The sequence below is a fragment of the Candidatus Bathyarchaeota archaeon genome, from assembly GCA_026014805.1.
Classification (GTDB): domain Archaea; phylum Thermoproteota; class Bathyarchaeia; order Bathyarchaeales; family SOJC01; genus JAGLZW01.
Map to the genome: position 1 here is coordinate 1 of JAOZHR010000031.1, position 54,621 is coordinate 54,621.

Here is a 54,621-nt window from a genome sequence, read left to right on the forward strand (position 1 = left end):
AATGCCTAGTAGTTTTGCTGTGTAAGGGACATAGCTTAGGCTGCTGTACAGCCACACGGAAATGCACTCGTCAACCATGATCTGCTGGGCTCTATTACACGCGCTTATAGACCCAGCGTAGTTGTCGTTGAACCAGAGTTGTTCCAGTTCATGGTCGAGTTGAGGATAGTTGGGGCCACCTGTACAGTTGAGGCCTGTCACATAGTTTGCTCCATAAGGATACCAGAAGTCGCGGTGGTAGAGCTGGTAGAGGTAGATGGGCCACTTTTTCACCACCCACCCACTCGTGTAGATGTGAAAGTCTCGCATTCCCATCACCGGATCATAAAGTGCCTGTTTGGGCGCTTCTACTGGATTGACTGGTATGCCATGTTTCCTCATGTTGCTATAAAGGTGCCGTCCAGCCTGAAGTCTTGCCGAGTCGTCGGTTCTGACGTAGAAAATAAGTGGATCCAAGTCCTGTCCTGCCTTGGAATGGCCTGGTGGATAGGTCCGAATGTACATTGCTGACCCTGGAAAAGCCGGGTCGTAGTATGGGTTCGGAGTTGCACCTTGAGCGAATCCGTCTGTGTCAAGGTATGATGCTGCTGTAAGGAGATTGTAAGCATAGGGATAGTTTACCCCAGTGACGTTTGAGTTCCACCAACCAGACTGTGGATATGGAATGGGCACGTCGATTTTAGACGCGAATCCCCCTTTGGCCACGTCCACTATCCAATCTTTGTCAACTAGAAATGCGAGTGCCTGTCTAAATGACTTGTAAGTCATTGGTGACTGGATGCCTGGATACGTCGAGATGGTGCAGTTGCTGTTAAAATCAAACCCGACAATGTCGTTTCCTGGCAAAGGAGCCAGCACAATGTTAGGATCTGATATTGCATCTACGAACAGATCTGCGGTGGATTGCTTGCCATCATGCAGTGGTAGTCCCACCGACCAGCCTGTGTAAGCCACCAAATCGATTTCATCAGCTTTTAATGCGGCGTATGTACTCTGTACGTCGCTATAGAAGCGGATGATGAGATCTTCGGTTCTAGGTCCTTGTACCGATGAGACACTGGGAATGTTTGCCAACATCGAAAGCACTAGTATCAGCGTTAGCACTGAAAGGCTTATCTTTTTAATTCTTTCCAATTATGTTTTTTCTCCTTTCTCGGTGGCCACTTTCAGCTCTCCATCTCGAGCTAAGCAGTCTCCCGCTTCCCTGACTTCTGTCAAGGCTTGAAGAAAGAGGGGGGAACAATTAGAGTTGTATTTAACGCATGCACAACTCGTTTCTAAAAAGTCACCTCTTCCCCTGCATGCACGCCCTTTGTATTTGGTTATTGCACATGAAAAGTATTTATGATTTCTGGAACTCTCCTCTATGAACTTGAGCAGACAAAGAACGTACTTCAGTATGTATCAATCATAACAACGATTCCATGTTCTCCATGATGCACACGCGTGTTTTCAGTGATAAAAGAAGCTGTTCATAGAAGAACAAGCCCGAACCACAAAAGTGGGAAGTTGCGGGAGACATCTCCACTGCTTATGGAAGAATCTCAATCTGTTGAATTATGGTAAGTATTCTTCTCCGTAGCTTGAACAGATCATTACTATGTCGTAGATGTCTATGATTCCATGCGGCTCAGCTATGTCACAGTGACAGTTCCAATTGGGGTCTGAAGGAGTGGAACTATAGGCGCTACAAGCTAAAACAACATCATAAATGTCAACCTTTAAATCATGGTTAACGTCTCCAGGACTCCAATATAGATTCATCAGTGGATAGTTGTCTACTCCTTTCCAAGGAAGATAAGTATCACCAACGCCATCACCATTCAAATCAGTGCCGTTATAGTCACTCCAAAAGTTTCCTTCACAGCCATTATCCCAAGTGTTGTTTGTGCTGAGTTCGTCAATCGACATTATGTTAGGGCCTTCATCCACTAAGAAAGAGTTGTGATAGAGAACATTACACTTCGACTCTATGAAATATATGTGCCCTCCAAACAGAGGGGCGGGTTGCCACATAGTGTTTCCAACAATCGAGTTGTTGCTAGATTTCTCCATAGTGAAGTAAAAAGGCACGAAATGCCCCGACATATAGTTGAAAGAGATGATATTATTGCTCGAATTGTGCATAACAAGCGCAGAATGGCAGTCCGAGCTCAGATTGTTATCACTGACAACGTTACCGCTGGAGTTTACGAGTTGGAGCCCGTGAAAGACACAAGAACCATCGTACCCCACAACATCATTATCTTTAACGCTGTTATCAGAGCCCCCCTCAACAAGGATGGCATACACAGCCTTTACGATGTTCCCACTTATGACACTTTTCGAGGAGTAATTCAAAGCAATGCCCCAATCTCCCCACGCCATTGAGCAATTCCGTATCTCAAAGCCGCTAATAGTCACGTTATCTGAATCTACTTGAATCACTGTTCCAGCTCCACCACCATCAATAACTGTGTTTTCTCTATCCTCACCAAGTAGAGATATAGACTTGTTCACGACAACATTCTCGTAGTATGTTCCATTTCTAGCAAAGATGCTGTCTCCTTCATTAGCATTGTTTATGGCTTCTTGGATTGTTGGGTAGTCGTCTGGAACTATTATTTTTGCGTCAACTATCTTAAAATATGTGGTCAATCCCCATTCTTGCGTGTCCTTTATTATGTAGGTTCCTGGGTTTACGTAGTCATATGTAGACAGGTCATATTGATCCCAGGTGAAGCTATCACTCTCGCCAGGCTCTAACGACCATGCTAGAAATGAGTAAAACGTGGCAAGTATTTGCTGCTCTTCTGGGTAGGTGAATATATACCAAGCTGGGTACCCTCCAATTGTCACTGTCGCGCTACCAATGTTGGTTAGTGTGATTGTGATGTTTTCTCCTAGCTTGTAGATATGTTTGTCAGTTTCCAGCAACAGCTTAGGCGCATACACCCAGGATTGGACGTGAACATAGTAACCCATCATCCCGTAGAGAACTGCGCCATAAATGGTAATAATGCTACCATTCAACGGAATCATATATGGTTCAATGTAAACCCACATTCCAACCCAGGGAGAATCCGAGGCTTCTAGGAAAACATTTCCTGGCTGCTCTGGAATCTTGAAGACATCCAACCGAACCATTCCAGTCGTTTGGATCAAAATGCCTAGAAACTCTTCTGGGTGTGTTGCCAAATAAGATAAATCAACATGTACATACTCCGCTGAAACTGAAGGCACATTAGACGCCGATGTCAACGCGCCTACTAGAAGGAATGTAAGTAATATTTGGAAATTTTTTTTCTTCATCTTTCTCCCCAAATATAATGTGCATTAGAAGCTATTAATGCTTTTGAAAGAAACTTCTATTTCGATGAATGCAAAAGCCCAAAAAAAATGGGGTTGACGGTGGATACCTCAACCTAGGGGAGGGTTCAAATAGTTATATGACCTGTAAAAAGAAGACCATTCAAGTATCGATCTGAACAGAAAAGGATTGACAGTTTTTGATGCAATTAGATGACCTGATCATGAGAGTTTTGTCACGCAGTTTTTACGCTCGAGACACAGTTGTCGTTGCAGAAGAATTATTAGGCAAAATTTTGGTCAGACGAACATCTGAAGGAGATATTTTAGCTAGGATAGTTGAAGTTGAAGCTTATAGAGGAAACGATGACCCAGCAAGTCATGCATACAGAGGCAAGACGCCTAGAAACGAGCTGATGTTCGGAAAGGCAGGCTTTGTGTATGTATATTTCATTTATGGAAATCATTACTGCCTTAACGTCACGACTGAGAGAGAGGGCATTCCAGGTGCTGTTCTGATAAGAGGAGTCGAAGTAATTGACGGCGTCGAATTGGCCCATAAAAACAGAAGACCAAGCTCTCGGGTCAACTTGTCAAATGGCCCAGGGAAACTGACACAAGCCCTAAACATAACAAAAAAGCAGAACGGCCTAGATCTAACTAAAACAAAAGAACTCCTTATCAGTTATCCGAAGATCAATGAAAATTTCGATACAATCACTGCAAGAAGAGTTGGAATAAAACTCGGCAGCGAAAAGCCTTGGCGATTCTACGTCAAAAACAACAAACATGTCTCGAAACCGTAAGGCAACTAGCAAGAGATATCACCACTGCATATGGGTTCAATTTTCTCCCGGTCCAACTTTCTAGGAGCGCAAGCGGTTATGCGGCTCCTTCTTTTTATCATGATTGTTGTATCCTGTTTGAATACGCTCTGCGTTTGCCGATGGGACAGATGTTTGAACACTCCATGCACCACAGCGCAGAGTATTTTGATATCTCCTTCATGTTGTTTTCGCAATAGCTGAGGCAAGCCTCTTTATCGTATTTTCCATTGTCAAATGCGTTTGCGGGACAGGCATCAACACATTTGTCGCATTCGTGGCAGTAGTCAAGGCTTTTCATAATTAGGTCAGGTTTCAATGATGCGTTAGTATTAACAGCGCGTAAGCGTATTCGTGGACCGTATTTTTCTGTTATAAGAAGATTGTTTTTGCCAATAATGCCTAAACCTGCGAGAGCCCCTGCCTCTTTTAGATAGAGCCCTGGTTCATAATTTGCGGGTTCAGCCCAATACCCTTCTCGTTCAAGCAAAAGTGAAAGACGTAGTGATACGCCACGCAGGATTTCATCTTCAAATGCACGGTTTGGCTTGCCTTGGTCCTCCCAGGAAGGGGTGTGAAGCCACAGGTCCAAAATGGGATCTTCCATCCACATCGCCAGAACAATGACCGTCTTGGTTCCTTCAGGAGGACGGTTTTCCTCTGGGTATCGATTGAACCTCTCAAAGTCCGCAAATCCGACGAGGTCAGCTCCCCACTTAATGGACTTTTCCTGAATAAGACGCTTAAGCTGGTCCAGTTTCTTCGCAGGACTGCTTCCTTGAGACAACCAAACACTTCCTTTATGAGAGATTTCTCCATCATTAAAGCACTGAGTTCCATTTATATATAGGTAATCCTGGCAAGTTGAAGCTTTACAAGGGTTACCTAGATTCACAAAACACGCCCCTTCTGAATCAGAAAAAAGGAAGAGTTTGCGAGAGATGTCTCCTCTGTGGGAGGATTCAAATCCTACACCCCATCACTTTTTAGAAGTGGTTGCGCAACATTTTTCATTGCGCTCATATCTCTTAGTTCGAGGTTGTTAGTATGAAAGTTATTGCTATTCAGTCAAGTCCAAACTTGGATGGGTTGACGTCTAGTCTCGCGCAAGCCGTTCTTAACGGTGTCAGAAATGAGGGTGGGACGGTTGAACTTATTCACCTAAACAAATTGAACCTTGAGCCATGCATTGCCTGTGATAACGGATGGGGCAAGTGTAGGGATGAAGGAGTCTGCGCTCATGAAGATGACTTCCAGAATTTGACGGATGAAATAGCTAAATGTGATGCATTAGTTTTTGCCACCCCTGTGTACTGGCATGACTTAAGCGAGTCCGCTAAGATTTTTTTGGACCGTCTTCGCCGGTGCGAGACCGGTTTAGACTTTAAGACTTTTGCTGGCAAAAAAGCGATTGGAATAGCCTCGGCTGGTGGAAGCGGTCGAGGTGCAATTCGCGCCCTATATAATCTTGAAGATTATCTTAGGAGGCTTGGGTTTGACATCTTCGATTTAGTTCCAGTCACTCGGTTCTCAAAGGACCACAAGCTTGAGATGTTAGAAAAGGTAGGTAGACGCCTGATTAGAGGATAATAGGATCGCTCAAGAGTTTTAATAAAGCCAGGAGAAGAACTATGAAAAAGAGGGGGTCTCGGGAGATTACCCGAGGGAAAACAGATATCGCTTATTACTTATTGAATTCTCACGGGTTTCAATTATACAAGCGATAATCTTTTGGATCACAAGTTGTTTTGATGGTTGTAAGTGGCTTTTATGTGGTTAATGACATTTTAGCTTGTTTTTTTAATTCTCTAATTTTGTCTACTGTCGGCATGACCTTTTGAAATAGGTCTTTGCGAGCTTGTATTCCTTCTTTTATAAAGAACGCTGCAGCTTCAGATCTACTCTTGAAGGCTTCTACTTCAACCAGAGCATCAATCTGCTTGAGGTCTTCATCATTCAATCTGGTCACCACAACATTACCTCGACCTCCAAGATGCTTGCCCAGTTTCATGAGAATCTTTTCGTGAACTTTTTCAGCATCTTCACCTTCAGGACAACACATTTTTATCATGAGTTTATGTGGTTTTCCGGATTCACCTTCGCAGCAAGCACCCAACTCTTCATCTTCTTCCTTTTTATCCATCAATCTCACCTCACTCACTTTTACAATTATGTATCTTGTAAGATGTAACAAAGATACTTAAATCTTTCGAATATATGTTAGTATAAGAAGAAACCAAGATTTTCTCGCGATTCCTAACCCAAAAAACTCAAAAAATCTTTCTTCAGAATTTTCCCTAACACACTACTAAATTTCCCAAGATCAACGTGTCTCAACAAGTTGAATAGTCCTCCCATTTTCAATGGCCAGTCAAATCAATCTCATTTATATCTCTTTCAATATCAACTAGTTTGCACGGGTACACTCACGGGCATGCCTTCATAGGCAAAACTGAAACTTTGTGCTCTCGAGCCATTTTTTACGATAAAGAACGATTCACGGTCTGAATATTCTGTGTCCACGTTTTTAGCCGTGGAACCATATATTCCTCTAAAAGTATGTTATCTCCAAATTTCCTCAGGAGGAGATCTGTAAGTTTGTTGGCTAAGTTAACTCGTCCCTCACGATTCAACTATTCACCTTCTCATTAATCATTCTACATGCAGAAAATTAAGGCTATTTATATTAGCTAGGTATATTTCAGAACCCGAATGTTTCCAATGGAACAAGAAAAAAGTAGAAGCAAGGAATATCTTCTAAACGCGCGTGTTTTTGCAGTTTCACAGTGCCAGATTTTATATAACGCTCCGCTCGGATAATGTTTTGGAGAGCTCTAATGTCCAGAGAACCCGCTTCTGACTTATCTGTTATTGAATCGCAGCTGAAAGGCAAAACCCTACAAGTTTATTGGTATTTGATCAGATCATCCAACCACAGCGCAGGTGTGCGGGAAATTCAGCGTTCCCTTCACTTTTCAAGCCCCAGCATTGCAGTTCATCACTTGGGAAAGTTGCAGGATATTGGACTTGTAACAAAGAATAGAACAGGTGAATATGTTCTGAAAGAAGAGGTTAAAGTAGGTCTCCTCCGGTTTTTCACAAGGGTGGGACGCTTTCTGGTGCCGCGTTATCTATTTTATTCAGTCTGGCTGAATACTATGCTTATTACCTATCTACTATTTTACGGCTTGACGGGTAGCGTCCATAACTTCTTTGCCTTAGCCTTCGGTGTTATTGGATGCTCCGTTTTATGGTTTGAGACGATTAGGTTGTGGAGGGAAAAGCCATTTTGAGTGTGCATCAACCTGTTCTAGAACATAGAACTAAAAGCAACACACACCTACTTAACATGTGGAGAAAACAGTCATGAACAAAGCCATAGCATATGTTGTCACCGCTATCATTCTGGGCTTGGTCATGACACTTGTTCCAACATGGCTGTTCTTAGTTAAGGCAGGCCAACAGGAAAAACTTTCAGAGGTGTTCGCACATTTTTCAAGTGAAGATTTAAGGCCCCCGTTTCTGGACTACTCAGAACAAAATCGTGTGGAAACTGTCTCGCATAGAGAAGTGGAGATTCTCGGCGTCAGCTTCGTTGTAGCTTCAATAGTTTACATTTTGTTTAAACGAAAAACACCGAGGCACGATTACATTTGGTCTCCAATTCGTCCGTACTAATTTTAGTACACGCTGTTCTAAAACATAGCATTATACCAAGCGCTACTCCTTTTTCTTTACTGGATTAAGAATGAAGATAACAAAGAAAGAAATAGGAATTGCCGTGGCTTTAGCGTTAACTATTGCTGCTTTCTCAGTCTTCTATAATGCTGCTCCACAAAGAGATAGCTTGGAAGGCAGTTATGGTCTGCAATCTGCAGCGAGCCTCGAATCCATGTATGGTTTCACGTCTGAGCCCTCAGAACGTGTCCGGATAATGGATGCCGACATTCAAGGGAAACTTAGAAACGGGACATTCGAAACAGTCGTCCCCTTTATTGAAGCACTGACAAGAGAAAAAGGTGGCTTTATGATAACTGAACGTATGACCTTTAAGGAGGGCTTATGGAGTGGCGAAATTGTTTCAAAATTGCCTCCCGAAAACGCAAGCGCCTTTACGATGGGAACTAGAGAAAATATAGATGAAAACGGACGAGTTTTGCTTATTCAAATTAGCATCCGCGAATTTACAAGTCAAAACGCAACGGGTGGTGAACAATATTCCACCATCAAGACTTTTCTAAGCGAGGAATTTGAAGAGGGAAAAGAGACGCCTGAACCTGTCAATCAACTGATGTCCGTCTTTCCAGTCTTGGTCACAGGTTTAGTTTGGATTACTGGAGGATTAATCGTTGGGGGGCCACTGTGCTTTGCTTCCCTTGGAGTCGTGATGCTAATAAAGAGGATAATCATTCCGTTGTGGAAAAAAGAGCTCAATAAATCTATGTAACTTCAACACCCTCTCATTTTTTAGAGTGCTTTGCGAGCATACGTTACATAGCCTGTATGCCCAGTCATGAACGTCTGCGGTCGAGTTTTTCCCCGCGCTACTTGCATTCCACGCATTATACATTCAAATGTGCCTATGTCAACAAACCCGTTTTCCTTCAGGGCTTCAACGGTCTTTACGATTTGGTCGATTGTAGGACTGAAGGATACAACGTTTCCACTGCCTTTCAGTGCTGAATAAGCATGGAGTATCACAAGCCACGGAGTTGCCAAATCCAAAACAACTGCATCAACATCTTTTTCATCGATGCCTAATGTTATGTCTTTGTTTTTGAGCTCGACATACTTTTCGACTTGGGCTTTTTTCAGGTTTTTAAGGGCGACTTCTTGAAATTCTGGTCGAATATCGTAGCTGTAGACTCGTCCTCGTGGCTTAATGTAGAAAGCTAGAGCGGTAGTTAAAGCACCTGCACCTGTGCCTGCCTCAATGACGCGGTTTCCAGGGCCTATTCCACCAAACATGACTATCAAGGATATGTCTTTGGGGTATATTATCTGAGTTTTTCGCTGAGCTTTGAAAATGAAGTCGCGAAGAGCTGGTTTTAGAGCTACAAATTCTATGTTTAAGCTACTAAGCAGCTGTGTACCGTATTTTTTGCCAATTAAATTGTCGAACTGAATATAGCCTTTGTGTGTGTGGAAACTCTTGCCTTTTTCTGCTTTGACCAAGTAGGAGCGTTTTTTGTTAAGGTATAGGAGAATGTTATCGCCATTTCGAATAATTTGACGCCTAGGCATGCTAGTCTTATTGTAGAGAGAAACTTTAAAAGAATACGGCTCTTCAACTAAAGAGATCTAATTTGTGAGATTTTCATTATTTTAGACTTGTATCAAGCCGTTTTCTTTGTAACATCTGATTTAACGATTCTGACGACAGCTATTGCGACGAAAACAATAGTGTAGACTGCGATAAGGGATCCTGCTAAAAGAGTCTGTGTCTCTCCTGCGGAGACAAAGGTGCCCCCAAACAAAGGGACACTTATGTTAAGCTCTCTAATCACAAAGTTAGGAAAGTTTGATACGCACCAGTCTGGAAGCCACTTACTAGCCTCTAGGTAAAGCTCTTCTCCCGTGATCATGTGTACCCCTGTTAGAATACCACTTATAACACTTGAAGCTATGAAAACGCCAACAGTAGAAAGCAGAGCAAGCATTGTTCTCCTAAGAGCTTCGCTAAACATAAAGGCTAACGACAAGAAAACCAGATTGGAGTAAACCAACGCTAGGTAAACATGTGGAACAAACTGAAGACTATCTTGAGGGCTGAAAAATATAACGGATAAGATTACCCCAAGAACTGTTGTCAAAGCCATTACAAAACTAAAAAGCGACAATCCACCAAGATACTTTCCAGCTATATACTCCATTCTTGTAATCGGTTTGGATAATAGTATGTCGGCCGTCCCCTGTTCGTATTCTTCAGACATCGACCCGCCAGCAACCATAATAGCAATAAGCACTGAAAAGAACCCTTGAGGAGCTAATACTTCCAAAGTCCACATTAAAGGCTTAATTTGCTCCAACCATACCTCTAAACCAAGAGGGGGATTAGTAAAAAGATGATTGAACACTACAAAAATGATTATTTGGACAGCAAACACCAAAATAACTAGCGCAAGGAACTTTTTTTTGGCTAGGGCTCTCTTCCATTCGTAACCAATGATTACAGTAACTCTTCTAAGAGCATTCATGTTATTGACCTCCCCTCAGAGCGCGTAGGTAAGCGTCTTCTAACGTTATCTTGCCCAGGTTAAGACTTAGTAACACGCCTTTTCGTTTGAAGATTTCTGAGGAAATTTCGCCTCTCAAGTCCTTCTTCTCCTTCAGTTCTATCCTTAGCTTATTTCCCTCCACCTTAACTCCTTCAACGTAATCTAGCTTTTCAAGATTTGAGACTACCGTTTTCGTTACCTTTTCCAGTTCTGCTTCAACAACCCATCTCTGGGTAAAAGCCTCCAACACCTGTTCCATTGGGCCTGTGAAGACCATTCTCCCCTTATTTATCATTCCCACATGAGTACAGATGCGTTGAACCTCGTCTAGGAGATGTGAGGATATGAAGATAGTTTTACCTTGTTTTGAAAAGGTTGTAAAGAGATCTCTGAAGTGAGCTGTGGCTTCTGGGTCCATACCAATCGTAGGCTCATCCATGATGAGAACCACGGGATCATTGATGAGGGCCAAAGCCATAGAGAGTCTCTGAACCATTCCTTTACTATACTTTCCAACCTTCTTGCTGCCCCACTCTTTTAAGCCAACCAAGTCAAGAAGTTGCTTAACCCTCTTCTTCCTCGCCATTCCATCTAACCCAAACATCTTTCCCATGATGTCCAGTAGTTGCTCTCCAGTGAAGAAAGCCTGCAAGGTTGGCAGTTCCGGAGCATATCCAAGACTTTGGAGGGCTTGAACTGGATCTTCAGACGGGTTGACACCGTTTATTTTGGCTTCACCTTGATCTGGCTTTAGAAGGCCAAGCATGGTTCTTATGGTTGTAGTTTTGCCCGCTCCATTTGGACCTAGATAGCCATATATCCACCCTTTTTCCACTGTAAAGGAGACAGAATCTAACGCTTTGAAATCTCCGTAGAACTTTGTGAGATCTGAAACTGCTATGACTGATTGGGGCAAGGCTGTCACCAAGCTGTGAAACAGTTTATCTGATGTTCTTAATAAACTTGAAAATGGAAACTCTGTATTTTGGCAGACTTTGATTCTGGACTTTGACACACTAGAGAAAACTTACCTTGCTATTCCTGCTTTTTGCCACGAAAAGAAATATAAACTACATTGATGCTGTTGAACTGCACAGCTGGAAGAAAGCATGCCAAAATTCGGATACTCAATCACAGAATTCGATACTGAAGGAACTGTTAAAGCCAGTGGACGGGAGCTTAGAATATCCCCTAAACACGCAAGAGAAGTGTGCAATACAATCAAAGGCATGCGTGTGGATAAAGCAAAACGATATCTAAGGCAAGTTATGGTAAAAAAACAACCTGTCCCCTTCCGCAGATTCGTGAAAAAGCTGGGCCATAGACATGGAATGCAAAAAGCCATGGTCGGAAAGTATCCGATTAAGGCAGCAACAAAAATCTTGAAAGTTCTTGAAAGCGCAGAAGGTAATGCTGATTTCAAAGGCCTTGACGTTGAACGCCTTCGCATAATCCACGCATCAGCCTACCCTGGAATGAAAGTTAAACGCGCTATACCAAGAGCATTTGGGCTCTCAAGCCCGAAAAACAGAACGCTTACACACATCGAAATTGTTCTAGAAGAAATAGAAGAGAAAACAGAGGGAGTTGCTTAATGTCTGTAGTTAAACATTTTATCGAAGAATCCATAAAAAAGACAGAAATCGACGAATTTTTGCAGAAAAAACTTGAACGGGCAGGTTATGGCGGCGTAGACATCGCAAAGACGCCGCTAGGAACACACATAGTGATCTACGCTATGCGCCCCGGCGTCGTCATCGGTCGAGGGGGAGAAACCATAAAGGACCTCGCAAGCGATTTGGAGAAGTTCGAACTTCCTAATCCCCAAATTTCTGTAGCGGAAATTGAAATCCCCGAACTCAATGCATATGTTATCGCTTCACGTATTGCTTCGGGGTTAAGAAGAGGTGTTCACTATAGAAGATCAGGATATTGGGCGCTTAAGCAAATTATGGATGCTGGAGCATTAGGAGTTGAAATTACTATTAGCGGGAAATTGCGGGGTCAAAGGTCAAAATATGAAAAATTTCGCGCTGGATACTTGCCGAAGAGTGGAGAACCACCATTAGTATACACGAGAAAAGCAGAGATGCATGTCCAGTTAAAACCAGGCATTCTTGGAGTAAAAGTACGCATAATGCCTCCCGACGCCAAGTTCCCAGACAAAATAATCATACTTCCTCAAGAAGTAAAAGAGGAGACAGCTGAAGCACTTGAAGCAGAAACACCTGTAGAAGCCGAAACACCAATGACGGAAAAAGAGGAAGAGGAGGCAACCGAATAAAAAATGCCCATAATTCGACTCAAAGACATCCGAGACATATCTTCCGAAGAACGGAGAAAAAAAGTTACAGAATTACGAACCGAACTTGTACGACTAAGAACAATGACGAAGGCAGGGGGTTCTATAGAAAACACCGCACGTATAAGAGAACTTCGCAAAGCCGTCGCTCGCATCCTCACCGTAGAACACGAAGCAAAACTTGCAGAGGCAAAAGAGGCGAAAAAACAATGAAAGTCACACCTGCGATAATTCAGCATGAGTTTATCGGTCTCAAAGCAAAAATCGCAAAAGCCTCCAACCCCAGTCACATAGGTATCGCTGGTACAATTGTTAACGAAACACGAAACACGTTTGTAATACTGCAGGACAACAAAAGGAAAACCATAGCAAAAAGCCAAGCAGTTTTCCATTTCACTCTGCCAGATTCCACAATCGTGGAGATTGATGGGCAGATTCTGGTGGGAAGACCTGAAGAGCGCTTGAAAAAGCGAATTAGGAGGATCTGGTAGAAGAATGGCATTCTCTTTGAAGAAACCTAAAAAATCATGCACTGACCCTAGTTGTCCCTTTCATGGGAGCCTATCTGTTAGGGGGCGTTCTTTGGATGGCTTGGTTATTAGTGCAAAAATGGATAAAACTGCTATAATTCGACGTAACTATCTTCATTATTTTCCTAAATTTAAACGATACGAGAGAAGACACAGCCACATACCTGCTCACAACCCACCCTGCCTTAATGCGAAAGAAGGCGACAGAGTGAAAATCTCCGAGTGCCGTCCCATAAGCAAGACTGTTGCCTTCGTGATAGTTGAAAAACTGGAGGAAAAATAGTTGGCGGCAAGAGCGAGACCACGAGCGTTATTCGCAAGGGCAATGCTTGGGCAAAAACCGAAAGTCACAAGGGGCGTCCAATGCGGCACCATGTTGAAATGCGCCGATAACACCGGCGCTAGAAAACTCAAACTTATCCAAGTCATCGGATACAAAGGACGGCTAAGGCGTGTTCCAGCAGCTGGTGTAGGCGATTTGATAATGACCTCTGTACGGAAAGGGTTGCCAGACATGCGAAAAAAACTTTTCCGAGCAGTCGTTGTGCGACAGAGAATGCCCTTCCGTCGTGCAGAAGGTATCTGGGTTCAGTTTGAGGACAACGCGGCAGTCATAATGACCACTGAAGGAGAAATGAAAGGTTCCGAGATTAGAGGTCCAGTGGCGAGAGAAGCAGCAGAGCGATGGCCTAGAATAGCGAGCGCTGCAAGCATAATAGTGTAGGTGAACGCCATGCAAATTACAAAACCAGGAACACAACGCAAAAAATTGTTTCAAGCTCCTGCTCATCTGCGCTATAAACATTTTTCCGCGGCTTTATCGCCTGATTTGAAGAAGAAGCATGGAGCAAACGCCATTCCTGTGAAAGTAGGCGATACGGTTCGATTAATGAGAGGCGATCGCAAAGGATTTGAAGGTAAAATCATCAGAGTTGACCGTGGAAAATACAGAATTTTCGTTGAAGGCGTCACGCGGGAAAAAGTAGATGGAACGTCAATACAGATTCCAATTCATCCATCAAAAACAATGATTATCAGTCTTGATATGACTGACAAATGGCGCAGAAAGGCGTTAAATCGGAAAGGTGTACTTCTAGAAAAAGAAAGACATCCTCCAGCTGAAGCTGTTGAGGAAAGGGAAGAAATCAAAGAAAAACCAAAGCCGAAAGAAGTGGCAAAGAAGCCTAAGAGAAAGGAGAAGAAGAAAAAAGAACCAGCAAAGCCTGCGTCAAAGACAGTGAAGAAAGCTAGAAAAACCGCGAAACCAAGACGGAAAAGAACAAAAAAAGCCAAAGTTGAAGGGAGAAGTGAATAGTTTGAGAAAGAAAGGTGGAAGCAGACACCTGAAAAGAAAGCCAGCGCCAAGATTCTGGCCAATCCACCGCAAAGAATACGTCTGGACTGTAAAACCAAAACCTGGTCCTCACTCACTAGCGCATAGCCTACCATTAACAATAATTATGAGAGACATTTTGGGGTTTGCAAAAACGCGGAAAGAAGCGAAAACTATTATTTCAAAAGGAAAGGTGCTTGTTGACGGAAAAACTCGCAGAGAAGAAGCGTTTCCTGTGGGTTTGATGGATGTCATTTCTATTCCTGACGCAGAGGTAACTTATCGAATTTTGTCGCATAGAAAGGGACTCATTTTGCACCCTATAGAAAAAGATGAAGCTACATTCAAGCTTTGTCGAATAGAAAACAAGACGGTTGTTTACCATGGCCATATTCAACTTAACCTTCACGATGGCGCTAACAAATTAGTACAAGTTGCAGACCCTAAGAACCCTGAAGAAGATGTCTACCAGACCCTCAATGTCATCAAAGTCGCCATCCCTGACGGCGAGATAATCGGACAAATAAAACTGGCGAAAAACGCAACTGCATTAATCATTGGAGGAAAGAACATGGGAGTCTATGGAAAAATCGTAGACATTGAAGAAGCTAAAGCGAAAGAACGTCGCTCACTGTTGACGACAATAGAGGATGCCGCTGGGAAACGTTTCCAGACAACTCTAGATTTCATTTTCGCTACAGGTGAAGGTGAACACTCCATATCGTTGCCCGAGGTGAGATAGTTGTCGGAAGAAGAGGAAATCCGAAAAAAATGGCGAGAAATTCCTATGCTTAAGCCGAAAATCCGGAAGGTAACCATTAACATGGCTGTGGGACAGTCAGGGGAGCCCCTTGAAAAAGCTGTGCAGGTTCTCGAACAACTGACAGGCCGAAAACCTGTAAAGAGGAAAGCCAAGCAAACCATAAGAGATTTTGGAATAAGAAAGGGTGAACCAATCTCCTGCGTTGTAACACTTCGAAAAGAAAAAGCCATAGAATTCCTCACCAAAACACTTCAAGCTGTTGACAATAAAATACCAAAGAAACGTTTCGACAAAAATGGCAACTTTTCCTTCGGGATAAGAGAACATATTGAAATTCCAGGCACAAAATACACGCCAGAGCTTGGAATCTTCGGGATGGATATCTCGGTTACTCTCGGTCGTGCTGGCTATCGCGTCAAAGAACGAAGACGAACTAGATCAACGATCGGCACAAATCATTTGTTAACCCCTGAAGAGGCAATGGTATTCATCAAAGATACTTTAGCGGTTGAGATGACCTGAGGTGTAGCTGAATGGGAAAACAGAGACCTAAGAAAGAACGAAAATTCGGTAAGGGCAGCAGACCTTGTAGAAGATGTGGCTCTTACGGCCCAATAATCCGGCGTTACAATTTATATATATGCCGGCAATGCTTTAGGGAGATAGCCCGAAAACTTGGGTTTAAAAAATACGAATAAGGAAGCGGAAGATAGTGGCGGATACAATCGCGAATGGCATGACCACATTGATAAACAACGAGATGCGCCTAAAGCGAGAATGTATAATCAGTCCAGCCTCTAAACTGCTTGGCAGAGTCCTAAGAGTTATGCAACTAGGTGGATACATCGGCGAGTTTGAATTCATAGATGATGGCATGACAGGAAAGTTCAAGATACAACTTCTCGGAAGAATAAACAAATGCGGCGCAATCAGGCCTCGCTTTCCAGTACGAGCAGACGAATTTGAGAAATGGGAAAGAAGCTTTCTTCCTTCAAAGGATATAGGTATCCTTGTCGTATCCACTCCCAGAGGTGTGACTTCTCACAAAACAGCAAAAGAGGAAAAAATAGGGGGCCGTCTATTAGCCTTCGTCTATTAGGAGAAAAAGAAGGAAAATGCGCTTATTGGAAGTCGAAAAAACTGTTGAAGTCCCCGAAGGCGTGGACGTCAAAATAGATGGCAGAGCAGTAACCATATCAGGAGAGAAGGGAACGTTAACCAGAGATTTCTCTCACGCACCTCTATCTATTCAAAAGGAAGAAAAACTGATAAAAATTCGAACAGATTGGCCTCGCAAAAAAGAGGCTGCAACAGTTGCAACTATAAGTTCTCACATTCAAAATATGATAACGGGAGTAACTAAGGGATTCACATACAAATTAAAAATCGTTTTTTCTCACTTTCCAATATCCGTCAAAGTCGAACAAAAGAAAGTTCTAATAGAGAACTTTACGGGCGAACGCAGTCCACGCACAGCAAAAATAGTGGGGGACACAGCAGTTTCAGTTAAATCCGACGACGTAATTGTTCAGGGAATCAACTTGGAAGACGTAAGCCAGACAGCAGCAAACATCGAACAAGGAACAAGAGTCAAAAGAAAAGATCCGCGTGTGTTTCTCGATGGCATATACGTGTATGAGCGTCTCAAGGGGACAGAAACTTGATCAAAAGACCAAGGCAAGAGAAGGCTGCTGCTGAACAAGCAGTAAAGTTGCGGAAGGCCGTGAAGGCGAGAAAGCCCAAGTTTAGACGCCACGAAAGCTGGCGTTACAAACGCTTGAAGGAAAGCTGGAGAAAACCCCGCGGATTAGACAATAAGATGCGACTTAAAGCAAAAGGTTGGCCCAAGGCCGTAAATGTTGGCTATCGTGGACCGCGAATTGCTAGAGGACTACACCCGTCAGGATACGAGGAAGTACTAATTCACACACTAGATGAAATAGTAGAGGTGGACCCTAAAACTCAAGCCATACGAATCGCTCACACTGTAGGAACTAGAAAACGAATTCAAATTGCGTTACAGGCAAGAGAAAGAGAAATTCATGTTTTGAATCCACTTGTCAAAAGGGAAATTGAAGAAGAGTTGCTTGAAGAAACGATTTCAGAACCTCAAGAGACTAAGGTAAAACCAGAAAAGAAAACGAAACATTCCAAACGCTCCAAACGGAGGAAAGGAAGTGATAACAAATGAGTCTCAAAAGCCAACGCCGCCTTGCTGCTGAAATCCTTAAAATAGGGCGAAACAGGGTTTGGATAGATCCTGAGAGAATAGACGAAGTTGAGGTAGCAATCACCAGAGAAGAAATTAGGAAACTCATTCACGAAAGGACCATACGATCCCTTCCCGAAAAAGGAGTTAGCCGATCACGCGCCCGTGTTTTACATAGACAGAAGAAGAAGGGGTTAAGAAGAGGTCCCGGCAAAAGAAGCAAGCCAAGAGTGTCTAAGAAAGAGGTTTGGATGAAGAGAATTCGAGCGTTGCGAAGAAGGCTACGAGAGTTGAAAGAAAAACGTGTAATTACAGAAAACACGTATCGTAAGTTTTACCAAATAGCAGGAAGTGGTGCCTTCGAATCAATCGCTGAACTTGAGCGCCGTATAAAGGCTAAAAGCTTATGGAGAACGCGTTGATGGCAAAAGGTCCATCCTATTGTGTTCCATTTCGGAGACGCAGAGAAGGCAAAACGGACTACAAAGCAAGAAAGGCACTGATACTCTCAAGACTTCCTCGCATGGTAACGAGAGGGTCACTGAAACACATGAACGTTCAAATTATAGAAGCTACCACAACAGGTGACAAAGTCATTGTCTCAGCTAACTCGCAAGAGCTAAAAAATTATGGTTGGCAAGCTGCATGTGGAAACTTACCTTCTGCATATCTAACTGGCCTATTATGCGGTACGAGAGCAGTGGCTAAAAATATGAAAAAAGCCGTTGCGGACATAGGACTTCATCAACCTACAAAGGGAGCTCGTGTTTTTGCCTCTTTAAAGGGCGTTTTAGACGCTGGTATTAGTGTTCCACATGGCGTAGAGAAACTGCCAGATGAAAAACAATTAAGAGGACAACACATCGCCGATTATGCTAAAAGTTTAGCCTCTTCAAATGTTGAACTCTATGAAAGAACATTTTCTAAATACTTAGAAAGAAAACTTGCTCCAGAAAAACTAGTGGAACACTTTAATGCAGCAAAAGAAAAAATAGCAGCCCCACCCAAGAGAAAGAAGGCGAGAAAGGCAAAGAAGAAAGTTAAAAGGAAAGTTAAAAACCTATGAGAAGACGAAGTCGAAGACGACGTATAAGAAGAAGAAAACGCGAAGTAAGCGAAACGTGGACGCCAAAAACCTCCCTTGGCAAAATGATCCAAGAAGGCCGCATTTCTTCTATGGAAGAAATATTTATGGAAGGATTGAAGATACGCGAGTCAGAAATTGTAGATCTTTTGCTTCCTGATTTACAAGAAGAAGTTATTAACATAAATTTGGTGCAAAAACAAACCGACGCTGGAGAGAAGTCGCAGTTTAAAGCAATAGTAGCAGTTGGTAACCGTGATGGCTACATAGGGTTAGGCGGTGGGAAAACAAGACAAGTACGTGCAGCAATTGAAAAAGCAGCTGTGAACGCACGGCTCAACGTGAATTTTGTCCGTAGAGGTTGTGGCAGTTGGGAATGTGGATGTGGAAAGCCACATTCAATGTCATTTCAGACAACAGGCAAATGTGGTGGTGTAGAAATTGTTTTAATTCCAGGACCTAGGGGTCTCGGCTTAGTTGCAGGTGAAACAGCGAAGATAATTCTAGGGCTTGCAGGAATAAAGGACTGTTGGACAAGGAGCTTCGGTTCGACAAGAACTATTCCATCGTTTGCCTATGCTGTTTTTGACGCCCTTAAAAAAACTTACAGCCTTATTACACCTGAAGACTGGGTGAGGTAAAATGGCTGAAAAACGAGAATGCTTGGCAGTGGTTCGAGTTCGAGGAACAGTTGGTGTATCACCTGAAATGAAGAAAACTCTTGGAATCCTTCACCTAAACCGAAACTGCCACATAACCCTTGTCGACAACCGCCCCAGCTTCTTTGGTATGTTAAAGAAGGTTAGACACTTTGTTGCTTGGGGTGAAATAACAAAAGAGAATATACTTCTGCTACTCAGCAAGCGGGGGAAACTCATCGGCAATAAAAAGCTTGACGAGGAGTATGCTCAGAAAGTTGGCTATAAGACTTTGGAAGAGTTAGCTGGGGCTATATGCGAACTAAAAGTCGATTTTCGACATCTACCAGACATCAAACCGGTTTTCAGAGCGCACCCTCCAAGAAAAGGATACAAAGGAAAAATAAAGAAGAGCTATGCTGCTGGCGGAGTTACTGGGTACCGTGGCAAGGCAATTAACAAACTTGTAGAAAACATGATTTGACAGAGAAAGATTTTATGGACGGTTTATCATCTATTTTAAAAAAAGCGTGGTTGAAAAATGCCTCACAAACTTCGAAAGACTCGCAAAAGTCGAGGTTCAAGAACAGTAGGATGGGGTAGGGTGGGTCAGCATCGCAAAGGCGGTCAAAAAGGCCATACGAAAGCAGGTCGGCATAAACACTTATGGTCCTACGTGCTGAGATATGAACCCGATTATTTCACCAAGAAAGGATTCTATTCCCCAAACCGTAAGAAAGTCAATGTAGTAAACGTTGGGAAATTGGAAGAGTTGGCGCTGAAGCTTTCTACCGAAGAAGGCTTAGAGGAAAAAGAAGAGCTATTTTTTCTAGATTTAGGCAAGTTCGGTTACAGCAAACTTTTGGGCATGGGCAACGTAACTAAACCTTTTTCAATAAAAGTCGCATCTCATTCAGAGTCCGCCGCCAAAAAGGTGGAAGAAGCAGGCGGCAGATTTATCACAGAAAAAATCAACCAGATACGTGCATAACTACTGTGAGAGGCTCAATAGCTTAAAGAAAAAATCGGAGGAAGGAAAAAATGGCGGGCAGATTTCTCGGAATTTTCAAACCCATGGCGAGATTCTTGCCGGAGGCGACACCGCCTAGAAGAAGAGTTGCGTTTAACCAGAAGCTGTTGTGGACCGCTCTAGCGCTAATTATCTACCTTATCATGGCTGAAATCCCGCTTTATGGCTTGCAGGCGGGAGAAAGCGGCTTTGAAATGAGTTATCTCAGAATCATATTTGCCTCTAACAGAGGGACACTACTGGAACTTGGCATAGGTCCAATAGTGACTGCGGGTTTGATCCTTCAGCTTTTAGCTGGTTCAGGAATGATAAATGTCGACATGTCTAACCCTGAAGACCGCGGGCTCTTCACAACTGCGAGTAAATTCTTTTCAATACTACTCACAGGAGTTCAAGCGTCCGCTTACATAATCGGCGGCGTCTATGGGTCACTGCCAGTATCGATAAGCATCATCATTTTTCTCCAACTTCTGTTTGCAGGGATAATAATCATGCTGCTAGATGAGATGATTCAAAAAGGTTGGGGAATAGGAAGCGGAATTAGCCTTTTCATTATGGCTGGAGTAGCCCAGAGAATATTGTGGGACAGCTTCGCTTTGACACCAGGGCTAGCTGATCAAAAGAGTTACGGCGCCTTTCCAGCATTATTGCAAACCATTACATCAGGTCAGCCAGTGTTTTCTTTTGCTCTAAAATATGTGCCATTCAATGCTACTTCTGGCACTGTTGCACACCTCATCCCAGCAATTGATAATGCTTTCATCAGATCTCAAAATCTGCCTGCACTACTGGGATTTTTCACAACAATTGTGGTGTTTCTTGTCGTCATATATGTGGAAGGCATCAGAGTAGAGCTACCTGTTTCCCATGCTGACTACAGAGGTTACCGCGGCAGATACCCCATCAAGCTTCTATATGTTTCCAACTTACCTGTAATCTTTACTTCCGCTCTATTCGCCAACGTATACTTCTTTTCGCAGATTATCTGGCTCAACTTCAACCGAAACAACTCAAACTTTTTCTTCAATCTTCTAGGAACCTATTCAGCAGCGGCTGGGCAACAACCTCAACCTATAGGCGGTTTAGTTTACTATGTAATAGCGCCGCGTAGCATCCTAGATGTAACTTTGGATCCAATGAGAGCAATGGTTTTTGCTGTTTTTATGATAATATTTTGTGTAATCTTCTCACTCACTTGGCTTGAGGTAGGCGGTCTAGGGCCATCGACCGTTGCGAAACAATTGGTGGATTCAGGCATGCATATTCCAGGGTACAGAAGATCAGCTGGACCTATAGAGACCATGCTGAAGCGCTATATCCCAGCAGTTACAGTTCTCGGAGGAATTGTTGTTGGCACTATTGCGGCCTTTGCAGACTTTTTCGGGGTTTTTGGGACAGGCATGGGCGTGCTGCTTTCTGTCGGCATTATTTATCAGTATTATCAACAGTTAATGCAGGAACGGGTTGCAGAGATGTATCCAGCATTCCGCCGCTTATTTGGAGGCTAAGAATGAAAATAGTTAAAAGCCTTGACGATAAACAAATTGGAATAATGAAGAAAAATTGAACTGGAGCATCAAAACATGTTTATAACCTTGTTCATAGATTGGCTGTTAGCACCGCAAGCGCCAGCAGCAACAATTTTTATCATTATACTCTGCGTGTCTCTAACCTTTCTTACTTCCTTAGTTAACCGTTTACTTACTAATCCGGAGCAAATGCGTGCTTGGAGAAAGGAGATTAAGGAGTGGACGAGCGAATTTAAGGAAGCTCAACGAAACAAGGACAAGAAAAAACTCGCTAAAGTGGAAAAACAAAAAGCCAAAATAATGAAGCTACAACAGAAAATGTCATGGCAGTCAATGAAAATATCACTGCTTTTCTTTATTCCTTTTATTCTTATGTGGCAGGTGCTTTGGGGCATTTACCAAGGGCCTATTGCATTTCTTCCAGGTTTCGGACCACTTTCAATAGTTTATTGGTATCTTCTATGCTCCTTGTTCTTTAGCACTCTATTCTCTAGAATCTTTGGCGTCGGAATAGGAGCGGAATGAAGTGCCACGCCCTGCATTGAGAACGAGAAGTAGAAAGCGAAAATATCGTTCTTTACCTGGCGGACGCAGCAAGGTACTATACAAAAAAGAAAAGACAAACAATCCAAGATGTTCTAATTGTGGACGCTATCTCACATTTCTACCCCACTCAGCCTTGAAGATACGCAAGCTTCCTAAGTCCCAGAAAAGAATCAGCCGCATCTTCGGCGGACAACTCTGCCACATTTGCCTCCGAAACTTGCTGAAGCAAACATCACGAACACTTTGACACTGAAGGCGAGAAGCTGAAATGGCGACATCGTCCGACAATTCGAAAAAGAAGATTGTTCTGTGCATATCAGGGATGGCTGGATGCGGCAAAAGCACCGCAGCCAAGAAAATCGCGGAAAAATATGAGTTGCGCTATTTTTCAGGAGGTGATGCACTGAAAGCTTTGGCGTTAGAAGCAGGTTCCAAATCTGTCGATAGAGGGTGGTGGGAAAGCGAAGAAGGAATGAATTTCCTCAAGAAACGAACGGAGGATTCGTCCTTTGACAGAAAGGTTGACGAAAAATTGTTGGAATGGGCAGGGCAAGGAGATGTTGTTCTTGATAGCTGGACTATGCCATGGCTTCTAGAAACGAGCTTCAAAATCTGGTTGGAAGCATCGCCTAGAGAAAGGGCTCGGCGAATTGCACAACGAGACAAAATAAGCATTGAAAAGGCGTTTGCAGCTTTGAAGGAGAAAGATGCGAAAACCAAAGCTATCTACAAAAGACTCTACGGATTTGACCTTGGAGAAGATTTTTCTCCTTTCAATCTCATTCTAGACGTAAACGATCTAAGTTCAGATGAAGTTCTCAAAACACTGAGCCTCGTTATAGATCGTATGTTCCTTTAGAATCAACAGTGAAACTATAAATATCAGTTTCTTAAGCGGCAACATCCATAGCACAATTCCCTTTTCACACTCTTAGAAATCCACCCAGAAGCAAGGGGGGAGGGGGTAGGTGATTAAGTTTCATTGATTTTTTTTGGGAGGTTCAAAGTATTCATGAGCGTGGAGTAGAAACTCAAACGTGTCAGTCCGTGGTAAGGCGTTGACGTTGAATTCAACCTCTAAGACTGTGCTGTTTCAAGAGTCTAGAGTGGCATCTCACAGCACTAGTACAGCCAAATGTGCTCCGTGTACACATGAGAAACAATTGCTAATGATGAAAAATGGGTACTGTTAAATATCAGTTGCTGCATCTCTTTCAAAACCAGCGGAGTGATTTCCAATGTCTGCAGTTGAAGTTGGGAGAATCTGTGTGAAAGTCGTCGGTAGAGAGGCGGGACGCAAATGCGTGATCGTAGACCTGATTGACAAGAACTTCGTCCTCTTAACTGGACCCAAGGAGGTTACAGGAATAAAGCGCAGAAGAGTCAACATAAGTCACATAGAACCAACAGGAGAAAAAATTAAACTCGACCGAGGGGCAACCGACGAAGATGTGGCTCAAGCACTGGAAACGGCTGGGAAAACTGAAGAAATGAAAGAACTTGTCAAACCTCAAGTTGTGTAAGCTCAACTTTTTTAACCTTCAACAGTCTATTTTGCTTTTTGAAGGAGGAAACTAATGCAAGGAATTAATGCACCGTGGAAGATCAAAAGGAAGCTGCTAGTTAAGGCTGAAGAAAAAACCGATGCCCAATATGGTTGCAGGCCTGAAGAACGCCCTATCAAAGACTATGTTCGGCTTGGAGTAATAAACTTAGATAAAACATCAGGGCCATCCAGCCACGAAGTTACAGCTTGGGTTAAGCGTATCTTAACCATCGCACATGCTGGTCATGGTGGGACCCTAGGGGCTTCCGTTTAGCAAGCCAGGGAAATCCCAAGGTGACTGGTGTTCTACCTGTTGCTCTAGAGGAATCCACAAAGGTGGTTCAAGCGCTTCTTTTAAGCGGAAAAGAATACATCTGTGTAATGCGGCTTCACCATTCAATGCCAGAAGAAAAAGTGGAAACTGTTCTAAATGAGTTCCAAGGAAGAATCTTCCAGAGACCTCCGGTGCGGTCTGCTGTGAAGCGAAGGCTGCGGGTAAGAACGATTTACTACCTGGATTTTTTGGAAATCAGAGAGAAACACGTTCTGTTCAGAGTAGGATGTGAAAGCGGCACCTACATTCGCAAACTTTGTTTCGATATAGGGGAGGTTCTCGGATGTGGCGCGCACATGCAAGAGCTTCGCCGGACTCGTGCTGGGCCTTTCACTGAAAGCGAGGGGCTCGTGACACTATACGACCTGTTATATTATGTTTCTGAATGCCAAGAAACTGGTAACGAAGAGAGTCTTAGAGAAATTATCTATCCGATGGAGAAGGCTTTAGAACTCCTTCCTAAAATTTTCATACGTGATTCTGCAGTGGCTGCTGTTTGTCATGGGGCTTATGTAGCTGCACCTGGAGTTCTGTCTATAGAAACTGGGATAAAGAAGAAGGATGGAGTAGTTATTTTCACTCAGAAAGGCGAGGCAGTGGCTTTCGCGAGGGCATTGGCTTCATCGGAGCGAATTTTAAATATGGATCACGGGTTTGTGGCCAAGACAGTTAGGGTTTTAATGGATAGAAATGTTTATCCAAAGATGTGGAGCATGAGCAGCAGTACTTAGTTTCAATTAAGACGTGGCTTTCAAACATTTTATTAGCTTTGTTATGACTACACTCTTTAACTAAGGGCGGATAGCTTTTTGGAAAAAGAGCGGAAGTATCACAGGAAAAGTGCGTTTACAAATGGTTTAGCAGTAGGTTTTGGCATCGGCTGCTTCGCTACGTTTGGTGCTTTACTGATTACCGCCCTATATTATACTCAAATGGGCAGTCAAACCTTTGAACAGGCATTATCAAGTTTTTCCCTTCCGCTCACCTACTTTTTCGTATTAGGCGTCCTCTTCCTAATTATCGGTCTCATCTGGGAGCGCCACGAAAAACAACTTAAACTATAACAACCTACGATATTGTTTTTAGTCTCTTGATAGAAGTTGAAAGAGGCAGCTCTAAATGAAGCATGAACATAGCGAGGATGAACACTATTATGCCAAACAACCCAAATCGAAGCCTCAACTTGGATTAATACGCACCCACCTTCGCGGGCACTTCTTTGAGTTCTTAACGTCTTCAAGTGTTTTTTCAAAGAGACGTATCGATTTAGGAACACGACTTTTAATTGAATCAATGATTTTGCCGAAAAAAGGCTACGTGTTGGATCTGGGTTGCGGCTATGGTCCGGTTGGGATAGCAGCTGCCACATTCAATTCCGATTTACATGTAATCATGGCTGATGTGAATGAACGGGCAGTATGGTTGGCCAAAGAGAACGCAAAACGTAATAGAGTAGATAATGTTGAGATTCGCCACGGATTTCTCTACGAACCAGTAGAAAATGCGAAGTTTGCTGCCATTCTGTGCAATCCTCCAGTAAGTGCCGGAATGCAAATAGTATCACCTATAATCACAGATGCCCCCAAACATCTCCGGGAAAATGCAGTGTTTCAGATGGTTGTAAGATCAAAGATTGGAGGAAAACGCCTTCTAAACGAATTAAAAAAGACTCTTGGCAATGTAGAAGTTCTGGCGAGAAAAAGCGGTTACAGAGTGCTTCTCTCCAAAAAGCCTTAAAATGATAGGGGTGCTTATTTCAGAGCTTAGTGCCGGGGTCTCCTAGAGCATAACAGACAACTGTTACGCGGGGAGCCAGGTATGGAGCAGATCTGTACGTTACAGAGCTCAAGCCTGGAAAAGCTGCTTGAAAGCCTGTGGTCCTTTGGGCCACGTGGGTTCGAATCCCACCCCCGGCGCCACAGTTCCACCTACGGTGTTTTCTGGATTATTTGCGTTTTTTGAAGATTTTGATTCCTTGTTTCCGGAACTCTGTGATGTAATCATATCCGAGTTCTATGAGCGCACAAGCTTCTTCAACTGTCTTGGCAACTTTTGAGATGAATTCATCGTCATCGATCTCTATGAGTTGAGTGTACCTCAACGTGTTGCTGATGTTCTTGTGACCCAGCATTTTCATGACATGTAGGATGTCCTTGGTTTTGTGGTATTCCATCGTGGCCTTCCAATGCCTGAAGGTGTGGAATGTAATCCGTTTCAACCGTAGATTCTTGGTGATTTCTGTTATTCTTGCGCGCGAACCCTCAAAGGTTCTGGTTATCGTCTTCAGTTTTGCCTTCCATATCCTTTCGTCTTCTCTCGGTAAAGCATTAAGCATCGCTATGAGTTTTCCACTTACCTTGAACTGTCGAGGGTTGCTTCCCTTTTCAGGTGTGATGGTCACGATGCAATTCTCAAAGTCTACGTCCGTCCATTTCAAATCTAAAAGAGTTGAACAAAAGGCTAAAGCACAAAAATATCGAGTTCAAGTATCATCGAATAGAGAAGGTGGAATCATGGTTGAAGAGATTACTCAAATTCAATCTCTTAAAGAACTGATGGAATACGTTGAAAGAGAAGCAAAGAAGAGAGTTAGAGAGACAACGGGTAAGTATAGGCAATTAGCCGAAACAGAGGCATACGATCAAGTCATCCTGAAAGTTCTGAGAGAGGCAAAAGAGCCCTTAAGCGTAGATTTGATCTCTTTCTTAACCGGCATCAACAAAACACGGTGTTGTCAGACGCTGAAAAAGTTGGAGAAGAAATGGGACATGGTTAGAAAGGTAACCGTCCGCGAATGTGCATATTACACGGTGATCTAATCTTTCAGGATTTCTTTCACTTTTTCTTCTAATCTTTTCAATCATTTCAGCGTAAACTTCGGACTGAGAGAAAGAGTGAATATCATCATTGCCACCCTTGTATAAGACGTCTCCATCGTGTTCTTGCGATTTTTCGCCTCTCGATTATTGTTTGTATCTTACTCTTATTCGGTCTCCCTAAGTCAGAGCGAAGGTCATCCAATTCATGCTGGATATCGTTTTTTACTCCTAGTATCCCAAACTGCCGAAAAGAAAACTAGGATGGCGTCTGGTATGTTGTACAAGGAGTACTGCAAACTTGTCTCAAAGCCTGTTGTGGCTAGGGCTTATAGAAATTACATGAAGAAGATAGTCGACCTTGGCTTGGTTAGAGTGGAAGGTTCTGGAAGATGGAAAAAATACGAGATTACTCTTTAGCCGTTATCGTGTAGTGTTTGTTCATTTTTTTGACTAATTATGTAAGAACATTTATAAAAGAATAGCTATCTTAAGACCCTAGATAAACATTTAAATATTGGCGTCCAATTAAGAGTGAAGGAGCAAGATGTCAGACGAATTAAAAACTCTCAAAAGCATCGAGCAAAAACTAGACCGACTCTTGAAGTGGACAAAGTTTGCCGGAGTGCAACAACTACGTACTAATCTAACTCAAAATTTGACAACGGACACCGAGATGTTAATATATGAATTATCAGACGGTGAACGTACCACAAGGGAAATTGCCAGACTCGCTGGCGTAGGAAGCAATGCTACCATTGTTAATTATTGGAAGAAATGGAGCAAAGTTGGCATTGTTGAACCGTCCGAAAAACGTCGAGGCCGTTACCAACGAATTTGCTCTTTAGAGGAGGTGGGTCTCACTGTGCCGCCCATGCTGCAAACAGGAGAAACTCCAATAGAAACTGAACAGCCTATAGAGGAGGTTACAAATGAACAAGCAGAACCTTGAACGAATGATTGAACTTCTTGAAGAGATGCTGAAGTGGATCAAATTTGCTGGAGCCAGAGAAGTGAGAACTGTACTGATGAATATTCTGGATACTGAACAAAAACGCTTAATCTATCACTTGAGTGATGGCGAACATGGCAGCGTTGAAATTGGTAAGGCTGCTAATGTAAGCGATAGAACAGTCAGGCGATACTGGGAGTCGTGGGCCCGATTAGGAATTGTCGAGCCCTTAGGAGTAAGAGGTGGGGTCAGATATAAGAAATTCTTTGAACTGGAGGATTTCGGATTTACGATTCCCCAAATAAAGACTAAAACCACGAATATAAAGAGTGGATCTTTCAAAAGCATATCTTACCTAAGAGGAGAGACGAATGATGTCGAGGAGAATCAGTAAGGAATTAATGCAAACACTTATGGAAAAGACCAGTCTTAAACGGCCAACCATCTATGCAAAGATAACAGAGATAGCGCAAGCTGATGGACGAAGTTGTTCAAACCTGGTGTATGCTCTTGAATATGCTCATCGGAATGGGTTGGATCCGCGTAGATATGCAGGTAAAGAAGCTTTGAAAGAATATAGAGAATATAGACGTTCTCATCCTCGGGATCCCATAGTAGTCACAAAAACTCGAACAATCGCCAAAAGAAGAGTTGCTGGAGTGAAGTTCAGTTCTCGTCCTGACATACCTGAAATAGCTCTTCCATCAGGAAAAGTTCGAGAAGCAAGGCAAATGGCTACTGTTTATCCGTTTCTGTACGTATTCGAAAACTCAGTAAGGGAATTCATTAGAACAACACTAGAAGATATTCACGGAAAAAACTGGTGGGACACATCCGTCTCAACAGAAACAAAGAGCAAAGCTTCGGGTCGGCAAGGCAAACAGGGCGCGTCGCGATATTATGGAAAAAAAGCACCACATCCCCTTTATCTTGTAGACCTTGACGACCTAAGAAATATAATAATACGAAACTGGAAGGATTTTGAACCAAAGCTTCCCAAACTTCCGAACACCCAAGCATGGATTATCAACACCATTCAAATGATTGAGGAGATCCGAAACATCGTCGCACACAACAATCCGATTTCAAAAGACGATGAACAAAAACTGAAAGTCAACATCAAGGAATGGGTCAAGAGAATCTATCATGAGGCGAATTGAGTTGAGTCAAACAGATAAATTATTAACCGAAATTTCCGGCAAGTTGGACAAAATGCTTAGACTTCTTGTGATAGATACCGTAAAGGGGCTTGATAAGGAACAAGATAAGATCAGCTTGCTGGACGAACTAGGATTCAGACCGTCTGAAATAGCCCGCCTCCTCAACAAGAGCCCTGACAATGTCAGTGTCCAACTAGGTATTATTCGAAAGAAGAGAGAGTCTAGGACTAAACCGAAAGCAACCGGTCAAACACAAACTCCAGAGAGTAGTGAAAAGGATACAACAAGTGTAACTACATCCGACTTATCCAAAACTGAAGGTAATTGAAATGAATGCGTCAAAAAAAGAAGACAATGCAACATTGCGCGAACTAAGAAAGATATCGAAAATACTGATACTCGCCAATGCATCTATCATCGAGAAGGAACTTTCAAAGATTGCTAATAGTGATGCCCGCAAAAAGATATGGGTTCTTATAGATGGCAAAAGAATGCCAAAAGACTTGGCGAAAGAAGCTGGCGTGACCCAAATGGCAGTCTCCTACTTCCTTAATGCCGCAGCATCTGCTGAATTCATCGAGTACACTAAACGTGAACCTCCATGCAAAATACTGGATTATGTTCCTCCTTCTTGGATAGATCTAGTCATGGAGGAAAGAGGTGAGGCTGAACAAGAGGCATCGAAAGAGGTTGAAGATATGAAAGACAAAACAAATGAGAAAGAACTCGCTCCTCAAACTGTGGAAGCAGATTCAACAATAATACCCAAACAAGAAAAAGATGGTGAAAATGAGCAAGGAAAAGAATGAGCAGACTAAACTGCTAAGAGAGATTCTCAAATGGATCAAATTTGCAGGAATGAAAGAAGTAAAGAACACGCTTGTTGGTGTCTTGGATACCGAACTGAAGAGACTTGCTTATCACTTGAGCGATGGTACCCGTGGAACAGTGAAAATAGCCAAACTTGCAGGGATAGGTAGCACCAGTACAGTTTTTGACATGTGGCAGGCCTGGTTGAAATTGGGTTTGGGAGAGAGCATTCCGGTCAAAGGAGGATCGCGCTTCAAACGTTCTTTTGATCTAGAAGATTTTGGTATTGAAGTGCCTAGGGTTAAAGAGGTTGAGAAAGAAGAAAAGCAAGTAGCGGAGTCAACTACTCCTGACAAGACTGAGGGTTCTAAACAATTACAGGAGGAATCTTATGCCTGAAGAATTAGAAAAGGAATTATTGAGAAAAATACAAAGATCTTTAGAGGAAATCAAGGCGATTCTTACTCTTACAAATCAGGATAAACTTGCTGAAGTGAAGAAGTCACTGCTCAAAGAGGGAACGGTCAAATTGCACGTTTACAACTTGTGCGACGGAGCAAGAACAACCCAAGATCTAGCTCAAGCCCTCCAAAAATCAACAGATTATGTTAACTCCTACCTTAGCATACTGAGGCGTGAAGGTCTGATCAGGACAATCGAGAAAGATGGCAAACAAGTTCACGAGCAAATATTCTAGGCGATAGAGATGGCGGAGAACAAGAAATGAGTGAAGATATATTCAATGAGATGAAGAGTCTGTTGGAAGATATCAAGGCATTGCTTCTTATTACTAATCAAGACAAACTTGAGGAAACGAAAAAGAAAATATTGAAAGAGGGTTCTATTGAAAGTCATGTTTACGAGTTATGCGATGGTGTAAATGCGACTCAAGATATTGCCAACGAAATAAAAAAATCACAGGCATACACTCGCGCAGTTCTAAGTTCATTGCGACGCAAGGGATTAGTGAGAACTGTAGAACGAGATGGTAAGAAGGTACATGAGCAAAGATACTAGGTGATCAAATGTCAATTCATCCTGATACTCATGAACGGATTACAAAACTGCAGAAAGACGTAGAAGAAATCAAAGAGGAACTTGAAGACCAATGGCACGAAAGAAGATCTAACTACGAAAGTAGGATAAGAAAGGCTCTCGAAGGCGACAAGAATGCCACAATCCTGTACCTGGAAATAGATGGCGTGCGTTCAATAAAAGAGATTGAGAAAAGTTTGGCAAGCCAAGGAAATAGAATTCCAACTATGTCCTTATGGCGTGCCTCCAAGAGGCTACTGAAAAATGGTTTAATTAAGAAAGTAGGTGTTAAGGGTAAAAGCCCTATCTATGCAAAGAAACCTTGGGCTAAGGCATTGGATCTTGATAGCTATGTTCGGACAAAAATCCTCCAGCAAGAGAAATCGTCTAATTGAAGACATAATAAGTGTCGAAGACATACTCCTAGAATACATTATCGATAATGGGTGGAAAGATTACAACAAGTTTGCTAAGAAACTGACTGAGAAAATAGTTGAAAAACAGCCATCGACGCAGGAGGACCTAGTAAGACTGGTAGGCAACTTTGCCCATCCGTTTTTTGCTTTCAATGGCATTACTAAAGAACAATTTGTGGTTCGATTCCCTCTAACTGAGTTGTTAAGGCAATCCAGAATTCCAAGGCAATCGGTTACTCTAACTACAACAAAAAAACGCTCAACACCTAAACGTAGAGCGATCTCTAAGAAGCTTCGCCTACTTATTCTTGAAAGAGATGGTTATAGGTGTTGTACGTGTGGCAGAACTGCGAAAGAAACGAAACTTGAAGTAGATCACAGAATACCTGTAGCAAAGGGAGGCACGGATAGTCTCAACAACCTTTGGACTCTTTGTATTGATTGCAATAGAGGCAAATCTGACCTCTATATTTAGAGTCCAACCATTTTTTTTAATACTAAACAGCTTTCTAGAGTCATGTAAATATAAAAACAGGGATCAGAGGAAATTTCCATGCACGTCACGAACTGAACAGGGAGGAGACGTTGAGCGGTTTTATGTTCTTCTTGGTCTCAGTTACTTTCTTAAGAATATATAAGCCAGTCTTGGTCATCCTCTCTTCCATCTCAGGATTTCTCTCCACGTTAAGTGTCTTATACATAGCCAAACAGACTTGTGGATTGCGTGGGTCTTGAACCAAATCAATGATGTAATCAAGGAATTGTGGCAGCCGTAAATAGTCGAACCTGTCTGCGGCTTCATCCAATAAGATGGGAAGGCCAAAAGCCTTTGCTATCGACATCATAATTCCCAAGCTGATCACTGCTCTTTGAGCACCAGAAGGATGAGTGATGGGGTCTTCTTTCAATGTGCATCTAAAGAGACCCTCTCCAATATGCTCAAACATAAGATTCTCATCGGAAAGAATTCTTTGATAAGTCAGCTTAACATTCGCTTCAATATTTTGTGCTAAGCGTTCCACAATCTCTTTCAAATTGCTTTTTCTACGAACGATATCAAAAATCTGTACCCCAAGGAGGCAAGCTATTTCCGACATCCCAATCGTTTGAAGTTTTTCTTCGATTCCTTGAATCTCGCCGAAGTTTTCATCAACCCATCCTCTAGCCTTTTGAAGTTTCTCACCTCTTTCTTTTAACTTGTCAGCCTTCTCCTCTAGAAGATCCAATATTCTCTTGATGGAGTCTTTGTCGATTTTTTCGGGAATTACGATCTTCTCATAGTCTTTCAGTTGCTCGGTCAGGTCTTGCTTGAGCTTTTTTCGGGCAGTCGTTAACGCATCTTTCACGGTTTCAACTGAATCTTCAAACTGTTCAATATCTGTCAGGTCGATAGCTTTCTTGGTTATCTGGAAAGGTTCACATAGAAGAGAATATGCACCCATCCATTTGCTGTTTAAGTCAGTTATCTTATCCTTTCTGTAGTCTATTTTTCTCTTGAGCGATTCGATTTCACGCTGCAGATAGGCCAATTGTTCGGTTTTTATCTCAGAATATTTTCTCCGTGCGTTTTTCAAATCTTTCAAAGAGTCTTTCAGTTCTTTGATCGCATCTTTCAACGTTGCGACATGTTTCTCATGAAGTTTCATCAATTCCTTACTGACCTTCTTTGGTTTGAAGGCCCGCGGAATTGGAGAAATGCGGATATACTTCAGTTCCTTGACTAATTCATCCAGCGCTATTCCGACTTTTGCTTCTTCCTTGGCGAAGAACAGAATAGCCTGTATCCCATCTGGCTTCTTAATCGGTTTCTCGATCGTTTTCAAAAGCCCGCTATACTCCTTCCTAGTATTCGATAAATCGGATGGGGAAGTGTGATATTTGTCAGCGACCCTACAAACACCTGCTATTGTTGTCCGGACCGAAGAAAGACCCTCAAGAATTTTTTCTACCTCATCCGCATGTTTCAGAACCGAGAAATTGAAGTCCTTGTACTCAGGAAGGTCGAAGTCTTTAAGAATCTCAACCTGCTCTGCGTCAGGCAGAGTACTCAGTTTCATGTTCCACTCATTCAGTTTTTCCTTTGCTTCTTCCAGCTTTTCTTTTTCTTGCAGTGCTTTTCTGAATTCCTCTTCCGCTTCAACCAATTCACTCAGGTGTGAGACGGCTTTCGTTTTTGTGTTTATTTGTGTTGCCAATCTCTCTATGTTGAGTGCGACCTTCTCGGTTTTTTCTGGAATTTTCTTCATTTCCGCCTCGATCTTTTCTTTGAAATTATTTATGCCCTCAGATCCTCTTCGGAAATACTCCTCGATCTCCTTCTCCTCTTCAACTTCCAGATTGACAATTTCCTCTTTTAATGACTGCTTTCTTCTGTTAAGAAGTTCCCTTTCTCTTATGCCTAGATCATGAAGATTGCTGAGGTGTCTGCCGTATTTCTCTGCTGTACTTCTTATGTTCTCAATCCTTTTCTGAATCAGTTCAGGTATGGAAACAACCTCTTTGTTCATGGCTCTGGAAAAGTTTGCAACATTAGAAGGTGCAATCAGAATGTCGAGAATCTCCGGATATATCCTCCGCTTCTCTAACTCGCTTCTTATTTCTTTGACGCTTGTTGTTACAGGACGCCCCCAATCAATCTGTTCCAGAAACTTCTCTATTCCACTTTCAGGAAGTTTCTCTTCCTTTATGTAAAGGAACTGTTTGCTACTGATGTGTTTGCCCTTTCTACGAAAATCATATCTTAGCTTGAGAAGAGTGTTCCCTTGGCTGAAATAGAATGCGGCAGAGCCACGATTCAAAGGAGATATAAGAATCTCGTCTTTTCCAAGTTTTTTGTCTTCGGAGTATCTGGTTTTTCGTCGTCCGAGTGGTGGGTCGATGCAATAACGGAATGCGTTGATGATATTTGTTTTTCCGGATAAGTTCTCTCCATAAAATATGACCGGTTGCTTGCTGACAAAATCTACATTGCCGTATAGACCCAGCATACCGTCGAAATTCGCAAATAGTAGTCTCATTCTTTCACCTTCTTTACAAATTCCTCCAAGTGTGTCTCAAAGTTTTTCGGCTTCTTCATCCCTTCTTTCTTTTGAATTATCTTTGTCACGCGTTCCACAAAGTTCCTCAGCATAACCGTTATTTTTGGCGTAGGTCCTTGGAACATATTGGAATCCTCTTTGAGTACAGCATCTATTACTCCTCTAACAGTCTCCAAGCTGATTTTGCTAGGTAACTTTTCGTTGATCAACTGCAGAATCTCAGAATCCAGTTTCCGCACTTCCTTCCATATTTGCTCAGGGGAAACAATAGGCGCGAGTGTTTCTTCTCCAACCAAGAACGGTGTTTTTCTGGTGAACTCTTTCAAGATTTCTGTCACAAACAGATCGGGATACTCATGCGGAATATCTTCCAGAAACACGGGGGAGAATTCAAGCTGACCAGAGACAGCTGGCAATACGATTAGTTCTTCTTTACCCTTTCTAGCGTTCAGCTCATCAAGAACTGATCTTAATCTTCTTCTCGCTTCCTCCAGCTTTGTATTCGAGAATTCAAAATGGAGTAACAAAATCTTTCTTGAAGGATTAAAACGGTGAAACTTTAGCTTTCGCTTCTCTGAATCGAAAATGACAAATCCAAAAGGAGATGGTCTTTCTTCCTTGATGTATTTACTATCTTCTGGTCCCCATCTGTATCTTTCCATCCAATATTTTCCCCACACAACCCGCGATGGCAACAGTGAGGGCAGAATGACAGTCTTTTCTTTCCGGTACGTTTCCGCATCGTAATAATGCATGTGACCATTGAAAACGTGGTTGAATGCTGGACCACACTTTTCGATTATTTGTGGTGGCACCGCATTATCGAATGGTGCAAGCGTTTCGTGCATTACTAGCACAGGAGCGGAATAATTGCTTGCTTCTTTCACAACGGTCTCGAAGACGGTCTTAAGTCGTTTCGTATCGTATCCACTGGTCTCATAACAAGTCTCAAGAAAATAAACGTCGAGTTCCCCTATTTTCTCCCATTCGTTTTCTCTGTAATGAAAATTTTCAACCGTCTGATCCAAGCTCATAAGAACTTCTGACTTTTCATGGTTCCCTCTAACGGCAAATATAGGTACATCAATTGTGGTCAGAAGCTTCCTTATTCTTATCATGGAAGCTTCACCTTCATAGTGACGAAGATATGTAGTAGCTGTTTTCTTGTAGTCGAACATATCTCCAGCCAGAATGATCGCATCAGGCTTAAGCTTCGCAGCAGAGTTCAAAACTTGTGCAAAATCCGATAGCGGATCATATTTTTCCATGTAGGTCTGAAATAGGTGTGCATCACTCAAAAAACACAGCTTCATGGGGTTTCCCTTCTTTATAAGATCTTGGTCTGATATGTATAAGCATGTTGTCAAAGAATTAATATTCAAGGATGGCTTTGTCAAATACGTAAAATTCAAAGGGATGAAAGACTGTGGCCAAATCTTTCAACGAAAGAGTTGAGGATTGCATTTTAAGGATAATCAGCACATTCAGGAGAAATCCAGAACTGTTCCTAACGGAATCCGACCTCAAGTGCAGACTGTTCATGGAACTCAATAATGATCCCTTGTTTTCGCAAGAAGAAGTGACCAAGGATGGAGCGAAAAGGACAAACTACGTACACTCTGAGAGTTCATATTTCGTTTTCGGAAAACTGAACAAAAAACGTGTTGATGTAACTGTCGTTAAACCGTCTAACTACGACTTTGAGAATGAAGAAGTTGTGTATAGAAAGGGTTATTATTTTTCCGAGCCTAGCATCGGTATTGAGCTAAAACTCAATAAAAATAAGTCTAAAAACAGAATGCAAAAAGAGTTGAAAGAGGTTTTAGATGACTTGAGAAAATTGAAACGTAGTAGACCTGAATCTAGCTTCTACGGATTATTACTGGACAAAAGGAAAGTATTTTCCGAGGAAGAGATCAGTGACGTTCAAAATGAGTATAACGGAATCAGAGTTTTCTATGCCTCAATGGGTTCTGCTTCAGAGAAACAAGCCACTAGAAAAAAATAGGGCGCAGAGGATTTCTTTCCGTAACGCAGCGTGGGTTCGAATCCCACCCCCGGCGCCAAACTCTACGTACTACGTTTAAATCCTTGGTGGCGCGCGCTTGCGCATAAAAGGCACAGTATGAGGGTGGAGGCGGGTAGGGATATTTTACTTGGGTGTCAGTGTTATTTGGTGATGATTGGGAAGATTAAGTCTAATGAATGCTCGTTGTTTTTGGGCGCTTGCACACCTGAGTCGCCGAAAGGAGCTTGTATGGTTTCAGTTGAGGGTACTTGCAATATTTGGGCGACGTATGGTGTAGAGAAATCGAAGTGCGTTTCGTTTGGGCTCAACTCTTTTCTACAGGTTTCAAGGGCGTGTGTTTTGCTTTATGTTTTCTCTTGTATAGTGTTTTGATGGATGCTGCCGCGAAGACTGCGGATACGACTATAATGGGTGAAATCCAAGACGCTGGCAATGTAATCTTCTTTATAGAAACAGATACGCCGCCCACCACAGTGAAACCCGCATCATTCACGTCCAAGTCGTCAAGAGGATCACAGGATTTGTTATATTTTCGATCCCTATTCACGTCGACAACGATGTCAAATTCTCCACTCCTAGCTGATTCCCATATTAGTGCTGGTGGGGTTCCGGATCCCTCTAAGTTGCTGTACGCAATGTCTCCGTTGCCATCAGTTGTGACGTTCTCAGCGGTCCCGTCGACACGGTCTGGAATATCCATTCCATTGGTCCACGTTGTGTCGTTGACCACGTAGATAGGATAGGTTGTGTATGGGGCATAATTGCTGCCATATACGTACACCGATTCGTCCTTATCGAATACGTCTTTCCTGTTTCCCTCAAAGTCCGAAGATTCTATAACTGGTAAAGGTAACACCTCGAAGCCTGCACCGTCTACGTCGTTGTCATCGAGAGCGTCTATAGTCTCGTTGTACAATCCGTCATTATTCACGTCTACTATGACATCGTATGCCCCTGTGACTTTGACGGCGGAAGGCCATATTAGTGCGGGTGGGGGCCCAGGTGGCTCCAAGTTGCTGTAGGCAATGTCTCCGTTGCCATCAGTTGTGACGTTCTCAGCGGTCCCGTCGATAGGGTCTGGAATATCCATTCCATTGGTCCACGTTGTGTCGTTGACCACGTAGATAGGATAGGTTGTGCTTGGGGCGTAGCCAGAGCCATACGCATACACTGATTCACAATAACCGAAGCTGTCTTTTGCGCGCTCGCCCTCGAGATCCGAAGATTCCACTTCTGGGGTTGGTTGCGTGGGATACGCTGTTGTTGGGCCAGTTCCTATTCCTGGACCTGCTGCTGCGTAACCGCTGGGGCTTTCGCTTGCGTTAACTGGCTGCCAAGCTGGATCTCCAGGCTTGTAGCTCGTCTTCACAGGCCAGTACCATACCGCTGACTCGTACTCAATTTCTACATAGAAGTAGAGTCCAGAAAGACCCCCAGCAGGATGAATGTCGCACACCGCTCTGCCATGTGTATAATTCGGGTTCCAATATCCGCTGAATATTGGGTTCTGCCTAACGTCAGCAATTTTGTCATAAACATATGTTCCTGCTCCGTCATCTGCAGGCATGACAGTGAAATTACCAGTGGTTGAGTTTGCCCAATAGATTGTTAAGCTGGCATTGTCTATCGGTGTGCCAGAGACTTCTGTGACGTACCAGCTCACCTCAACCGGGCTAGGCGAGAGCGTCGCAGGGGGAGATGTCGCATTGACCAAAGTGGCTGTCAATATTATCCAAAACAATATAGATAAAGAGAGAGGCATAGACCACTTTAGCAATGTCTGATTAACCATTTCTCCTCCTCTCTCCTAAATACTACTATGTTTTGTTGCACTTAAGATTTATGAATGTTTCTTCTATGCGACGTTTCACAGAAAGCGAAAAATAGGTCGCTGAACGCGATTTTCAACAGCAACGCCGAGCGAACAGAGTAATTTTAGGTGAAATCGTAAAGATGCATTCACGGGAAATCATGAATAATTTAAAGTGTTAAGCAATCAGCAAATGACGGCTGAGGTTGTGGCTATTATGGTTGAAATTCATATGTGAGTATGGCTGATTTTGCGCACGCATGGAAGTATAAGTAGCCTCAACGTTTCTCTTTGCGCTTTTTCCTTTTCTCTTTTCTTTCCTTCTTGGTCATTGGCTTTTTCTTAGAGCTTTTTCCCATACCCACCTAATTCACGCCATATTGAGGTTATGGCAGAGCAACATTAAACTTACGGCCAATACGCGCGTTTTTCCATAGCCTGCGCCTACTTACGCCGTCAATTTCTACGACAATCATTTAGGATACCACTCTCAACGACTGAAAAATCATGCAACAACATATGGAGTTTGCACACCCACATCTGCTTAGGTCTTACGACTTACATGAAAAATGGGGAGTTGCGGGGGATATCTCCACTGTGGGTAGGGTTCAAATCTCACCCCCCACACAATTATTTTTATCCTAACTCTACATTTCAGTTTATAGAAGATGCATACATTGCCAAAGCTTCTTCAGAATCAAAGCCTTTCTTGACGGTGATTTTTTCTTTCTTTCGTGTGTGCGCAAAAGAAGAAAAGATAAAAAAAAGAAAAAGGATTGTGAACGAAGAATAGGAAGTCAGCTTGTGAGTTTAATATCTATTTCTTCTTGGGGGTCTTCTCTTTGCATAGCATTCTCGGCAGTATACGGGTCTGCTTCCGTCAGGTTTGAACGGAACTTCACATTCTTGTTTACATTCCGCGCAAACTGCCTTATGCATTTCTCTTGGTTCTCTACTTCCATACGACATCTAGACTGCACCTCCGATTCGCTGAAAGAACTAGTTTCGTCAGAACACTAATTCTGGAATGCTTACCTTAGAGTTGCTTATAAACTGCGCGGCGCCTTGACACTGCACTTTCATTCGAGCAAGTCAGCCCTCAGTTCGCAAAATGTGTGTGTGGGGGGTTCAAATCCCACCCCCGGCGCTAAACTGCGCAAATTGCGTCTAAATCCTCGGCTACGTACGCACGTTGGATAAAGAAACACGGTGGGCCATCTCTTCTGGTGTTGTATTGGATAATATCATGTATTCTAGGCGGGATTTGATTCAACGTAGCTCCTGCCATAACAAAATTGCTTGGGACTTAGAACCTCCCTTCACCACAGTTTTTGCGTCTAACCAAAAGGGTTTTGTGGCTAGAGCATTTCCCTGCGCCTCGCGAAAAATATGCTCAAAAAGAAACATGCTACGAGGTAAGCTGCCATTGCGGCGGCGGATAGACCTATATCGTACTCGAGAGCTCCTGCCGGCATGCCAATCCCCATGCCTGCCGTCATCATAGCCTTGAATCCTGGGTATACCATAATGATGGCGTCGCCAGCACGTGATAAAAGGAACCAGCTTGGCTGATCAGCCATCATGAGAACTCCATCGATAGTGCCGGATATTAGCATAATGAAGGCAAGCGTCATGACCGTGGCGCCCATGGCTCCCTTAGATATTGAGCTGAAGAAGAAAGTTAGGGAGAGGATGCTACCCGCAAAAAGAAGGCATAATGCAAATGATGTCCCTACTTCAATTGGAATCTGACCATAGATCCTCAAGAGGGAGACGCACACGATCCCATATCCAAGAAGGACGATTAGCGCTACTGACACGTAGCATGCAAGATATTTTCCGATGACCATGGTTGTTCGCTTGACTGGGGTTGGAAAGAGTATGTAACCCGTTTTATTCTCAAACTCTCCAGCTATGGCATCGCCAGCAAAGAAAACCGCCCCTATGGATGCAAAGGTAGCGCTGATCGAGAGCATGCCGGCCATTGCCGTTATGTCATCTGGATAATCAACACCGAAACCGGGCAGACCTACGAGGATCGATAACTCGACAGCAATGACAATCCCCATGACAGCATACAGCCGCTTCCTGCGCAGGTGCTTCAGAAACTCATACTTCGTGATTATCTTCAGTTTCTCGAACTCGCTCAAATGGCCGCCTCCGTCAACTTGAGGTACGCACGTTCCAGTGACCGATACTTCCTCTTTAAACGGGCGACACTGTCATACACGCGTAGTCGCCCATGATCGATTATCGCTACCTTATCGCATACTTGGGCGACCTCAGTGAGCAAATGCGAGGCGTAGAAGACCGTTTTCTCCTTTCTCGCCTCTTTAAGGATTTTCCGCACCTCCATCATGCCCCTAGGATCGAGACCCAACGCCGGCTCGTCGAGGATCAAGATCGGTGGATCATGGAGTAAGGCCTGTGCGACCGCAAGGCGTTGCTTCATCCCGCGCGAAAACTTCTCTATCTTGACCTTAGCCCATCCCTCGAGCCTGACGAGTTTAATTACCTCCTTTATCCTGCTCTTTAGCCCGCGCCCACGCATCCCACGAAGCCTGCCGAGGTAGCTGAGCGTCTCTTCAGGGGTGAGGTAGGGATAAAATTCGGGAGTCTCTACTATGGCGCCAACTTTCGAAAGCGCTAGCTCGCGCTCCTCAACGATGTTAATGCCCTCGATGTGAGCTGTACCCGAGGATGGGCGAAGGAGTGCGCATAAGATCTTGATGGCTGTGGTCTTGCCAGCACCATTAGGGCCAAGGAGCGCAACGTCCTCGTTCTCTTCTATCTTCAGCGAGAGGTTATCGAGGGCTAAGAAACCGCCGTAATATTTGGTGAGGTTCTCAATAACGATGGCTTCGCGCATGTTTGGTGATTAGTCGACGAGGATTTAAAATTATCGCGCGCACAATCTCTAATTGGGTTTCTGGATCCATGCAAAAACCAAGGATTTAAACCGCGTTTGAACCTAACCCCCGCCAAAATTTTTTAGTGTGGCCTTAATTCTCTCTTTCAACTTACGCGCCTTTTCTTCAAGTCTTGAGATGTGTACTGAATGGTGAATTCTAAAATCTTATAAGACGAAATTCACTGTTTTAGAAGGTTTTAAATTTGGAAACCAATTTGTAGTTTAGGAGAAGTGATTGTATGACTGAAGCTGCAGAGGAAAAGTCAGTTGATCAACAATCTGAAAAGCTACCTATCTCGGAATTTTACAAAGTAGTTGATTACATGACAATCTTTAAAAGCGGTAAATGGTGGGAAGCTATTGTGGCCATTGAATCTTTTGGTAGACGTTCCATCGCTATGTACATGTGGGAGTTTAGAGATGGGAAGTGGAAGAGAAAGCACAAGTTTAGCATTAGAAGCGTGGATGAGTGGAAAAAAGTAAAAGATTCCGTTGAGAAACTTTTGCCAAAAATCACAAAAGAGAAATAGCGTTACTTTGTTTTCTTTTGCTTGCCTTTATAAGCAAATTAGTTGTAACCTAACATTTTACGATATATTTACATGTTATAATGAAAACCTTTAGTTTATGCTTTTCTGTCAAATACAGCAAGTATCTTGACCCTTTTTATCAAAGTTTGCCTATTTAAAGGTTATTTTGAGTTTCAACCTTAACTGGGATGCGGTGTAAGTGATTGATTTCGTGGAAATATTCATTGGAGAAAATAGATGGCGAATTAGAGCTCGCCAAGAAAAAGAAACAAGCTTTAGATAAATTGTTTGAAGAAGGAAAAGTTTCGCAGCCCACTTACGACTCGTTTAGCAATGAAGTTGCCGATGCCATAACTGAGATCGAGGCAAAACAGATTTCCTTGGGGGAAAAGATGAAGACAAAGATAAGTGAACTAGAGCAGCAACTGAAAACGTTGGAGTTCCTACTTGTAAACTCTGAAATTCGTCACGTCTCCGGAGAAATTGAAGAAGAGGCATACAATCGTGAATGCAACGTGCTTTCATTGGGATTGGAGACAACAAGGCAAGAACTCAACGAAATTAAAGAAGCAATCTCTGACCTCAGCGAGCGAAACATAGGTCTTTCACCACCCCCGCCACTTCAAGTTGAAGAAGCAGAAGCAACTCCTGTTGAACCAGAAACTGAGGAGAGCCTTGAGATAGTTATGGACTCCGAGACAACAACTTCGTTAGAAACAACCTTAGAGGAACAACCAACGATCCCAGAAGAAACCGAAGCAGTGCCGGTGGAAACAGTTTCGGAACAAGAAGAGCCTCCAGTGGAGGAGGCCCAAAAGTACTTTCGAAACGAAGAGACCCCATCATCAGAAGAAGCAGAGACGTCAGAGACTTTGGAAGACACGCAAGAAACCCAAGAGGAAGTCTCGCAAGAAGTCCCGGTCGAAGACGAAACGGAGCAAGCGCAAGAATAAGCGTTAAGAAAACACTTTAATCCTTCTTTTTATTTTGCCAGCTTACTTCCTAGCTACTGATGTTTTTTATAGTTGTACGTTTCGATATTGAAAAAGAAGTGCAATTGTTGCGTGTTGGAATAGCTTTTCACGAAAAATATAGGCAGTACGACTTTGGACCTGGGCATCCCTTTAGAGGCGACCGTTTTGACAATGCTATGAAGCTTTTTAAAGAAAAGGGACTACTAGGTTTGCCTAACGTCAGCATTTTAAAACCTGAAATCGCTATGTTGAAAGATTTGTTGTGGGTTCACGACAAAAGCTACGTTGACTTAATTTTCGACTTTGCAAAAAAGGGTCGACCTTATGACGTTGACACGCCCTTATCGCCCAGCATACTTGAAGCAGCACTGCATATTATGGGTGGAGCGTTGAAAATTGGAAAGTCTCTTTATAGCGGAGAGATCGAACGCGGAGTTTCACTTGGTGGTGGGCTTCATCATGCAGGGAATAACTTCGGTGGTGGATTCTGCATCTTCAACGATGTCGCCATACTGGCCAAGTATCTTCAGGAGAAACATGGGGTTAAACGTGTTTTGATTTTGGATTATGATGTGCACGCTGGAAACGGCACTAGTGACATTTTCTATTCTGACCCTTCGGTGCTGTTTATTTCAGTGCATCAAGACCCGAAAACTCTTTTTCCAGGCACTGGTTTTGTTGGTCAGATTGGTAGGGGTGAGGGCGAGGGGTTTAATGTTAATGTGCCTTTGCCGCCTGGAACTGGTAATGTGACGTATTTCCTTGTGTTAAAGGAGATTTTTGTTCCTCTTGCTAAGGAGTTCAAGCCGGATGTTGTTCTGGCGAATGGTGGGAGTGATCCGCATTTTGCTGACATTCTTGGCAGTTTGGGTTTGACTGTGAAGGGTTTTTTTGACTTGTCGAGGCTTGTTGTGGATGTGGCGGAAGAGGTCTGTGGGGGTAAGGCTGTTCTGTTGGTGGGTAGTGGTTACAATCCTCGAGTTCTGCCTCTCTGTTGGTATGCTCTTGCAGCGGGGGTTGCAGGTGTGGAAAGGATAGAGGTGACCGATCCTTCTGAGCCACCGGTTGAGCCTCCTTGGTGTCATGAGCGTGTTGAGGCCACGGTGAAAGAGTTAAGGCAGATTCTAAAAAAATATTGGAGATGTTTCAGGTAGGCAAAAAATGATGGATATTCAACAGATTCGTGAGAAGTTCCCAGTGACGCAGAGTAAGGTGTTTTTGAATCACTCTGCTTACTCGCCTCTTCCGCAGCCCGTAGTGGATGTGATGAGGAAGTATAATGAGGACCTTTGTCGCTTTGAGATTGACGATTCCGAGTATAGTCTTGGGCAAGAGTTTTTTGCGAAGCTTATAGGTGCTGAAAAAGGTGAGATTGCCTTGGTTCCGAATACTTCTACGGGGCTGAATGTAGTTGCGAACATGCTTGACTATCCGAGAGGGGCTAATGTAGTCACTACGGATTTGGAGTATCCCTCGGTGGTGTATCCTTGGCTTAAAAGGAAGCTTGGCGCGGAGGTGCGGTATGTTAAGAATGTTGACGGGAGGGTTCTTGTTGAGGATGTGGAGAAGGCTGTTGACGACCAGACTGCTGTGGTTACCATTAGCCATGTGGAGTACGTGAACGGTTTTAGACATGACTTAAAGGCGTTGGCTGAGATAGCGCATGAGCATGGGGCCTATCTTGTAGTGGATGCTATTCAGTCGCTGGGTGCTATGCCCGTTGACGTAATGAGAGATAGCGTGGATTTTTTGACGGCGAGCTGTTACAAATGGCTGTTGGGCCCTGCTGGGGCAGGATACTTGTATGTTCCCAAGGAGCTTGTGGAAAGGTTTGAACCGCCCTTTATCGGTTGGGCAAGCGTGAAGCCCGAGGTTTTTGAGACAATTGAGTTTTGGGACATTTGGCAACTACAGCTTTCCAGAACTGCCAGTCGTTTTGAGGTAGGTTGTCCGAGTTTCATAAGTTATGTGGGGGCGGCGGTTGCCATTCAACTTCTCCTAAATGTGGGCATTGAGAATATTCAAAAGCGTGTTTTAGGTCTGACAGAGTTGCTTATGGATTCTGTGAAGAGTTTGGGATTCCGGCTTACCACTCCAGAAGATAGGGAGTGTCGTTCGGGTATAGTTCATTTTCTTGCTGATAGGGCGCAGAAGAGGGCTGAGAGTCTAAGGGAGAAGAGGATTATAGTTTCAGCGCGGTCGAATGGGCTGCGTGTTGCCCCTCACTTCTACAACACCGAAGAAGAAATTGAACGGTTGATTCAAGAACTTAAAACTACGTGAAAATAGCTTATACTAGCTGCCTAGTCTGTGTTTCCCTCAGTTTGGAAACGAAACCGTCTCTATCCTCTGCAAGACTCTTCTTTACCTTTTTCCAAGTAGCTGAACAACTCTTATACTCCACACTAACAATGCCATGAATAACTCTGTCAATCTCTTGCTTGTTCTCTTTAGTGACTTCTATCCCCGCTTTCTCAAAAACCTGTTTAAGATGCCTAAAATAGCAAGTCATAACAAACTTCCCTCAACATGTAAACGAGCTTTCTAAACCTGTAACTTACTAAACTAATTTCGAAAAAGAAACTTAACACACACGGCTCTCATTAATTTTACCTCCAGTCGAGATATAAAACGCTATAGCTCTCTGGATAGCATCTTTACCTTCAGGATTGAAAGGCGTTACCTTGGCCACTTTCATCCCATGGTTCTTTAACCATTGCAGAGCGGTCAATAGAAGAGTTGTTCCGATGTGTTGCCTTCGGTATTTAGGGAGAACGTGAACTCCACCATCAAGAATTCCAACCTTTGACTCTATGTCTAGCCTTGGACTAACACAACCCACCGGCTTGTTTTCTGAATAGGCAATGAAAGGTTGCTCCAAACCTGCTGAGAGATACGGACCTACTCGTCTTTCAGTCACTTCTGGACTCTTTATGAACCCTCCCCACGTGACAACCAAGATATTGCCCACCTCTTCTAGTTGTTCCTTGGAAATGGGCTTTATGACAACCTCCTTGTTCACTAACTTTTCTGGTTGGGGTTCTGTTAGATCCCAGACAATCGTCACCATGCCTTCTCTCTACACCTCAAAGTTTTAGGCTATGGGCTTAAATTCCCATTTCTCCCGTTCCCTCGCTATCTGCTTCATAATCCCTACTGCCTTCTCTTTCGAAATACTCATCATAACCTTGCCAACATGCTTGCAGAATTGTTTTGCGGGTGCACATCGACTCCAATCTGCACAGTCATGAAGCATCACGCGTTTTTTGATATCAAGGGAGAAATGGTAGTTGCGAATTGATGCCTTAACAAGGTCGTCTGAGACTTCTTCAATTCTAACCTCTCTATCGCTGATGCCTTTTGCTCGTTTAATTCTACCTTTATCCATGAACGTACTAAGCAGCTTCTCGAAACTCATCTTCTCAATCTCCTCAGGTATATACGCCGCCAATGTCATACCTCGCTCTTTCATCTTTTTCTTTGCTGCCACCTCAGCCTTCCTGAAGTATTTTTCAATACTCACCTTAGCGTCTCTCTTCTCCTCCGTCAACTCACCAATCATCTCTGTAAATTGAAGACAATTCTTAACAGCATACCCATGATAATGATTATTAAAATAACCAAAAACCTTCTCAGCTTGCCCTTCCGCCTCCTTGATCTTCTCCACCCACGGCTCAAGCTCGCTTGGCTCATAAAGATAATAGTACCAAGGACGCTCCCCACGTCCATGCCACCTCACATAAGCAATGTCCGAAGTGACTTTCACGATAGATGGCAGCAAAGGCTCATCAACAACAGTGTACGCTGCGTCATACTGCTCTAAAAGCCTCCATGTCTCTTCTCTTAGCCACGACTCATGCCGAAACTCAACCGCAAGTCTAAACTCAGACGGAAAAATTGCGAGAAAGCTTTCCAACAAAGCAACATCATATTTCAAGCTTGGAGGTAACTGTGCAAGAAGACAGGCGAGCTTACCGCCAAGTTGTAAGGGCTGCATCAAATCGCAAAACCTTCTTAGCTCGGATCCTACCGATTTAGGGTCAAGCTTGCCTTTATGAGTAATTTGCTTGGGCAGTTTCGCTGCAAAAACAAAATCTGACGGTGTGTACCTGAGCCAGCCCATCACCATACCTTTACTGGGAAAGCGGTAGAAAGTGGAATCGATTTCAGCAGTCTTGAAAACCTTCGAGTAAGCCCTTAGTTTGCTTTCTCCATGCATCTTGTAAAAAGGTCCAACCCAATCCTTATAAGACCACCCAGAAGTGCCGAGAAAAATCTTACGCATTGGCAAACAACCGAGCCTAGAATTTTCTGCCAGTCAACCGCTCATAAGCCTCAACATACTTCCTTGAAGTCTCAAGAACTACATGCTCTGGCAGTCTTGGCGCGGGAGGCTGCCTGTTCCACCCAATTGACGTAAGATAGTCGCGCACATATTGCTTATCAAAGCTCGGCTGGCTTTTTCCAACTTCGTATTTCTCCTTTGCCCAAAACCTAGACGAGTCAGGGGTCAGCAGCTCGTCTATGAGGATGAGCTCGTCGTCGAGGACGCCGAACTCCATCTTTGTATCTGCCACTATAATGCCGTTGACTTCCGCCTTCCGGGAAGCCTTTTCATAAATCTTTAAGCATACGTCTTCAATTTTTCTAACCATATCTCCTCCAATTTTCTTCGCTACCTCTTCATCTGTCATTTCCATGTCGTGCCCCACTTCTGCTTTTGTTGTAGGAGTTAAAATGGGGTTAGGCAGCTTTTCAGCTTTTTTCAATCCCTTAGGCAGGTTTGTTCCGCAGATGGGCTTGCCTTTTCTGTAGTTTTCCCATGCTGAGCCATAGAGATATCCTCTTACGACGAATTCAACTTTTATTGGTTTAGTCTTTTTTACTAGAACTGTTCGCGGGTCAACCACTTCTAGAATGTGGTTTGACACTATGTCTTTTGTTTCGTTGAACCAGTAGGCTGAGAGTCTGCTGAGGGCCTCACCTTTGTAGGGGATGCCATTAGGGAGAACCACGTCGAAGGCGGAGATGCGATCAGTGGAGACAATTAACAGTTTTTTACCTAGGTCGTAAAGGTCTCTAACTTTTCCCTTTTTGAAGGATGAAAGTGGAAGATGTGTGTTGAGGACGACGTCGAAGCTCATTTATTTTAATCCCGCTCTAGCCTTTGAGCTTTAGCCCTTTCTTTGAGTCTTCGCATGTAAGCCTCAACTTTTCTCTGCAAGCTCCTGTCAAAGAGCGCGAGAATCTTTACGGCCGCGAGGGCGGCGTTTTCAGGTCTAGGAACATAAGCCACCGCAACACCTTGAGGTGTTACTGCTGAAGAAAAGAATTTGGCCCACCAAAACTTTTCTGAGTCAGGCGGACAGGCAATGACTGGATACTTTGAGGCGCCAGCCACAACTCCTGATAGAGCATCCGACAAGCCAGCAACTGTTATAAAAACCACGTGCCCGCTTAAATTCTCGTATTTTTCAACTTCTTCTAACAGTATTTTGGGAGTTTTGTGAGCAGACGCGATTACGTGTTCGCATTTTAAACCAAAACCTTCTTCTTGCAGGAATTTGTTGATGCGAGAGGCAAACTCGTAATCTCTCTTCGAACCCATAAAAACAACGACTTTTCCTTGTGGCATAGTTCATATATTACACAAAAAACGATTTAAAGCTTAATGGTAGACCTTTTTCGCTTCCGTCAAGAAAGCGCACACTTGACGACTACCACTATACCCTCGATACATTGATAAAACTGACGATTCACTGAATCGAAATCCGCAATCACGACAGATAAATGCGCGTGCACATTGTCAATCGGTGGTAAAGCCCACCCTGCGCTTGAATAAGAATTCTACTAACTGATACTGTTAAGTTTGTTGACCTAGAAAGCAAAAAAGGGAAAGAATGCGGGAGATGTCTCCTTTTCTGATGGGTTAAAGCTTAATTATGAAGGCATCCTTTATTTTCGGTTAAGATGTGATAACTTTGAGTGCAGACGAAAAGTTTGATGAACTCAAAAAGGGAATGTTCGACAAGTTCTTCGAGAAAAACCCTCACTTCGCAAGCTACTTAGGCCTTCACGATCCCTATGATTATCTGCTTCCAAAAGGCGATACCGCGCACGTCCTTGGAAACCTGAAGATGCTTGAAGAATCTGTTAAACGCATGAAAGAAGCAATAGACTTCAACGCGTTAACTGATGCTAATAGGATAGACTGGCAAGTATTAGAAAAAGCTCTCGAAATGAACAAATTCGAAGTTTACAAACAACGCATGCACGAACTAAACCCCGATGCTTTCGGGGAAGTCGGCGGAATATTCTTTGCAATGGTCACCAGAGACTATGCGCCATTAGAGAAACGAATAGACGCAATCACTGCAAGACTTCAAAAACTCCCCCAATATTTAGGGGAGTTTCGGTCAAGGTTCGAAAATTCAAAACCCGTGAAGCTATGGACTGAAGTCGCCATCGAATCAGCCCAGCAAATTCCCGGTCTATTCCAATTTATAGTCGCATCGACAAAGGGCAAGGTTTCTGAGGAACTTCACGGAAGACTAGTAAAAGCCTCAATGGACTTGAAGCAGCCACTTCAAAAGCATATGCAGTGGCTTCAAGGTCTAAAGACAAAGACGACTGAAAACTGGGCTTTAGGCAAGGAAAAGTTTGAGAAGCTAGTTCAGCTACGCGATTTAGGAATGACCTCGGAAGAAATCTGCCAACTCGGCGTCAGATATCTCAAAGAGTTGAAGGAGGAGAGAGCGCGCATTGCAGCACAGATTGCACCCGGTAAAAGTGTCAAGGAAGTCATGAAAACGATTGAAGGTAACGCTCCAAAAACCTTCGAAGAAGCCTTAAGAGCGACAAGAAAGGCGATGGAAGAGGCAAAAGAATTCATAATCGAAAACAACATTGCCACCGTTTATGAAGAAGACAAGTTGATAATTGAGGAAACTCCAGCATTCTTGGCGCCCCTCATCCCTTTTGCAGCTATGATGATGCCATCAAGATTTGACAAGCCCATGATAGGGGTCTACATAGTCACTTGCCCCAAAGACATAGCAAACATCGGCAACCATTTAAACTACGCAAGCATCCGAAACACGGCCGTTCACGAAGCTTTTCCGGGGCACTTCCTTCAAGGTACAGCCTCAAACAGAAGTTCTCTTATACACATCCTTGCCAATGGAACAGAGACAATTGAAGGTTGGGCACATTATTGTGAGCAAATGATGATGGAACACGGATACGTAACAAGCTTGGAGTCCAAGATTATGCAAATCAATGATGTGATCTGGCGTGCCGTAAGGATAATTGTAGACGTTAAACTGTCACGTGGTGAGATGAGCTTCGATGAAGCTGTCGACATGTTGATAAAAGAGGCTGGAATGTCAAAGGAAGGTGCTGTTGCAGAGGTACGTCGCTATACACAAACGCCAGGCTATGCTCTCTCATACCTCCTAGGCAAACATTTGATACTACAGTTGCTAGAGGAAGTAAAGCAGAAAACGGGCGAAAAATACAACGAGAGATTCTTCCACGACACCATCACAGCAAACGGGTACTTGCCAATTTCGATGCTAAGAAAAGTGTTCGCCAAAAAAATAGCGGAACTTAAGGCTTAGTCAAACCTTCTAAGAGATGCTTCATGCGCAATTAAGCGCTGATCCTCCCCTATTTTTTCTATAATTCTCTCAACCAGTTCCGGGTCAGTAGCCAATCTGCCCACTGTATGAAGCCTTCCGTTTGTATTGGTGGCTATAAGTTCAGTTACTGCAAAGCCGTACGTTTCTCGACCGTACATGTGGGGGTTTGTGTTGATTACTATCGTGTGGATTCCTTCTTTTCTTATCATCTTGGAAACGGACAAAGCATCGTGAATGGCAAGGCCTTCGTATTCTCGAACTATTATGCGCTTTTCTTCTATGGACCGAACTTCACCAGTCTCTAAGCTTCTCACCAAGGGCACGTTGGCGCTTCCATCAGTGATAACGATCATTGCAGGTATTGTGGAAGGGGAGCGCCTTTTCGATTCTTTCAGAACTTCCCAAGCTTTTAGCATTCCAGCAGCAAGAGGCGTGTATCCACTGATTTTCAGTCCTAAAAGCTTGTTAGCCACAACTCTCAGGTTTGTGATGGGATGTTGAGCCACAACAGCTCCCGTATCTTTCAATGCCACAATTCCAACGCGATCTCTATAGCGGTAAGCATCTCCATGCAACTTTAGTATGGCTTTCTTCACAGCGTCGATGCTAAGCATCATGGAGCCACTCAAGTCTAGAACAAAAATTATCGTCATAGGTGCTTTGTAACGCCTTAGCTTTTCACGAATATCTTGAAGGCTTATATCGAGGGCGGTTTCGAGTCTTTTCTTTTTGTGTTTTTGTTTTCTTGCCGCCGCTCGGATGGTGGCTGGAAGATGTATATCTCGGGGTTTGCCGTGGGGCAATCTCCATCCACTAGTTCTGCCTCGACCGAGCGTCGTTGTAGCTTCTGCTCTTTTGCCTGCCAAACTACTTGTAGCCTTACGTGTTTTCCTTACTTTGAAAGATAGTTTTGAAAGGACGCCTGAATCCTTCGTTGAACCTTTGAAGATTTTAAAAAGAGAAAATCCTTTTTTTAGTTTAGGAGTTTTTGCTGCATGGCTGACTGATGGTATTCCCTTCATTTTCTTCAGAAAAACCTGTTTTCCTTCGTCTTTGTCATCCGCTTTGAGGGGTTTGTCGCTTTTTGCTACGGCTTTCACGCTTGGAATGTCTTTGACCTGTTTTTTAAATCTCCGCCCAAAAGCAAATATTACTTGGCCAAACAGTCTATTTATAGTAGCAAAAAATCGCGATAACCTTTTCCAAGCTTCGAATAACCCTTTGTTCTTTTCTAAGAATTCTTCAAGCTTCTTGCTCACATCGCCTTTGATGAAGACAATAGCGCGTCCCTCTTTCCTCTTCTTTTTCTTTCCCCCCGCGCCGCCTTCCTTTTGGGTTTTTTCTTCGGTTTTCGATGGCTTATAGCCCACGGCTTTTGCTGTGGTGAGGAGTGCTTGTTTGATTTCTTCTGGTGTTGCGGGTTCGAGGAATCCACCTTCTCTTGTACGATGGCTTAAGGCAAGTTCTGAGGCGATGAGAATGTCCTCTAATGAGACTTCCTTTCTACCTTCAAAAGCGGCAAGGGTAGTGGCTGCCTTGCTGATAACTATGTCAGGTCTTAAACCGTCAACCTTCAAATCTAAACAAGTCTTGCATACTGCTTCGAGGAGTTTTTCAGGTATCACAACGTCAGGAAGCATCTTTCGTGCTTGCGCAATTCTATTTTTCAATTCGTCTTGCACGGGTTCATATTTTCCAATAAAGAATTCTGGGTCTGCTTCGAACTCCAAGTTTCGCCTCACAACCTCCATTCTTCCTTCAACTGACGCTATTCTTTTGACAGTAACGGATAGTGGAAAACGGTCTAGGAGTTGAGGGCGGAGTTGCCCTTCTTCGGGGTTCATTGTTCCTATGAAAATGAAGCGTGAAGGGTGGCTTACCGAGATTCCTTCTCTTTCAACGACGTTCCATCCTGTTGCGGCAGCGTCGAGCAAATCGTCTGCGATGTGGTCGGGTAAGAGGTTGATTTCGTCCACGTAGAGTATGTTCTGGTTTGCTTCTGCCAAAATGCCGGGTTCCAAAGCTTCTACGCCATGTTTTATGGCTTTTTCAATGTCTAAGCTTCCAACCACGCGGTCTTCTGTTGCGCCCAGAGGAAGATCAACTACCCTCATCTCTCTTTCCTCTATCTGGAATTTTCCGTTTTTTTGATAGGTTGCACTGCATTTCTTGCACATGTTAGACGGGTCAGAGGGGTTGCAATTGAAAGTGCAGCCTTTCGCCACTTGTATTTTTGGCAAAACGTCCCTTAAGGCTCGAACAGCAGTGGTTTTGCCAGAGCCTTTCGGTCCTCGAATCAGCAGTCCGCCGATATTCGGGTTGACCGCGTTGATTATCATGGCAAGTTTCAGCTTATCCAGTTCAACTATGGCTGTGAAGGGAAACAGAACTCTACGTTGCAACTGTTTTCTCCGATTAATTTAAGGAATGTGGAATGATATAAGCTGTAACCTAACCTGCAATCTTGCAACTCTCAAGACAGCTTTTTGTATATCTTGCTGCAAGGGCCTGAGATTAGACTTAAATTAAGTCATGTAGAAATAAGAAAGGCGAGGACTCGAAAGTGGAGGATTTACAATTTCTAATTGACCACGGTTTATCACGAGGCGCTGACTTCGTAGAGGTAAGATACCAAAAGCGATCAAGAACGATGGCAAATGTCAAGAAAGGCGAGTTAGATAGTGCTACTTCAGGTGTTTTGGAAGGTTATGGGATTAGAGCGTTGAAAAATGGGAGTTGGGGATTCGCTGTTACAAGCTTGCTTGACCGAGCGACCCTTCTTCATAAGGTTGAAGAAGCTGTGAGACTAGCCGTAAGCTCAGCACCCGCAAAGACTACAAAGAGCGAACTCGCCACCGCTAAGGCAACAAAAATAAAAGCAGTGTCAGAAGTAAAAGATGACCCAAAAGATCATTCTCTTGAAGAGAAAATCAAACTTGCACTTGAACTCGACAAGTTTATAACAGGATATTCAAACGAGATAGCTTCAACATCAGTCAGGTACGATGAGAATTTGGTAGAAAAACGCTACATAAATTCTGAAGGTTCTGATTGTTACCTTTTCGATGTTAAACCCGAGCTTTTTATGATGGTGATTGCCAAAAAAGGCGACGTCATGACTGAAGTCTTCGAAGGAGTTTGCCGTACAGGAGGATGGGAGATCTTTAAGACAAAAGACCCTCAGGCAATGGCTAAGAGGGCATGCGAAAGAGCTGTAAGATTGCTTTCAGCAAAAGTTGTACCCTCTGGTACACATGTGGCTATTTTAGATCCTGAACTTGTAGGCTTGTTGAGTCACGAAGCTATAGGGCATACTGTTGAAGCAGATCTGGTTATCTCTGGCACCGCAGCAACTGGAAAGATTGGAGAAAAGGTGGCAAGTGACATGGTAACATTGGTTGACGATGGCACGATTCCTTGGTGTGCGGGTTGGGTTCCCTTCGATGACGAGGGAGTAGAAGGGAAAAAGACGGTAGTTATAGAGAAAGGCGTTTTGAAAAGCTATTTACACAGCCGAGAAACTGCTGCCAAATTCAACGTGGAGCCAACAGGTAATAGCCGGGCATGGAATTACCGTGATATACCTCTGATTAGAATGAGGGCAACGTATATTGAAGCGGGAGATTGGGATAGAGAAGAAATAATTCAAGACACAAAGGACGGACTTGTTCTATTCGGTTCTGGCAGTGGGCAAGCTGACAGCAACGCTGAGTTTATGTTTGGCGTTCAAGAAGCCTGCAAAATACACAACGGAGAGATTGGAGAATCTTTCAGAGGAGTAACTATTTCTGGCAGTGCTTATGCTGTGCTGAAAAGTGTAGATGCATTGGGCAAAGATTTCAGCCTTGAGTTGGGAAGAGGTTACTGTGGAAAGATGCAGATAGCTAAAGTGGACGCTGGAGGTCCAACTGTACGCTGCAAAATGCTTTTCGGCGGAGTGTGATGAAAATGGAAGTCTCAATAATTGCAGAAAAAGCTGTTCGATACGCACGAAAACTTGGGGCTGACGCTGCTGAAGCATACGTGCTAAAACAGAAAAGCATCATGGTCCATGTTGAACAGGGCACTATCTCCAATGAATCTGTCCAAGAAATTGGCGGAGTCGGGATTAGAATAATAAGAGATAATGCATGTGGCTTCTCGCATATCGACAAGCTGGCAGAAAAGAAAGTCAAGCAAATAGTTGAAAACGCCTACCACATAGCTAAAGCCAGTATTCCTGACCCCAACAATATCCTACCACATCCGAAACCTTTCCTAAAAACTGAAGGAATCTACGACAAGAGAATTGTGGATTTTCAAGTTGAAAACGTTGTGGAAATGACG

Annotated in this window: 71 protein-coding genes, 1 tRNA gene and 1 pseudogene (1 of these 73 only partly in view); 53 read left to right on the plus strand and 20 right to left on the minus strand. The window is 43.4% G+C overall.

Going from position 1 to position 54,621, the window contains the following annotated elements:
• On the minus strand, window positions 1–1,134 hold a 1,134-nt coding region (locus tag NWE91_08440), incomplete at its 3' end, for an ABC transporter substrate-binding protein (protein MCW3986415.1).
• Between the two features lie 423 nt (window positions 1,135–1,557).
• Complete coding sequence (locus tag NWE91_08445) at window positions 1,558–3,291, minus strand: hypothetical protein (GenBank protein MCW3986416.1); 1,734 nt, start codon at window positions 3,289–3,291, stop codon at window positions 1,558–1,560.
• A gap of 221 nt (window positions 3,292–3,512) precedes the next feature.
• On the opposite strand from NWE91_08445, the gene NWE91_08450 reads away from it, so the two are divergent.
• Window positions 3,513–4,094: a DNA-3-methyladenine glycosylase gene (locus tag NWE91_08450; protein ID MCW3986417.1), complete on the plus strand. Its 582-nt coding sequence runs from the start codon at window positions 3,513–3,515 to the stop codon at window positions 4,092–4,094.
• A gap of 97 nt (window positions 4,095–4,191) precedes the next feature.
• Here NWE91_08450 and NWE91_08455 read toward each other — a convergent pair whose 3' ends face one another.
• Window positions 4,192–4,899, minus strand: a complete 708-nt coding sequence (locus NWE91_08455; protein MCW3986418.1) for a 4Fe-4S binding protein — start codon at window positions 4,897–4,899, stop codon at window positions 4,192–4,194.
• Between the two features lie 260 nt (window positions 4,900–5,159).
• Here NWE91_08455 and NWE91_08460 point away from each other — a divergent pair, with 260 nt between their 5' ends.
• A complete protein-coding gene (locus NWE91_08460; GenBank protein MCW3986419.1) occupies window positions 5,160–5,702 on the plus strand; it encodes a flavodoxin family protein in 543 nt (180 codons plus the stop codon).
• Window positions 5,703–5,880: 178 nt separating this feature from the next.
• On the opposite strand, the gene NWE91_08465 is transcribed toward NWE91_08460, so the two are convergent.
• A complete protein-coding gene (locus NWE91_08465; GenBank protein MCW3986420.1) occupies window positions 5,881–6,255 on the minus strand; it encodes a ribbon-helix-helix domain-containing protein in 375 nt (124 codons plus the stop codon).
• Between the two features lie 694 nt (window positions 6,256–6,949).
• Between NWE91_08465 and NWE91_08470 the strand changes: the two genes are divergently transcribed.
• From NWE91_08470 to NWE91_08480, 3 genes are all read left to right on the plus strand, one after another.
• Entirely contained in the window at window positions 6,950–7,405 is a 456-nt protein-coding gene (locus tag NWE91_08470) for a hypothetical protein (GenBank protein MCW3986421.1), read from the plus strand.
• Window positions 7,406–7,478: 73 nt separating this feature from the next.
• Window positions 7,479–7,790, plus strand: coding sequence for a hypothetical protein (locus tag NWE91_08475; protein ID MCW3986422.1), 312 nt, complete (start codon window positions 7,479–7,481; stop codon window positions 7,788–7,790).
• Between the two features lie 70 nt (window positions 7,791–7,860).
• The gene (locus NWE91_08480; protein MCW3986423.1) at window positions 7,861–8,559 is read left to right on the plus strand and encodes a hypothetical protein; all 699 of its coding nucleotides are present in this window, start codon (window positions 7,861–7,863) and stop codon (window positions 8,557–8,559) included.
• Between the two features lie 20 nt (window positions 8,560–8,579).
• Here the strand turns inward: NWE91_08480 and NWE91_08485 are convergent, their stop codons facing one another.
• The 3 genes from NWE91_08485 to NWE91_08495 all read right to left on the minus strand — a co-directional run bounded on the left by NWE91_08485 (window position 8,580) and on the right by NWE91_08495 (window position 11,246).
• On the minus strand, window positions 8,580–9,356 hold the full coding sequence (locus NWE91_08485) for a tRNA (adenine-N1)-methyltransferase (GenBank protein MCW3986424.1): 777 nt from the start codon (window positions 9,354–9,356) through the stop codon (window positions 8,580–8,582).
• Between the two features lie 92 nt (window positions 9,357–9,448).
• The gene (locus tag NWE91_08490) at window positions 9,449–10,309 is read right to left on the minus strand and encodes an ABC transporter permease (protein ID MCW3986425.1); all 861 of its coding nucleotides are present in this window, start codon (window positions 10,307–10,309) and stop codon (window positions 9,449–9,451) included.
• Between the two features lies 1 nt (window position 10,310).
• A complete protein-coding gene (locus tag NWE91_08495) occupies window positions 10,311–11,246 on the minus strand; it encodes an ABC transporter ATP-binding protein (GenBank protein MCW3986426.1) in 936 nt (311 codons plus the stop codon).
• A gap of 193 nt (window positions 11,247–11,439) precedes the next feature.
• On the opposite strand from NWE91_08495, the gene NWE91_08500 reads away from it, so the two are divergent.
• From NWE91_08500 to NWE91_08630, 27 genes and pseudogenes are all read left to right on the plus strand, one after another.
• On the plus strand, window positions 11,440–11,925 hold the full coding sequence (locus tag NWE91_08500; GenBank protein ID MCW3986427.1) for a 50S ribosomal protein L22: 486 nt from the start codon (window positions 11,440–11,442) through the stop codon (window positions 11,923–11,925).
• Window positions 11,925–12,614, plus strand: a complete 690-nt coding sequence (locus NWE91_08505; GenBank protein ID MCW3986428.1) for a 30S ribosomal protein S3 — start codon at window positions 11,925–11,927, stop codon at window positions 12,612–12,614. The genes NWE91_08500 and NWE91_08505 overlap by 1 nt, the downstream gene beginning before the upstream one ends.
• 3 nt (window positions 12,615–12,617) lie before the next feature.
• On the plus strand, window positions 12,618–12,845 hold the full coding sequence (gene rpmC, locus NWE91_08510) for a 50S ribosomal protein L29 (protein ID MCW3986429.1): 228 nt from the start codon (window positions 12,618–12,620) through the stop codon (window positions 12,843–12,845).
• A complete protein-coding gene (locus NWE91_08515; GenBank protein MCW3986430.1) occupies window positions 12,842–13,123 on the plus strand; it encodes a ribonuclease P protein component 1 in 282 nt (93 codons plus the stop codon). Before rpmC ends, NWE91_08515 begins: the two co-directional genes overlap by 4 nt.
• Window positions 13,124–13,127: 4 nt before the next feature.
• Complete coding sequence (locus NWE91_08520) at window positions 13,128–13,445, plus strand: 30S ribosomal protein S17 (protein MCW3986431.1); 318 nt, start codon at window positions 13,128–13,130, stop codon at window positions 13,443–13,445.
• 42 nt (window positions 13,446–13,487) lie between these two features.
• Window positions 13,488–13,886 carry a 50S ribosomal protein L14 gene (locus NWE91_08525; GenBank protein ID MCW3986432.1) on the plus strand — a complete coding sequence of 133 codons (399 nt, stop codon included), beginning with the start codon at window positions 13,488–13,490 and terminating at the stop codon, window positions 13,884–13,886.
• A 9-nt stretch (window positions 13,887–13,895) separates the two neighbouring features.
• Window positions 13,896–14,477: a 50S ribosomal protein L24 gene (rplX, locus tag NWE91_08530; GenBank protein ID MCW3986433.1), complete on the plus strand. Its 582-nt coding sequence runs from the start codon at window positions 13,896–13,898 to the stop codon at window positions 14,475–14,477.
• A gap of 1 nt (window position 14,478) precedes the next feature.
• Window positions 14,479–15,237, plus strand: a complete 759-nt coding sequence (locus NWE91_08535) for a 30S ribosomal protein S4e (protein MCW3986434.1) — start codon at window positions 14,479–14,481, stop codon at window positions 15,235–15,237.
• Entirely contained in the window at window positions 15,238–15,780 is a 543-nt protein-coding gene (locus tag NWE91_08540; GenBank protein MCW3986435.1) for a 50S ribosomal protein L5, read from the plus strand. It abuts the gene before it with no gap.
• Between the two features lie 11 nt (window positions 15,781–15,791).
• On the plus strand, window positions 15,792–15,956 hold the full coding sequence (locus NWE91_08545; protein MCW3986436.1) for a 30S ribosomal protein S14: 165 nt from the start codon (window positions 15,792–15,794) through the stop codon (window positions 15,954–15,956).
• Window positions 15,957–15,967: 11 nt separating this feature from the next.
• The gene (locus NWE91_08550; GenBank protein ID MCW3986437.1) at window positions 15,968–16,357 is read left to right on the plus strand and encodes a 30S ribosomal protein S8; all 390 of its coding nucleotides are present in this window, start codon (window positions 15,968–15,970) and stop codon (window positions 16,355–16,357) included.
• A gap of 16 nt (window positions 16,358–16,373) precedes the next feature.
• The gene (locus NWE91_08555) at window positions 16,374–16,922 is read left to right on the plus strand and encodes a 50S ribosomal protein L6 (protein ID MCW3986438.1); all 549 of its coding nucleotides are present in this window, start codon (window positions 16,374–16,376) and stop codon (window positions 16,920–16,922) included.
• Window positions 16,922–17,449: a 50S ribosomal protein L32e gene (locus NWE91_08560; protein ID MCW3986439.1), complete on the plus strand. Its 528-nt coding sequence runs from the start codon at window positions 16,922–16,924 to the stop codon at window positions 17,447–17,449. The genes NWE91_08555 and NWE91_08560 overlap by 1 nt, the downstream gene beginning before the upstream one ends.
• The gene (locus NWE91_08565) at window positions 17,446–17,889 is read left to right on the plus strand and encodes a 50S ribosomal protein L19e (protein ID MCW3986440.1); all 444 of its coding nucleotides are present in this window, start codon (window positions 17,446–17,448) and stop codon (window positions 17,887–17,889) included. The genes NWE91_08560 and NWE91_08565 overlap by 4 nt, the downstream gene beginning before the upstream one ends.
• Window positions 17,889–18,533 (plus strand): 50S ribosomal protein L18, encoded by a 645-nt coding sequence (locus NWE91_08570; protein MCW3986441.1) that lies wholly within the window; start codon window positions 17,889–17,891, stop codon window positions 18,531–18,533. The genes NWE91_08565 and NWE91_08570 overlap by 1 nt, the downstream gene beginning before the upstream one ends.
• On the plus strand, window positions 18,530–19,192 hold the full coding sequence (locus NWE91_08575) for a 30S ribosomal protein S5 (GenBank protein MCW3986442.1): 663 nt from the start codon (window positions 18,530–18,532) through the stop codon (window positions 19,190–19,192). Before NWE91_08570 ends, NWE91_08575 begins: the two co-directional genes overlap by 4 nt.
• A 1-nt stretch (window position 19,193) precedes the next feature.
• Complete coding sequence (locus NWE91_08580; protein MCW3986443.1) at window positions 19,194–19,673, plus strand: 50S ribosomal protein L30; 480 nt, start codon at window positions 19,194–19,196, stop codon at window positions 19,671–19,673.
• Between the two features lie 57 nt (window positions 19,674–19,730).
• On the plus strand, window positions 19,731–20,180 hold the full coding sequence (locus NWE91_08585; GenBank protein MCW3986444.1) for a 50S ribosomal protein L15: 450 nt from the start codon (window positions 19,731–19,733) through the stop codon (window positions 20,178–20,180).
• A 50-nt stretch (window positions 20,181–20,230) separates the two neighbouring features.
• Entirely contained in the window at window positions 20,231–21,727 is a 1,497-nt protein-coding gene (secY, locus tag NWE91_08590) for a preprotein translocase subunit SecY (protein ID MCW3986445.1), read from the plus strand.
• 75 nt (window positions 21,728–21,802) lie between these two features.
• Complete coding sequence (locus NWE91_08595) at window positions 21,803–22,273, plus strand: EMC3/TMCO1 family protein (GenBank protein MCW3986446.1); 471 nt, start codon at window positions 21,803–21,805, stop codon at window positions 22,271–22,273.
• A gap of 1 nt (window position 22,274) precedes the next feature.
• Window positions 22,275–22,541 (plus strand): 50S ribosomal protein L34e, encoded by a 267-nt coding sequence (locus tag NWE91_08600; protein ID MCW3986447.1) that lies wholly within the window; start codon window positions 22,275–22,277, stop codon window positions 22,539–22,541.
• A 21-nt stretch (window positions 22,542–22,562) separates the two neighbouring features.
• Window positions 22,563–23,153: a cytidylate kinase family protein gene (locus NWE91_08605; protein MCW3986448.1), complete on the plus strand. Its 591-nt coding sequence runs from the start codon at window positions 22,563–22,565 to the stop codon at window positions 23,151–23,153.
• 379 nt (window positions 23,154–23,532) lie between these two features.
• Window positions 23,533–23,817 carry a 50S ribosomal protein L14e gene (locus NWE91_08610; GenBank protein ID MCW3986449.1) on the plus strand — a complete coding sequence of 95 codons (285 nt, stop codon included), beginning with the start codon at window positions 23,533–23,535 and terminating at the stop codon, window positions 23,815–23,817.
• Window positions 23,818–23,871: 54 nt separating this feature from the next.
• Window positions 23,872–24,905 (plus strand): annotated as a pseudogene (locus NWE91_08615) (RNA-guided pseudouridylation complex pseudouridine synthase subunit Cbf5).
• A gap of 78 nt (window positions 24,906–24,983) precedes the next feature.
• Entirely contained in the window at window positions 24,984–25,238 is a 255-nt protein-coding gene (locus NWE91_08620) for a hypothetical protein (protein ID MCW3986450.1), read from the plus strand.
• Window positions 25,239–25,293: 55 nt separating this feature from the next.
• Entirely contained in the window at window positions 25,294–25,911 is a 618-nt protein-coding gene (locus NWE91_08625; GenBank protein MCW3986451.1) for a class I SAM-dependent methyltransferase, read from the plus strand.
• A gap of 31 nt (window positions 25,912–25,942) precedes the next feature.
• Window positions 25,943–26,093: transfer RNA gene (locus tag NWE91_08630), tRNA-Ser, on the plus strand.
• A 26-nt stretch (window positions 26,094–26,119) separates the two neighbouring features.
• Here the strand turns inward: NWE91_08630 and NWE91_08635 are convergent.
• Window positions 26,120–26,575, minus strand: coding sequence for a tyrosine-type recombinase/integrase (locus NWE91_08635; GenBank protein ID MCW3986452.1), 456 nt, complete (start codon window positions 26,573–26,575; stop codon window positions 26,120–26,122).
• 1 nt (window position 26,576) lies between these two features.
• On the opposite strand from NWE91_08635, the gene NWE91_08640 reads away from it, so the two are divergent.
• From NWE91_08640 to NWE91_08695, 12 genes are all read left to right on the plus strand, one after another.
• Entirely contained in the window at window positions 26,577–26,993 is a 417-nt protein-coding gene (locus NWE91_08640) for a hypothetical protein (protein MCW3986453.1), read from the plus strand.
• A gap of 273 nt (window positions 26,994–27,266) precedes the next feature.
• Window positions 27,267–27,410, plus strand: coding sequence for a hypothetical protein (locus tag NWE91_08645; protein ID MCW3986454.1), 144 nt, complete (start codon window positions 27,267–27,269; stop codon window positions 27,408–27,410).
• 127 nt (window positions 27,411–27,537) lie between these two features.
• Window positions 27,538–27,942: a hypothetical protein gene (locus NWE91_08650; GenBank protein MCW3986455.1), complete on the plus strand. Its 405-nt coding sequence runs from the start codon at window positions 27,538–27,540 to the stop codon at window positions 27,940–27,942.
• Window positions 27,923–28,336 (plus strand): hypothetical protein, encoded by a 414-nt coding sequence (locus tag NWE91_08655; GenBank protein ID MCW3986456.1) that lies wholly within the window; start codon window positions 27,923–27,925, stop codon window positions 28,334–28,336. Before NWE91_08650 ends, NWE91_08655 begins: the two co-directional genes overlap by 20 nt.
• Window positions 28,317–29,102: a Swt1 family HEPN domain-containing protein gene (locus NWE91_08660; protein ID MCW3986457.1), complete on the plus strand. Its 786-nt coding sequence runs from the start codon at window positions 28,317–28,319 to the stop codon at window positions 29,100–29,102. The genes NWE91_08655 and NWE91_08660 overlap by 20 nt, the downstream gene beginning before the upstream one ends.
• Window positions 29,089–29,430 carry a hypothetical protein gene (locus NWE91_08665; GenBank protein ID MCW3986458.1) on the plus strand — a complete coding sequence of 114 codons (342 nt, stop codon included), beginning with the start codon at window positions 29,089–29,091 and terminating at the stop codon, window positions 29,428–29,430. Before NWE91_08660 ends, NWE91_08665 begins: the two co-directional genes overlap by 14 nt.
• A 1-nt stretch (window position 29,431) precedes the next feature.
• On the plus strand, window positions 29,432–29,911 hold the full coding sequence (locus NWE91_08670) for a LacI family DNA-binding transcriptional regulator (GenBank protein MCW3986459.1): 480 nt from the start codon (window positions 29,432–29,434) through the stop codon (window positions 29,909–29,911).
• Window positions 29,892–30,311 (plus strand): hypothetical protein, encoded by a 420-nt coding sequence (locus tag NWE91_08675; protein MCW3986460.1) that lies wholly within the window; start codon window positions 29,892–29,894, stop codon window positions 30,309–30,311. The genes NWE91_08670 and NWE91_08675 overlap by 20 nt, the downstream gene beginning before the upstream one ends.
• On the plus strand, window positions 30,304–30,609 hold the full coding sequence (locus NWE91_08680; protein MCW3986461.1) for a hypothetical protein: 306 nt from the start codon (window positions 30,304–30,306) through the stop codon (window positions 30,607–30,609). The genes NWE91_08675 and NWE91_08680 overlap by 8 nt, the downstream gene beginning before the upstream one ends.
• 26 nt (window positions 30,610–30,635) lie before the next feature.
• Window positions 30,636–30,929: a hypothetical protein gene (locus NWE91_08685; GenBank protein ID MCW3986462.1), complete on the plus strand. Its 294-nt coding sequence runs from the start codon at window positions 30,636–30,638 to the stop codon at window positions 30,927–30,929.
• 8 nt (window positions 30,930–30,937) lie between these two features.
• The gene (locus tag NWE91_08690) at window positions 30,938–31,342 is read left to right on the plus strand and encodes a hypothetical protein (protein MCW3986463.1); all 405 of its coding nucleotides are present in this window, start codon (window positions 30,938–30,940) and stop codon (window positions 31,340–31,342) included.
• Entirely contained in the window at window positions 31,299–31,838 is a 540-nt protein-coding gene (locus tag NWE91_08695; GenBank protein MCW3986464.1) for an HNH endonuclease, read from the plus strand. Before NWE91_08690 ends, NWE91_08695 begins: the two co-directional genes overlap by 44 nt.
• An 85-nt stretch (window positions 31,839–31,923) precedes the next feature.
• On the opposite strand, the gene NWE91_08700 is transcribed toward NWE91_08695, so the two are convergent.
• Both NWE91_08700 and NWE91_08705 read right to left on the minus strand, forming a co-directional pair.
• Window positions 31,924–34,380, minus strand: a complete 2,457-nt coding sequence (locus NWE91_08700; protein ID MCW3986465.1) for a hypothetical protein — start codon at window positions 34,378–34,380, stop codon at window positions 31,924–31,926.
• Window positions 34,377–35,714 (minus strand): metallophosphoesterase, encoded by a 1,338-nt coding sequence (locus tag NWE91_08705; protein ID MCW3986466.1) that lies wholly within the window; start codon window positions 35,712–35,714, stop codon window positions 34,377–34,379. Before NWE91_08705 ends, NWE91_08700 begins: the two co-directional genes overlap by 4 nt.
• 113 nt (window positions 35,715–35,827) lie before the next feature.
• On the opposite strand from NWE91_08705, the gene NWE91_08710 reads away from it, so the two are divergent.
• Both NWE91_08710 and NWE91_08715 read left to right on the plus strand, forming a co-directional pair.
• Complete coding sequence (locus tag NWE91_08710) at window positions 35,828–36,409, plus strand: hypothetical protein (protein ID MCW3986467.1); 582 nt, start codon at window positions 35,828–35,830, stop codon at window positions 36,407–36,409.
• A gap of 117 nt (window positions 36,410–36,526) precedes the next feature.
• A complete protein-coding gene (locus NWE91_08715; GenBank protein ID MCW3986468.1) occupies window positions 36,527–36,802 on the plus strand; it encodes a hydrogenase formation protein HypD in 276 nt (91 codons plus the stop codon).
• Here the strand turns inward: NWE91_08715 and NWE91_08720 are convergent.
• The 4 genes from NWE91_08720 to NWE91_08735 form a co-directional block, all read right to left on the minus strand.
• Complete coding sequence (locus NWE91_08720) at window positions 36,735–38,222, minus strand: hypothetical protein (GenBank protein ID MCW3986469.1); 1,488 nt, start codon at window positions 38,220–38,222, stop codon at window positions 36,735–36,737. The two genes, NWE91_08715 and NWE91_08720, sit on opposite strands and share 68 nt — an antisense overlap.
• A gap of 828 nt (window positions 38,223–39,050) precedes the next feature.
• A complete protein-coding gene (locus tag NWE91_08725) occupies window positions 39,051–39,209 on the minus strand; it encodes a DNA-directed RNA polymerase (protein ID MCW3986470.1) in 159 nt (52 codons plus the stop codon).
• 389 nt (window positions 39,210–39,598) lie between these two features.
• On the minus strand, window positions 39,599–40,390 hold the full coding sequence (locus tag NWE91_08730; protein MCW3986471.1) for an ABC transporter permease: 792 nt from the start codon (window positions 40,388–40,390) through the stop codon (window positions 39,599–39,601).
• A complete protein-coding gene (locus NWE91_08735; protein MCW3986472.1) occupies window positions 40,387–41,109 on the minus strand; it encodes an ABC transporter ATP-binding protein in 723 nt (240 codons plus the stop codon). The genes NWE91_08730 and NWE91_08735 overlap by 4 nt, the downstream gene beginning before the upstream one ends.
• A gap of 281 nt (window positions 41,110–41,390) precedes the next feature.
• Here NWE91_08735 and NWE91_08740 point away from each other — a divergent pair, with 281 nt between their 5' ends.
• From NWE91_08740 to NWE91_08755, 4 genes are all read left to right on the plus strand, one after another.
• Entirely contained in the window at window positions 41,391–41,681 is a 291-nt protein-coding gene (locus NWE91_08740; protein MCW3986473.1) for a hypothetical protein, read from the plus strand.
• Window positions 41,682–41,884: 203 nt separating this feature from the next.
• A complete protein-coding gene (locus NWE91_08745; GenBank protein ID MCW3986474.1) occupies window positions 41,885–42,634 on the plus strand; it encodes a CdvA-like protein in 750 nt (249 codons plus the stop codon).
• Window positions 42,635–42,741: 107 nt separating this feature from the next.
• On the plus strand, window positions 42,742–43,809 hold the full coding sequence (locus NWE91_08750; protein ID MCW3986475.1) for a histone deacetylase: 1,068 nt from the start codon (window positions 42,742–42,744) through the stop codon (window positions 43,807–43,809).
• A gap of 7 nt (window positions 43,810–43,816) precedes the next feature.
• A complete protein-coding gene (locus NWE91_08755; protein ID MCW3986476.1) occupies window positions 43,817–44,938 on the plus strand; it encodes an aminotransferase class V-fold PLP-dependent enzyme in 1,122 nt (373 codons plus the stop codon).
• Between the two features lie 7 nt (window positions 44,939–44,945).
• Here the strand turns inward: NWE91_08755 and NWE91_08760 are convergent, their stop codons facing one another.
• From NWE91_08760 to NWE91_08780, 5 genes are all read right to left on the minus strand, one after another.
• Window positions 44,946–45,167, minus strand: coding sequence for a hypothetical protein (locus tag NWE91_08760; GenBank protein MCW3986477.1), 222 nt, complete (start codon window positions 45,165–45,167; stop codon window positions 44,946–44,948).
• Window positions 45,168–45,239: 72 nt separating this feature from the next.
• Complete coding sequence (locus NWE91_08765) at window positions 45,240–45,725, minus strand: GNAT family N-acetyltransferase (GenBank protein ID MCW3986478.1); 486 nt, start codon at window positions 45,723–45,725, stop codon at window positions 45,240–45,242.
• Window positions 45,726–45,749: 24 nt separating this feature from the next.
• Window positions 45,750–46,940, minus strand: coding sequence for a DUF72 domain-containing protein (locus NWE91_08770; protein ID MCW3986479.1), 1,191 nt, complete (start codon window positions 46,938–46,940; stop codon window positions 45,750–45,752).
• Between the two features lie 16 nt (window positions 46,941–46,956).
• On the minus strand, window positions 46,957–47,799 hold the full coding sequence (locus tag NWE91_08775) for a phosphoribosylaminoimidazolesuccinocarboxamide synthase (GenBank protein ID MCW3986480.1): 843 nt from the start codon (window positions 47,797–47,799) through the stop codon (window positions 46,957–46,959).
• A gap of 5 nt (window positions 47,800–47,804) precedes the next feature.
• A complete protein-coding gene (locus NWE91_08780; GenBank protein MCW3986481.1) occupies window positions 47,805–48,290 on the minus strand; it encodes an AIR carboxylase family protein in 486 nt (161 codons plus the stop codon).
• A gap of 346 nt (window positions 48,291–48,636) precedes the next feature.
• Between NWE91_08780 and NWE91_08785 the strand changes: the two genes are divergently transcribed.
• A complete protein-coding gene (locus tag NWE91_08785; GenBank protein MCW3986482.1) occupies window positions 48,637–50,274 on the plus strand; it encodes a DUF885 domain-containing protein in 1,638 nt (545 codons plus the stop codon).
• On the opposite strand, the gene NWE91_08790 is transcribed toward NWE91_08785, so the two are convergent.
• Window positions 50,271–52,697 carry a VWA domain-containing protein gene (locus tag NWE91_08790; GenBank protein MCW3986483.1) on the minus strand — a complete coding sequence of 809 codons (2,427 nt, stop codon included), beginning with the start codon at window positions 52,695–52,697 and terminating at the stop codon, window positions 50,271–50,273. The two genes, NWE91_08785 and NWE91_08790, sit on opposite strands and share 4 nt — an antisense overlap.
• A 161-nt stretch (window positions 52,698–52,858) precedes the next feature.
• On the opposite strand from NWE91_08790, the gene NWE91_08795 reads away from it, so the two are divergent.
• Both NWE91_08795 and NWE91_08800 read left to right on the plus strand, forming a co-directional pair.
• Window positions 52,859–54,238, plus strand: a complete 1,380-nt coding sequence (locus NWE91_08795; protein MCW3986484.1) for a TldD/PmbA family protein — start codon at window positions 52,859–52,861, stop codon at window positions 54,236–54,238.
• A 5-nt stretch (window positions 54,239–54,243) separates the two neighbouring features.
• Window positions 54,244–54,621, plus strand: the start of a protein-coding gene (locus NWE91_08800) for a TldD/PmbA family protein (protein MCW3986485.1). 1,005 nt of this gene lie beyond the right edge of the window; only the first 378 of its 1,383 coding nucleotides appear in the window; it begins with the start codon at window positions 54,244–54,246; its stop codon lies beyond the right edge, outside the window.

What these genes read in the sequence shown, in the direction of transcription:
- NWE91_08695 (MCW3986464.1), top strand. Translation starts at nt 31,299, where the DNA reads ATGTTCGGACAAAAATCCTCCAGCAAGAGAAATCGTCTAATTGAAGAC.
- NWE91_08570 (MCW3986441.1), top strand. Translation starts at nt 17,889, where the DNA reads ATGGCAAAAGGTCCATCCTATTGTGTTCCATTTCGGAGACGCAGAGAA.
- NWE91_08480 (MCW3986423.1), top strand. Translation starts at nt 7,861, where the DNA reads ATGAAGATAACAAAGAAAGAAATAGGAATTGCCGTGGCTTTAGCGTTA.
- NWE91_08760 (MCW3986477.1), bottom strand. Translation starts at nt 45,167, where the DNA reads ATGACTTGCTATTTTAGGCATCTTAAACAGGTTTTTGAGAAAGCGGGG.
- NWE91_08675 (MCW3986460.1), top strand. Translation starts at nt 29,892, where the DNA reads ATGAGCAAGGAAAAGAATGAGCAGACTAAACTGCTAAGAGAGATTCTC.
- rpmC (MCW3986429.1), top strand. Translation starts at nt 12,618, where the DNA reads ATGCCCATAATTCGACTCAAAGACATCCGAGACATATCTTCCGAAGAA.
- NWE91_08770 (MCW3986479.1), bottom strand. Translation starts at nt 46,940, where the DNA reads ATGCGTAAGATTTTTCTCGGCACTTCTGGGTGGTCTTATAAGGATTGG.
- NWE91_08490 (MCW3986425.1), bottom strand. Translation starts at nt 10,309, where the DNA reads ATGAATGCTCTTAGAAGAGTTACTGTAATCATTGGTTACGAATGGAAG.
- NWE91_08580 (MCW3986443.1), top strand. Translation starts at nt 19,194, where the DNA reads ATGGCTGAAAAACGAGAATGCTTGGCAGTGGTTCGAGTTCGAGGAACA.
- NWE91_08735 (MCW3986472.1), bottom strand. Translation starts at nt 41,109, where the DNA reads ATGCGCGAAGCCATCGTTATTGAGAACCTCACCAAATATTACGGCGGT.
- NWE91_08660 (MCW3986457.1), top strand. Translation starts at nt 28,317, where the DNA reads ATGTCGAGGAGAATCAGTAAGGAATTAATGCAAACACTTATGGAAAAG.
- NWE91_08525 (MCW3986432.1), top strand. Translation starts at nt 13,488, where the DNA reads ATGCTTGGGCAAAAACCGAAAGTCACAAGGGGCGTCCAATGCGGCACC.
- NWE91_08555 (MCW3986438.1), top strand. Translation starts at nt 16,374, where the DNA reads ATGCGCTTATTGGAAGTCGAAAAAACTGTTGAAGTCCCCGAAGGCGTG.
- secY (MCW3986445.1), top strand. Translation starts at nt 20,231, where the DNA reads ATGGCGGGCAGATTTCTCGGAATTTTCAAACCCATGGCGAGATTCTTG.
- NWE91_08755 (MCW3986476.1), top strand. Translation starts at nt 43,817, where the DNA reads ATGATGGATATTCAACAGATTCGTGAGAAGTTCCCAGTGACGCAGAGT.
- NWE91_08685 (MCW3986462.1), top strand. Translation starts at nt 30,636, where the DNA reads ATGAGTGAAGATATATTCAATGAGATGAAGAGTCTGTTGGAAGATATC.
- NWE91_08595 (MCW3986446.1), top strand. Translation starts at nt 21,803, where the DNA reads ATGTTTATAACCTTGTTCATAGATTGGCTGTTAGCACCGCAAGCGCCA.
- NWE91_08610 (MCW3986449.1), top strand. Translation starts at nt 23,533, where the DNA reads ATGTCTGCAGTTGAAGTTGGGAGAATCTGTGTGAAAGTCGTCGGTAGA.
- NWE91_08520 (MCW3986431.1), top strand. Translation starts at nt 13,128, where the DNA reads ATGGCATTCTCTTTGAAGAAACCTAAAAAATCATGCACTGACCCTAGT.
- NWE91_08715 (MCW3986468.1), top strand. Translation starts at nt 36,527, where the DNA reads ATGAGGGTGGAGGCGGGTAGGGATATTTTACTTGGGTGTCAGTGTTAT.
- NWE91_08655 (MCW3986456.1), top strand. Translation starts at nt 27,923, where the DNA reads ATGAACAAGCAGAACCTTGAACGAATGATTGAACTTCTTGAAGAGATG.
- NWE91_08640 (MCW3986453.1), top strand. Translation starts at nt 26,577, where the DNA reads ATGCAATTCTCAAAGTCTACGTCCGTCCATTTCAAATCTAAAAGAGTT.
- NWE91_08475 (MCW3986422.1), top strand. Translation starts at nt 7,479, where the DNA reads ATGAACAAAGCCATAGCATATGTTGTCACCGCTATCATTCTGGGCTTG.
- NWE91_08485 (MCW3986424.1), bottom strand. Translation starts at nt 9,356, where the DNA reads ATGCCTAGGCGTCAAATTATTCGAAATGGCGATAACATTCTCCTATAC.
- NWE91_08450 (MCW3986417.1), top strand. Translation starts at nt 3,513, where the DNA reads ATGAGAGTTTTGTCACGCAGTTTTTACGCTCGAGACACAGTTGTCGTT.
- NWE91_08720 (MCW3986469.1), bottom strand. Translation starts at nt 38,222, where the DNA reads ATGGTTAATCAGACATTGCTAAAGTGGTCTATGCCTCTCTCTTTATCT.
- NWE91_08780 (MCW3986481.1), bottom strand. Translation starts at nt 48,290, where the DNA reads ATGCCACAAGGAAAAGTCGTTGTTTTTATGGGTTCGAAGAGAGATTAC.
- NWE91_08545 (MCW3986436.1), top strand. Translation starts at nt 15,792, where the DNA reads ATGGGAAAACAGAGACCTAAGAAAGAACGAAAATTCGGTAAGGGCAGC.
- NWE91_08690 (MCW3986463.1), top strand. Translation starts at nt 30,938, where the DNA reads ATGTCAATTCATCCTGATACTCATGAACGGATTACAAAACTGCAGAAA.
- NWE91_08505 (MCW3986428.1), top strand. Translation starts at nt 11,925, where the DNA reads ATGTCTGTAGTTAAACATTTTATCGAAGAATCCATAAAAAAGACAGAA.
- NWE91_08700 (MCW3986465.1), bottom strand. Translation starts at nt 34,380, where the DNA reads ATGAGACTACTATTTGCGAATTTCGACGGTATGCTGGGTCTATACGGC.
- NWE91_08670 (MCW3986459.1), top strand. Translation starts at nt 29,432, where the DNA reads ATGAATGCGTCAAAAAAAGAAGACAATGCAACATTGCGCGAACTAAGA.
- NWE91_08605 (MCW3986448.1), top strand. Translation starts at nt 22,563, where the DNA reads ATGGCGACATCGTCCGACAATTCGAAAAAGAAGATTGTTCTGTGCATA.
- NWE91_08515 (MCW3986430.1), top strand. Translation starts at nt 12,842, where the DNA reads ATGAAAGTCACACCTGCGATAATTCAGCATGAGTTTATCGGTCTCAAA.
- rplX (MCW3986433.1), top strand. Translation starts at nt 13,896, where the DNA reads ATGCAAATTACAAAACCAGGAACACAACGCAAAAAATTGTTTCAAGCT.
- NWE91_08775 (MCW3986480.1), bottom strand. Translation starts at nt 47,799, where the DNA reads ATGAGCTTCGACGTCGTCCTCAACACACATCTTCCACTTTCATCCTTC.
- NWE91_08500 (MCW3986427.1), top strand. Translation starts at nt 11,440, where the DNA reads ATGCCAAAATTCGGATACTCAATCACAGAATTCGATACTGAAGGAACT.
- NWE91_08740 (MCW3986473.1), top strand. Translation starts at nt 41,391, where the DNA reads ATGACTGAAGCTGCAGAGGAAAAGTCAGTTGATCAACAATCTGAAAAG.
- NWE91_08585 (MCW3986444.1), top strand. Translation starts at nt 19,731, where the DNA reads ATGCCTCACAAACTTCGAAAGACTCGCAAAAGTCGAGGTTCAAGAACA.
- NWE91_08575 (MCW3986442.1), top strand. Translation starts at nt 18,530, where the DNA reads ATGAGAAGACGAAGTCGAAGACGACGTATAAGAAGAAGAAAACGCGAA.
- NWE91_08725 (MCW3986470.1), bottom strand. Translation starts at nt 39,209, where the DNA reads ATGTCGTATGGAAGTAGAGAACCAAGAGAAATGCATAAGGCAGTTTGC.
- NWE91_08645 (MCW3986454.1), top strand. Translation starts at nt 27,267, where the DNA reads ATGTTGTACAAGGAGTACTGCAAACTTGTCTCAAAGCCTGTTGTGGCT.
- NWE91_08650 (MCW3986455.1), top strand. Translation starts at nt 27,538, where the DNA reads ATGTCAGACGAATTAAAAACTCTCAAAAGCATCGAGCAAAAACTAGAC.
- NWE91_08680 (MCW3986461.1), top strand. Translation starts at nt 30,304, where the DNA reads ATGCCTGAAGAATTAGAAAAGGAATTATTGAGAAAAATACAAAGATCT.
- NWE91_08665 (MCW3986458.1), top strand. Translation starts at nt 29,089, where the DNA reads ATGAGGCGAATTGAGTTGAGTCAAACAGATAAATTATTAACCGAAATT.
- NWE91_08445 (MCW3986416.1), bottom strand. Translation starts at nt 3,291, where the DNA reads ATGAAGAAAAAAAATTTCCAAATATTACTTACATTCCTTCTAGTAGGC.
- NWE91_08460 (MCW3986419.1), top strand. Translation starts at nt 5,160, where the DNA reads ATGAAAGTTATTGCTATTCAGTCAAGTCCAAACTTGGATGGGTTGACG.
- NWE91_08465 (MCW3986420.1), bottom strand. Translation starts at nt 6,255, where the DNA reads ATGGATAAAAAGGAAGAAGATGAAGAGTTGGGTGCTTGCTGCGAAGGT.
- NWE91_08765 (MCW3986478.1), bottom strand. Translation starts at nt 45,725, where the DNA reads ATGGTGACGATTGTCTGGGATCTAACAGAACCCCAACCAGAAAAGTTA.
- NWE91_08625 (MCW3986451.1), top strand. Translation starts at nt 25,294, where the DNA reads ATGAAGCATGAACATAGCGAGGATGAACACTATTATGCCAAACAACCC.
- NWE91_08705 (MCW3986466.1), bottom strand. Translation starts at nt 35,714, where the DNA reads ATGAAGCTGTGTTTTTTGAGTGATGCACACCTATTTCAGACCTACATG.
- NWE91_08565 (MCW3986440.1), top strand. Translation starts at nt 17,446, where the DNA reads ATGAGTCTCAAAAGCCAACGCCGCCTTGCTGCTGAAATCCTTAAAATA.
- NWE91_08470 (MCW3986421.1), top strand. Translation starts at nt 6,950, where the DNA reads ATGTCCAGAGAACCCGCTTCTGACTTATCTGTTATTGAATCGCAGCTG.